Annotated in this window: 51 protein-coding genes (2 of these 51 cut by a window edge); 5 read left to right on the top strand and 46 right to left on the bottom strand. The window is 38.0% G+C overall.

All coding sequences use genetic code 11. From position 1 onward, the window contains the following. On the bottom strand, window positions 1-988 hold the 5' portion of the coding sequence (locus tag JJN12_RS04095) for a type I restriction-modification system subunit M (RefSeq protein WP_208428488.1). 608 nt of this gene lie to the left of the window's left edge; 988 of the gene's 1,596 nt are visible here — the first part of the coding sequence; it begins with the start codon at window positions 986-988; its stop codon lies off the left edge, out of view. Between the two features lie 195 nt (window positions 989-1,183). After that, a complete protein-coding gene (gene gdhA, locus JJN12_RS04090; RefSeq protein WP_208428487.1) occupies window positions 1,184-2,518 on the bottom strand; it encodes an NADP-specific glutamate dehydrogenase in 1,335 nt (444 codons plus the stop codon). 289 nt (window positions 2,519-2,807) lie between these two features. On the opposite strand from gdhA, the gene JJN12_RS04085 reads away from it, so the two are divergent. Next, window positions 2,808-3,002, top strand: coding sequence for a hypothetical protein (locus JJN12_RS04085; protein ID WP_208428486.1), 195 nt, complete (start codon window positions 2,808-2,810; stop codon window positions 3,000-3,002). A gap of 44 nt (window positions 3,003-3,046) precedes the next feature. Here JJN12_RS04085 and JJN12_RS04080 read toward each other — a convergent pair whose 3' ends face one another. From JJN12_RS04080 to JJN12_RS04045, 8 genes are all read right to left on the bottom strand, one after another. Then, window positions 3,047-3,292: a type II toxin-antitoxin system HicB family antitoxin gene (locus JJN12_RS04080; protein ID WP_208428485.1), complete on the bottom strand. Its 246-nt coding sequence runs from the start codon at window positions 3,290-3,292 to the stop codon at window positions 3,047-3,049. Between the two features lie 158 nt (window positions 3,293-3,450). After that, window positions 3,451-3,663 (bottom strand): hypothetical protein, encoded by a 213-nt coding sequence (locus tag JJN12_RS04075; protein ID WP_208428484.1) that lies wholly within the window; start codon window positions 3,661-3,663, stop codon window positions 3,451-3,453. Continuing rightward, on the bottom strand, window positions 3,663-5,219 hold the full coding sequence (locus JJN12_RS14450) for an oligopeptide/dipeptide ABC transporter ATP-binding protein (protein WP_208428483.1): 1,557 nt from the start codon (window positions 5,217-5,219) through the stop codon (window positions 3,663-3,665). Before JJN12_RS14450 ends, JJN12_RS04075 begins: the two co-directional genes overlap by 1 nt. Beyond that, the gene (locus JJN12_RS04065; protein ID WP_208428482.1) at window positions 5,209-6,213 is read right to left on the bottom strand and encodes an ABC transporter ATP-binding protein; all 1,005 of its coding nucleotides are present in this window, start codon (window positions 6,211-6,213) and stop codon (window positions 5,209-5,211) included. The genes JJN12_RS14450 and JJN12_RS04065 overlap by 11 nt, the downstream gene beginning before the upstream one ends. Window positions 6,214-6,222: 9 nt before the next feature. Then, a complete protein-coding gene (locus JJN12_RS04060) occupies window positions 6,223-8,049 on the bottom strand; it encodes an ABC transporter permease subunit (protein ID WP_236013690.1) in 1,827 nt (608 codons plus the stop codon). 13 nt (window positions 8,050-8,062) lie between these two features. After that, complete coding sequence (locus JJN12_RS04055; RefSeq protein WP_208428481.1) at window positions 8,063-9,049, bottom strand: ABC transporter permease; 987 nt, start codon at window positions 9,047-9,049, stop codon at window positions 8,063-8,065. A 224-nt stretch (window positions 9,050-9,273) separates the two neighbouring features. Then, a complete protein-coding gene (locus JJN12_RS04050; RefSeq protein WP_208428480.1) occupies window positions 9,274-11,187 on the bottom strand; it encodes an ABC transporter substrate-binding protein in 1,914 nt (637 codons plus the stop codon). 354 nt (window positions 11,188-11,541) lie between these two features. Further along, window positions 11,542-13,458, bottom strand: coding sequence for an ABC transporter substrate-binding protein (locus JJN12_RS04045; protein WP_208428479.1), 1,917 nt, complete (start codon window positions 13,456-13,458; stop codon window positions 11,542-11,544). A 331-nt stretch (window positions 13,459-13,789) separates the two neighbouring features. Between JJN12_RS04045 and JJN12_RS04040 the strand changes: the two genes are divergently transcribed. Then, window positions 13,790-14,407: a DUF1653 domain-containing protein gene (locus JJN12_RS04040; protein WP_236013688.1), complete on the top strand. Its 618-nt coding sequence runs from the start codon at window positions 13,790-13,792 to the stop codon at window positions 14,405-14,407. Between the two features lie 97 nt (window positions 14,408-14,504). Here the strand turns inward: JJN12_RS04040 and clpB are convergent, their stop codons facing one another. The 3 genes from clpB to JJN12_RS04025 form a co-directional block, all read right to left on the bottom strand. Continuing rightward, window positions 14,505-17,102, bottom strand: a complete 2,598-nt coding sequence (clpB, locus tag JJN12_RS04035; RefSeq protein ID WP_208428477.1) for an ATP-dependent chaperone ClpB — start codon at window positions 17,100-17,102, stop codon at window positions 14,505-14,507. Window positions 17,103-17,112: 10 nt separating this feature from the next. Continuing rightward, window positions 17,113-17,775, bottom strand: a complete 663-nt coding sequence (locus tag JJN12_RS04030; protein ID WP_208428476.1) for a hypothetical protein — start codon at window positions 17,773-17,775, stop codon at window positions 17,113-17,115. 356 nt (window positions 17,776-18,131) lie between these two features. After that, window positions 18,132-20,324 (bottom strand): 5'-nucleotidase C-terminal domain-containing protein, encoded by a 2,193-nt coding sequence (locus JJN12_RS04025; RefSeq protein WP_236013687.1) that lies wholly within the window; start codon window positions 20,322-20,324, stop codon window positions 18,132-18,134. Between the two features lie 433 nt (window positions 20,325-20,757). On the opposite strand from JJN12_RS04025, the gene JJN12_RS04020 reads away from it, so the two are divergent. Next, window positions 20,758-21,930: a YibE/F family protein gene (locus JJN12_RS04020; protein WP_208428475.1), complete on the top strand. Its 1,173-nt coding sequence runs from the start codon at window positions 20,758-20,760 to the stop codon at window positions 21,928-21,930. 122 nt (window positions 21,931-22,052) lie between these two features. Here the strand turns inward: JJN12_RS04020 and JJN12_RS04015 are convergent, their stop codons facing one another. The 16 genes from JJN12_RS04015 to JJN12_RS03940 all read right to left on the bottom strand — a co-directional run bounded on the left by JJN12_RS04015 (window position 22,053) and on the right by JJN12_RS03940 (window position 38,820). Then, window positions 22,053-24,059 (bottom strand): beta-galactosidase, encoded by a 2,007-nt coding sequence (locus JJN12_RS04015; protein ID WP_208428474.1) that lies wholly within the window; start codon window positions 24,057-24,059, stop codon window positions 22,053-22,055. A gap of 42 nt (window positions 24,060-24,101) precedes the next feature. Next, a complete protein-coding gene (locus JJN12_RS04010; RefSeq protein WP_208428473.1) occupies window positions 24,102-25,760 on the bottom strand; it encodes a glycoside hydrolase family 53 protein in 1,659 nt (552 codons plus the stop codon). Between the two features lie 36 nt (window positions 25,761-25,796). After that, on the bottom strand, window positions 25,797-26,642 hold the full coding sequence (locus JJN12_RS04005; protein ID WP_208428472.1) for a sugar ABC transporter permease: 846 nt from the start codon (window positions 26,640-26,642) through the stop codon (window positions 25,797-25,799). Then, window positions 26,643-27,320 carry an ABC transporter permease subunit gene (locus JJN12_RS04000; protein WP_236013686.1) on the bottom strand — a complete coding sequence of 226 codons (678 nt, stop codon included), beginning with the start codon at window positions 27,318-27,320 and terminating at the stop codon, window positions 26,643-26,645. 241 nt (window positions 27,321-27,561) lie between these two features. After that, entirely contained in the window at window positions 27,562-28,764 is a 1,203-nt protein-coding gene (locus JJN12_RS03995) for a sugar ABC transporter substrate-binding protein (protein ID WP_208428470.1), read from the bottom strand. 13 nt (window positions 28,765-28,777) lie between these two features. Next, entirely contained in the window at window positions 28,778-29,851 is a 1,074-nt protein-coding gene (locus JJN12_RS03990; RefSeq protein ID WP_208428469.1) for a glycoside hydrolase family 53 protein, read from the bottom strand. Window positions 29,852-30,113: 262 nt separating this feature from the next. Beyond that, window positions 30,114-31,097 (bottom strand): LacI family DNA-binding transcriptional regulator, encoded by a 984-nt coding sequence (locus JJN12_RS03985; protein ID WP_208428468.1) that lies wholly within the window; start codon window positions 31,095-31,097, stop codon window positions 30,114-30,116. 170 nt (window positions 31,098-31,267) lie between these two features. Next, window positions 31,268-31,945: a GntR family transcriptional regulator gene (locus JJN12_RS03980; protein ID WP_208428467.1), complete on the bottom strand. Its 678-nt coding sequence runs from the start codon at window positions 31,943-31,945 to the stop codon at window positions 31,268-31,270. A gap of 134 nt (window positions 31,946-32,079) precedes the next feature. Then, window positions 32,080-32,559 (bottom strand): Cys-tRNA(Pro) deacylase, encoded by a 480-nt coding sequence (gene ybaK / locus JJN12_RS03975; protein ID WP_208428466.1) that lies wholly within the window; start codon window positions 32,557-32,559, stop codon window positions 32,080-32,082. 97 nt (window positions 32,560-32,656) lie between these two features. Continuing rightward, window positions 32,657-33,010 carry an arsenate reductase family protein gene (locus JJN12_RS03970; RefSeq protein WP_208430316.1) on the bottom strand — a complete coding sequence of 118 codons (354 nt, stop codon included), beginning with the start codon at window positions 33,008-33,010 and terminating at the stop codon, window positions 32,657-32,659. 174 nt (window positions 33,011-33,184) lie between these two features. Beyond that, on the bottom strand, window positions 33,185-34,024 hold the full coding sequence (locus JJN12_RS03965) for a carbohydrate ABC transporter permease (protein ID WP_208428465.1): 840 nt from the start codon (window positions 34,022-34,024) through the stop codon (window positions 33,185-33,187). Continuing rightward, entirely contained in the window at window positions 34,024-34,890 is an 867-nt protein-coding gene (locus tag JJN12_RS03960; RefSeq protein ID WP_208428464.1) for a carbohydrate ABC transporter permease, read from the bottom strand. Before JJN12_RS03960 ends, JJN12_RS03965 begins: the two co-directional genes overlap by 1 nt. Window positions 34,891-34,941: 51 nt before the next feature. Then, window positions 34,942-36,297 carry a sugar ABC transporter substrate-binding protein gene (locus JJN12_RS03955; protein ID WP_236013685.1) on the bottom strand — a complete coding sequence of 452 codons (1,356 nt, stop codon included), beginning with the start codon at window positions 36,295-36,297 and terminating at the stop codon, window positions 34,942-34,944. Between the two features lie 159 nt (window positions 36,298-36,456). Further along, the gene (locus JJN12_RS03950; protein WP_208428463.1) at window positions 36,457-37,047 is read right to left on the bottom strand and encodes a uracil-DNA glycosylase family protein; all 591 of its coding nucleotides are present in this window, start codon (window positions 37,045-37,047) and stop codon (window positions 36,457-36,459) included. 38 nt (window positions 37,048-37,085) lie between these two features. Beyond that, a complete protein-coding gene (locus JJN12_RS03945) occupies window positions 37,086-37,538 on the bottom strand; it encodes a DUF2262 domain-containing protein (protein ID WP_208428462.1) in 453 nt (150 codons plus the stop codon). A gap of 169 nt (window positions 37,539-37,707) precedes the next feature. Continuing rightward, window positions 37,708-38,820, bottom strand: a complete 1,113-nt coding sequence (locus JJN12_RS03940; RefSeq protein ID WP_208428461.1) for a hypothetical protein — start codon at window positions 38,818-38,820, stop codon at window positions 37,708-37,710. Window positions 38,821-39,097: 277 nt separating this feature from the next. Here JJN12_RS03940 and JJN12_RS03935 point away from each other — a divergent pair, with 277 nt between their 5' ends. Together JJN12_RS03935 and JJN12_RS03930 are read left to right on the top strand one after the other, a co-directional pair. Beyond that, entirely contained in the window at window positions 39,098-40,558 is a 1,461-nt protein-coding gene (locus JJN12_RS03935) for an amino acid permease (protein WP_208428460.1), read from the top strand. Window positions 40,559-40,626: 68 nt separating this feature from the next. Further along, window positions 40,627-42,093 carry a glutamate decarboxylase gene (locus JJN12_RS03930; RefSeq protein WP_208428459.1) on the top strand — a complete coding sequence of 489 codons (1,467 nt, stop codon included), beginning with the start codon at window positions 40,627-40,629 and terminating at the stop codon, window positions 42,091-42,093. Window positions 42,094-42,212: 119 nt separating this feature from the next. Here the strand turns inward: JJN12_RS03930 and JJN12_RS03925 are convergent, their stop codons facing one another. The 17 genes from JJN12_RS03925 to JJN12_RS03845 all read right to left on the bottom strand — a co-directional run. Next, a complete protein-coding gene (locus tag JJN12_RS03925; protein ID WP_236013684.1) occupies window positions 42,213-43,550 on the bottom strand; it encodes an ATP-binding protein in 1,338 nt (445 codons plus the stop codon). 173 nt (window positions 43,551-43,723) lie between these two features. Then, a complete protein-coding gene (locus JJN12_RS03920; RefSeq protein ID WP_208428458.1) occupies window positions 43,724-44,752 on the bottom strand; it encodes a YdcF family protein in 1,029 nt (342 codons plus the stop codon). Between the two features lie 27 nt (window positions 44,753-44,779). Next, the gene (locus JJN12_RS03915; protein WP_208428457.1) at window positions 44,780-45,046 is read right to left on the bottom strand and encodes a SemiSWEET family transporter; all 267 of its coding nucleotides are present in this window, start codon (window positions 45,044-45,046) and stop codon (window positions 44,780-44,782) included. A 150-nt stretch (window positions 45,047-45,196) separates the two neighbouring features. After that, complete coding sequence (locus tag JJN12_RS03910; RefSeq protein WP_208428456.1) at window positions 45,197-45,508, bottom strand: hypothetical protein; 312 nt, start codon at window positions 45,506-45,508, stop codon at window positions 45,197-45,199. A gap of 20 nt (window positions 45,509-45,528) precedes the next feature. Continuing rightward, window positions 45,529-45,861 carry a hypothetical protein gene (locus tag JJN12_RS03905; protein WP_236013683.1) on the bottom strand — a complete coding sequence of 111 codons (333 nt, stop codon included), beginning with the start codon at window positions 45,859-45,861 and terminating at the stop codon, window positions 45,529-45,531. After that, a complete protein-coding gene (locus JJN12_RS03900; RefSeq protein WP_208428455.1) occupies window positions 45,839-47,182 on the bottom strand; it encodes an ATP-binding protein in 1,344 nt (447 codons plus the stop codon). The genes JJN12_RS03905 and JJN12_RS03900 overlap by 23 nt, the downstream gene beginning before the upstream one ends. A 125-nt stretch (window positions 47,183-47,307) precedes the next feature. Continuing rightward, a complete protein-coding gene (locus JJN12_RS03895) occupies window positions 47,308-48,297 on the bottom strand; it encodes a DUF4300 family protein (RefSeq protein ID WP_236013682.1) in 990 nt (329 codons plus the stop codon). A gap of 254 nt (window positions 48,298-48,551) precedes the next feature. Next, window positions 48,552-49,181: an ABC-2 transporter permease gene (locus JJN12_RS03890; RefSeq protein ID WP_208428454.1), complete on the bottom strand. Its 630-nt coding sequence runs from the start codon at window positions 49,179-49,181 to the stop codon at window positions 48,552-48,554. Beyond that, window positions 49,181-50,029 (bottom strand): ABC transporter ATP-binding protein, encoded by an 849-nt coding sequence (locus JJN12_RS03885; RefSeq protein ID WP_208428453.1) that lies wholly within the window; start codon window positions 50,027-50,029, stop codon window positions 49,181-49,183. Before JJN12_RS03885 ends, JJN12_RS03890 begins: the two co-directional genes overlap by 1 nt. Continuing rightward, the gene (locus JJN12_RS03880; protein WP_208428452.1) at window positions 50,022-50,402 is read right to left on the bottom strand and encodes a GntR family transcriptional regulator; all 381 of its coding nucleotides are present in this window, start codon (window positions 50,400-50,402) and stop codon (window positions 50,022-50,024) included. The genes JJN12_RS03885 and JJN12_RS03880 overlap by 8 nt, the downstream gene beginning before the upstream one ends. 301 nt (window positions 50,403-50,703) lie before the next feature. Next, entirely contained in the window at window positions 50,704-51,333 is a 630-nt protein-coding gene (locus JJN12_RS03875; protein WP_208428451.1) for an RloB family protein, read from the bottom strand. After that, window positions 51,333-52,499 carry an AAA family ATPase gene (locus JJN12_RS03870; protein ID WP_208428450.1) on the bottom strand — a complete coding sequence of 389 codons (1,167 nt, stop codon included), beginning with the start codon at window positions 52,497-52,499 and terminating at the stop codon, window positions 51,333-51,335. Before JJN12_RS03870 ends, JJN12_RS03875 begins: the two co-directional genes overlap by 1 nt. A gap of 358 nt (window positions 52,500-52,857) precedes the next feature. Next, window positions 52,858-54,243: an ABC transporter ATP-binding protein gene (locus JJN12_RS03865; RefSeq protein ID WP_208428449.1), complete on the bottom strand. Its 1,386-nt coding sequence runs from the start codon at window positions 54,241-54,243 to the stop codon at window positions 52,858-52,860. Then, a complete protein-coding gene (locus JJN12_RS03860) occupies window positions 54,237-54,923 on the bottom strand; it encodes an energy-coupling factor transporter transmembrane component T (protein ID WP_208428448.1) in 687 nt (228 codons plus the stop codon). The genes JJN12_RS03865 and JJN12_RS03860 overlap by 7 nt, the downstream gene beginning before the upstream one ends. Further along, window positions 54,923-55,504: an MptD family putative ECF transporter S component gene (locus tag JJN12_RS03855; protein WP_208428447.1), complete on the bottom strand. Its 582-nt coding sequence runs from the start codon at window positions 55,502-55,504 to the stop codon at window positions 54,923-54,925. The genes JJN12_RS03860 and JJN12_RS03855 overlap by 1 nt, the downstream gene beginning before the upstream one ends. Before the next feature lie 11 nt (window positions 55,505-55,515). Continuing rightward, complete coding sequence (locus JJN12_RS03850; protein ID WP_208428446.1) at window positions 55,516-57,237, bottom strand: ABC transporter ATP-binding protein; 1,722 nt, start codon at window positions 57,235-57,237, stop codon at window positions 55,516-55,518. Beyond that, window positions 57,221-57,671, bottom strand: the final stretch of a protein-coding gene (locus JJN12_RS03845) for an ABC transporter ATP-binding protein (protein ID WP_208428445.1). It continues 1,304 nt past the right edge of the window; the window shows 451 of its 1,755 coding nt (coding positions 1,305-1,755); the start codon falls outside the window, past its right edge; its stop codon occupies window positions 57,221-57,223. Before JJN12_RS03845 ends, JJN12_RS03850 begins: the two co-directional genes overlap by 17 nt.

The following is a 57,671-nucleotide window of genomic DNA, read 5'->3' as shown; positions in this document are numbered from 1 at the left end:
ATTTGGGTGCTAACTTCCCACCATAGTCCATAAATCTCTCATCCTGCTTGAAGCCTTCATCAGCTGACCATTTGGCAGAATACGGCGGATTCATAGTAACTACATCGAATTCTGTTTCTTCATCTGTAGGCCAGTCGGCATCCAATGTATCTCCATTTCTTAGGTGCTGGTTCTCAGGAAGAACCCTGTGGAGAAACATGTTCATCCTGGCAAGATTGTAGGTAGACGGCATCAGTTCCTGCCCGTAGTACTTGATATAATCAGGTTCTTTAGAATAATTCTTGCAGCTAAGCATGAGTGAGGCAGAACCCATACAGGGATCATATACCTGTAGTCCCTTTTTATCCTCCTGTCCTGACATAGCGATTCTACACAGTATCTGTGCAGGACCGTGAGGAGTGTAGAATTCACCCGCCTTTTTGCCTGTCTCAGAAGCAAACTGTCCAATCAGATACTCATAGGCATTGCCAAGCACATCTCCCTCAGCGTGTATTAGATCAGCCCCATCCAAGACCTTTATCACTTCTGCTATTGTAGCACTCTGTTTCTGATCTCCTGTTCCAAGCCTGTTGGAATAAAGGTCTACATCGGCAAATAAGCCGTTGAACAATTCATCTGATTCCTGTATTCTGTTAAAGGCAGCCTGAAGTTTTTCTCTATTAAATCTATTGTTTTGAGCATCTCTTAAGATGCTTATATATGTCATATCAGGTTCTAGGGTATAATGCATTGAGCTTCTTAATTCTGCCAAAAAGTCTTCTGCATCTTCTGATTTTACTGCCTCTTCATACTGAGCCTGAGCATCATCAAGGCTATCAGGTGACTCATCATTCAATAAGTCATAGGCTTTCGCCAAATATGTATCTGATAAATATTTATAAAAGACCAGCCCCAATAAATAAGTTTTATATTCATTGGCATCCATCTTGCCTCTTAGTACATCCGCCCCACTCCAAAGTACATTCAGCAAGTCTTTGTTATCTGCCATTACCCATCCTCCTGTTTTACATTTTCCTCTATTATACCAATTTTTTAACTGTTTTAACATGGTTTTTTAATAAATTATGATACAAGTGTCAAAAGTATAAAAAGAGATTTCATTCATACCCTATGATAGACGAAAAAAGCTGCCAAAGTCTATGATTTCTCATAAACTTGGCAGCTTCTAATAATTAAATTCTATTTACACAATCCCATGTGCAAGCATAGCATCGCAAACCTTTATAAAGCCAGCGATATTGGCTCCTGCTACATAGTCGCCTTCCTTGCCGTATGCCTTTGCTGCGGCATCAAGGTTACGGAAGATATTTACCATGATGTTCTTTAACTTAGCATCTACCTCCTCAAATGTCCAGCTAAGACGCTCTGAGTTCTGGCTCATCTCAAGGGCTGAGGTTGCTACACCACCCGCATTGGCAGCCTTGCCAGGGAGGAAGTAAACTCCGTTTTTCTGGAGATACTCTGTAGCCTCTAAGGTAGTAGGCATGTTTGCGCCCTCGCAGACTGCAAAACAGCCATTTGCCACAAGAGCCTTAGCATCTTCAAGGTCAAGTTCATTCTGGGTTGCACAAGGAAGAGCAATATCGCACTTCACGCTCCATACACCTTTTCCCTCGTGGTACTCTGCATTAGGCCTAGCCTTAACATACTCGGTAAGTCTTGCTCTCTTAACTTCCTTTACATCCTGAAGCACTGCTACATCTATTCCATCAGGATCATATACCCAGCCTGTGGAGTCACAAGCGGTTACAGGCTTAGCACCAAGGGCTATGGCCTTCTCTATAGCATAGATAGCTACATTTCCAGAGCCTGATACTACAACTGTCTTGCCCTCAAGGCTCTTTCCATTTGCCCTAAGCATCTCATCAGTTATGTATACAAGGCCGTAGCCTGTAGCCTCTTTTCTTGCAAGAGAACCACCATAGCTAAGTCCCTTACCTGTGAGTACACCTTCATAAAGCCCTGTAATCCTCTTGTACTGGCCATACATATAGCCTATTTCCCTTGCACCTACACCGATATCTCCTGCAGGTACGTCCTCATCAGCACCAATGTACTTATAAAGCTCGGTAATAAAGCTCTTGCAGAAAGCCATTATCTCTCTGTCACTCTTTCCCTTAGGATCGAAGTCAGAACCACCCTTACCACCTCCGATTGGAAGGCCTGTAAGTGAATTCTTAAAGCACTGCTCAAAGCCTAAGAATTTGATTATACTCTGATTAACTGAAGGGTGAAGTCTTAAGCCTCCCTTGTATGGTCCTATAGCGTTATTAAACTGTACTCTAAAGCCTCTGTTTACCTGAGCCTGTCCCTTATCATCTACCCAAGGAACTCTAAAGCTGATTATTCTGTCAGGCTCTGTCATTCTCTCAAGTATAGCATCTCTCCTATACTTTTCTTCCTCTTTTTCAATCACAGGCCTAAGAGATTCAAGTACCTCTGTAACTGCCTGTATGAATTCGGGCTCGTGAGAGTTTTTTTCCTTAACCTTTACAAGTACCTCATCAACGTATGACATAATAATTCTCCCTTCTGATGTAAAATTTTGTTCTTTATTAATTGGGAATAAAATCTGCTATCAGTATAATTGTCTTAGGTTACACTGTCAACAGTTATTTGTATATTTGTATACAATTATACAGCATACCAGCTATAACTGTAGATTATTACCACAGAGGTATTATACAACTTAGAATTTTTTTATTTTAACCTTTTACATATTACATAATATATGGTATTATATAGTTGTAGCCCATAATAGAAGCCCTAAAAGAAAAATAAAAAAATCAATAGAGGAGGATTAGAAGATGGCAGAGAATACAAAAGAATTTAATCAGATAGAATATCAAAATAAATACATCAAAGAAAAATATGACAGAGTGGGGCTGACAATGCCCAAAGGAAAGAAAGAAGTAATAAAAGCAAGAGCTCTTGAGGAAGGCATTAGTATAAATGAATATATAAATGCTCTTATTGACAGAGATATACAATCAAAACAGTAGGACAATAACATCCTTAATTTTTTAATATTTCTCTTACTTTCTTTTTATATTCTACCACTATATTTTTCTGTTTTCTCTGGTACAGGTATCTTTAGACCATTCTCAAGCTTAACTTCTATATAGCCTTCCATGGCTTCATTGAGCCCTTCGTATAATTCCTCTAGTGAATCTCCTGTACTTTGGCAGCCATCAAGTTCCAGTATCCTGCCATAAAAATAATGCCCGCTTTCATCATTGACTTCCTGTACCAATCTGGTATATGGCAACTTCATATAATCCGTTACGTTCATTACACTATTCTCCTATTCTATTTAAAATATCTACAATATATGCCTTCTTTAATGGACTTTCCTGTTTTATTGATCCTTGTAATTAATAGTACTATAAATGGTACTGTTAATCAACTCTAAAAAACCCACCTCAAAATATGAGGCGGGCCTTCTATACTTTATAAAGTTATTATGAACATAAGAAGTCCTATGATGAGAAACAGAGGTCCAAATACTATAAGAGCGGAAATTATCATCGCCAGTATATCCTTGAACTCCAGCTTTTCCCTCTCCTTAAACTCCTTAATGTCTTCCTCAGTTTCTTCACCCTTCCTGTCGCCAAGAAACCTAAGCGTGTCATAACTTCTATCAAGCTTTTTATGAAAAAACATTACTTCTTCTCTCCGTAAATACCGAGCTTATGATGGCAGGCAACTCTGTGACCTGGGGCAACCTCCTCAAATACAGGGGTTACATGCTTACATATCTCTGTACAGTAGCGGCATCTTGTATGGAACTTACATCCCTTTGGTGGATTTATAGGACTTGGAATATCTCCCTCTATGAGAATAGTCTCCTTCTTGTCCTTATCTATATCAGTTGTAGGTATTGCAGAAAGCAATGCCTCTGTATATGGGTGGCTTGGATGAGCGTAAAGCTCCTCTGTATCAGCCTCCTCAACCATACTTCCAAGGTACATAACACCAACTCTGTCACTGATATACTTAATTACACTGAGGTCGTGTGAAATGAAGAGATAGGTAAGGTTACTCTTCTCCTTAAGGTCAATGAGAAGATTGATAACCTGTGACTGAATAGACACGTCAAGAGCCGAAACAGCCTCATCACATACGACAAACTTAGGACGGAGAGCAAGCGAACGGGCAATACCGATACGCTGACGCTGTCCACCTGAGAACTGGTGAGGATATCTATGGATGAAATATGGAGCAAGTCCACACTCTTCCATAACCTTAAGTATGTATTCCTGCATGCTCTCATCATTTTCAGTGAAAATGTTGTGAGCAAGAAGTCCCTCTCCAATAATCTGACCAACTGTCATTCTAGGATTAAGTGATGAGTAAGGATCCTGGAATATGAGCTGAAGGTCTCTTCGAAGACCTCTTATCTCATGGTCTTTAAGCTTCGCAAGGTTAATACCGCCGTCTCTGTAGGCTTCATGCTTAGCAAAGTCAGGGTTAGAACTGATTGCCTGACGCTTCTCATCAAGGGTTTTACGAAGTTTTGCAAGCTCCTGCTCCTCAGCAGTTCTTACCTCACGTAACTTATCAATCTTATTTCTAAGAGCTTCCTTAGGCTTTTTGTCATACAGCTTCTGGAAGAGTTCCTCCTTTTCCTTTGAATCAAAGATAGCAGCTGCATGACTGTGTTCTTTAAGAAGGAGGCCGGCTATCTCTGTAAGGTCATCAAGAACAAAGAAACCACCTATAAGTTCAACTATAGTAAGATAAGCTTCCTTAGTCTTTCTTACAGCTTCATTATATTTTTCTATTGCAGCAAAGTTCTCTTTATCAACATTAGATTCTTCGCTGTTATTTGACTTTTCTAACTGCGCAGTTGCCTCTTCATAAGCCTTCTTTGCTGCGTTCTCATCAGCTACAAGCTTTTCCCACTCCTTTTTAAGTGCAGGGATTTTCTTCAATGTCTCAGCTACATAGCTAGGTGCAAGGTCATCAATGTTCCTTCCATAGTACATAGTACGGCCTGCAGTCTGCTTATAAAGCTGTAAAAGAACACGCCCGAGAGTAGACTTACCACAGCCTGACTCTCCAACGAGGCCATAGGTTTCACCTTCCCTTATATCTATGGAGATACCATCATTAGCCTTTACATAGCGCTGCTTCTCTCCAAAGTTCTTCTTGATTGGGAAATACTGCTTAAGGTCTTCTATATGAAGTAATACGTTCTTTTCGTTATTATTTTCCATTTTTTCTTGCCCCCTTTTCAGGATAGAAACACCTTACCTGATGTCCAGGCTCAACTTCATTAAGCGCAGGCTCTTCATTCAAGCATTTCTCCGTACAATACTTACAACGTGGGGCAAACTTACATCCCTTAGGAAGGTCAAGCGGATGCGGAACTGCACCCGGTATAGCCTCAAGCCTCACACCCGAAGGGGTATCAAGCCTTGGTATAGAATTCATAAGTCCTTCTGTATATGGATGATTATAATCATCCATACCAAATATGGTTCTTGAAGGAGCCATCTCAACTACCTGTCCACAGTACATAACTGCAACATCATCAGCCATCTCATTGATTACTCCAAGGTCGTGGGTAATGAAGAGGATTGAAGTACCACGCTCATTCTTAAGTTCATTCATAAGCTTAAGTATCTGTGCCTGAATGGTAACATCAAGCGCAGTCGTAGGCTCATCCGCAATAAGAAGCTTTGGCTGACAGGCAAGAGCCATAGCTATCATAACTCTCTGTCTCATACCACCTGAGAGCTGATGAGGATATTGCTTTGCCACGGCCTCAGGATTAGGAATCTTTACCGCACTAAGCATCTCGACAACCTTTGCATTGGCTGCCTTTTTGCTCATTCCCTGATGGATGATAAAAGGCTCAGCGACCTGTCTTTCTATAGTAAATATAGGGTTAAGACTTGTCATTGGCTCCTGGAAGATAACGGATATATCATTTCCTCTTATCTTAGACATATCCTTAATGGATACCTCTGACAAATCCTTACCATCAAATATAATCTTACCTCCGGCAATCTTGCCGTTGCCGTCAAGGAGCTTAAGGATACTCATGGCAGACACACTCTTGCCACTTCCACTCTCTCCTACTACTCCCAAGGTCTTACCTGCCTGAACATGGTAGGTAACACCGTTTACAGCCTTAACTATACCCTTCTTGGTAGTAAAGAAGGTTTTTAAGTCCTGTAGTTCAAGTAAATACTTGTTTTCTTCCACCTTTTTTACCTACCTTTCATTAGACTTAGGATCAATAGCATCTCTTAAACCATCACCTACAAGGTTAATACAGATACAACATACACCGAGTAAGATAGAAGGGAATACCCATCTCCACCAATAACTCTTAATAACCACTGAATTGATAGCACCGTTAAGCATATTACCCCAAGTAGGTCTTGGAAGTGCAACACCAAAGCCAAGGAATGAAAGTGAAGACTCCGTAAGCATACAGGTTGCAAAGTCAAGTGTTGCAGTAACTATAATAACTGAAATTACATTAGGAATTATATGCTTAAATACAATCGTAAGCTCTTTGATACCCATGGCCCTTGCTGCGGTAACAAATTCCTGCTCACGCTCTGCAAGCACCTGTGCTCTTACAAGTCTTGCAAGACTTGTCCAGGAAAGCACACCAAGGATAACCATTATCATAAATATTCTAGCACTCTCAGGAAGCTTACCTCCTACTATAGATGAGAGAATCATCGCAAAAGGAAGGAAAGGAATGGATGAAACCATTTCAGTAAGCCTCTGAAGCAGTAGGTCAACGGTTCCACCAAAGAAGCCTGATATACCACCCACAATTACACCAATGATTACGGAAATGATAACTGCAACCGCACCCATGGTCATCGTCATTCTACCACCGTTTACTATACGATTAAGCAAGTCTCTTCCAAGTTCATCAGTACCTAAGAGGTATCCCTTAAGACCGAAGGTAGTTACCTTGCCGTCCTTTGTAAGAACGTAGTTCTGATAATATCCTGAAAATACCTGTGTAACGTTTTTGATGGAAGGCGCATTTGCCTGACCGAAGTTATTCTTACCCCAAGCAATAACCGAGCCATCTTCCAATACAGCTGTATAATGATAACGTCCGCCCTGTAATGAAACAATCTTTGATTTAGTCTCAGGAACTTTGTCTTCACCATTCTTTAAGTTGCCCCAAACCACAACTTTACCATCTTCTTTAAGCGCAGCTGCAGTAAAGCCTGAAGCAGCTATATCCTTGACTCCACCACTTTTTAACTCCTCAGGTATTTTAGAAACCGAAGAGTCGTTTGAGCCAAGATAAACTACCTCACCAGCCTTAGTAAGTCCGATAAGTGCATCTGAAGTGAAGGCAAGCTTAGCAAGGCTTCCCTGATACTTACGTCTGATTTTTGCATCATTTACAGAAGTATTACCAAAAAGAAAGGCATTTCCGTTGTCCTTTAATACACCTGTAATCTGATAACCTGCAGCAATCTGAACAATCTTACCGCTGTCATTTTTAATATCAGGATTAATCTTTGTCTGATTAAGTCTTGGGTTACCCCAAGCAACGAGCTGGTCATCATCTGTAAGTGCAACTATGTGGTCTACACCCGCTGCTACCTTAACAAACTTCTTGCCCCTTACTTCCTTAGGAAAGGTACTTAGGTTAATAGTAGGGAGAACCTGTGTCTTACCCCACACATAAAGACCGCCTGTCTTGCTTACGCCTGCTGAGAAACTTGAGCCGATTGCTATGTCAGAAACCTTTCCCTGAAGGCCCTTAGGCACGCTCATCATATCAAGACCCGGCGCAAGATTTATCTGTGTACTCTCCTCATATGAAAGGTCCTGTATGAAGAAAAGCGGGCCTATAAGCACGAAAGCAAATATACATAAGAACACAATGAGTCCGCCCATAGAGAGCTTATTTGAAACGAAATTCTTGATAATCGTCCTTCCAGGCGACTGCATCTGTTCTTCCTTAAAAATATCTACATCTTTTTCTTCAATGCCATTTCTTGGCATGAACAGCCTCGCAAGCAAGGAGGCGCGTTTTTTCTTATTGTTATCTGACATGTTCTCCTCCTTACTATTTTGTTATTCTTACACGTGGATCAACTATACCATAACTAAGGTCAATAATAAGGTTACCAACCAGAGATACCACAATATAGAACATCTGAACACCCATCGCAAGATTGTAATCAAGACCGTTAAGTGCCTTAAGGTAGATACGTCCCATACCGTTAAGTGCGAATATAGACTCAGTAATAATTGAGCCTGAGAATATACCTATAAACCAGCTTATGATAAGTGTTATGATAGGAAGGAGTGCATTTCTCCAAGCGTGTGAGTAGATAACAACTCTTTCACGAAGTCCCTTCGCCCTTGCAGTTCTTATATAATCCATACGAAGCGCATCTATCATAGCGGCTCTTACATATCTTGTCATACCACCAAGGGAAGCAAGCGTAAGTACCATAGTAGGAAGTACCATATATTTAACTCTATCAAGGAAGAGCACCATAGCACCACCCTTGATATTCGGCGTGTTCATACCCGAAACCGGGAACCACCGAAGCTGCACCGCAAACACATAGATAATGATAAGCGCGAATATAAACACCGGCAAGCTATACCCTATGATAGTAAGGACTTGCACCACCGTATCGAATTTCGAGAATTTCTTCACCGCACAGTATATACCTAACGGTATCGTTATGCCAAGCGCAAAAAACGTTACCAAGAGATTCAGAAAGATGGTATTCTTCATCGGCTCAGTTATTACATCAGTAACCGGCTTTTTATATATGATTGAATCACCGAACTGAAGAGTAACAACCGACTTAATCCACTTTCCGTATCTTACCGGTGCCGGATCATCAAGCCCCATCTGCTTTCGCATGTTTTGGTACACCTTCTCAAACTGTTCCGGTTTGAGCTTATCTCTCTGACTTGATACCTGCATCATTGCCGGATCTCCCGGGATTGCATTATACAGAGCAAAAATTAATACCGACATGGTAAAAAATACAAACACCATGTACAGCAGACGCTTTGTAATATACTTTAGCATACTTCTTACCTGCTTTCATTTAATGTTTTTCTGTGCACCGCATATAGGACGGTTCCCATCCTCAGTGCGGTAAACAGAAAGCGTACTCTAGTATACAATAATACACGCTATTTTGCAAGTATTATAATAGGAAATAAGTCCGGGAAATTTTCTTCCCGGACTTGAATTTCCAGCTGTTTATCAGCATTTTGCATAAATATACAGATTAGGAATTTTGATTTTTTTTATTCCTGTACCCAGCAATAATTAATCTGTGAGGTGATATCCCAGATAGCATCCTTAATTCCATCATAACCCTTTAACTTTTTGTTAAAGAAGTCATGGTACTGATTTGAGTATAGTGGAAGGTCAGGAAGGAGTTCATTCCATTTCTGCTGGAATTTTACGTATCTGTCCAGGTACTCTTTTTCATTAGATGGGTCAACAACATTCAAGTTCTTGGCAAGCTTTGCAAGCTCTTTATCAGATATCCTGTTTGTATTCTGTGGATTACCTATAGCATAAGAGAATTCAGGATTGTAAATAGCATTGAAGCCAACACCCATGTTGTACATGTTATAGTCATTTTTCTTTGTCTGACCATAGTTCTCTATAAGCTCGTTAAATGTAACTACGTTCTGCTTTATCTCCATACCTGCTTTCTTTACATCTTCACTGTTAGCTAGCTTGGTTGCAAGAAGGTCAGATACAGGGTTATTCTCTGATGAACACCAGTTAATGATAAGAGGCATAAGCTTACCGTCATCAAGCTTCTTATAACGAAGTCCGCTCTTGTATGGCTTTCCGTCCTTATCAAGTGTAAATCCAGCCTTTTCAAGCTCTGCTATAGCATTGTCAAGTGAGAAGCTGTACTGGTTAAGAGCACCTATCTCATCTTCTCTCTCTTCAACCATCCACTGAGCAAGTCCGTAATTACCGTTAACTACAGAACCATGTCCGCCTGTAAATGTCTTGGCAAATTCATTTCTGTCAAGGAGATAACCTATAGCGTGACGAACCTCTACAAACTGAGTAGGTCCTCTGTCACATACAAATACGAGCTTACCATATCCGTTACGAGGATATTCTACAAAGTTATGGGTTCCCTTATCTACAAGATCCATACCTGAGTTAATCTCAGTTCCCTCACCAAGGTGAAGAAGGATATCAACACCGCCTGTATTAAGCTCATCCATCTGAGTCTCAGGCTGTACGAACTTATAGATGATTGTGTCTATATAAGGCTTCTGTCCTTCATAGTTACCAACATAATTAGGATTCTTTACAAGTGTATAAGTATTGGATGTCTCATCATACTTTTCCTTCATGTAAGGTCCTGAATACGCTGTAAGATTCAGACGATACTTGTTTACATATTTATCAAGGTCTTTTGCCTTGAGGTCCTTTGTAAAATAAGCACCTTTGCCATCATCCTTTATGTCATAGCCTTCAGGAAGCCAACCCTTCGTATATGAAGGCCTTACCGCTGCCAAAGCATCCTGATAGTAGTTAGGCAGGTAATCCTTTGATATGATTACTGAAAACTCATAGTCTCCCAAAAGTCTGAAGCCCTTAAATACCTTTGTCTTGCCTGCATTGTAGTCAGCAAAGCCATCGAAGTAAGAACCTGATGTATTATCTGTAGCTCCCATTTCTACTATAACAGGTGATGAGAAGAAAAGAGTTGAAAATGCATAGTCTTTAGCTGTGATAGGGTCTCCGTTACTCCACTTCATGCCTTCCTGAAGCTTAAAAGTAGTGGTAATGGTTCCATCATCATTCTTAGTATCATTCTTCTCTTTGACTACATTTGGATTGACTACATATTTTCCATCTTTATCAATCTCGATTGTATCGGCGCCAAATGTCATATTGTATACAGCTAAGTCAGATGAGTTGTTTGACCAGTATGGATAAATATCACCATTTGACTGTGTACCATCACCGATTATAAGCTGTCCGCCACTAACAGGTGTAGCCGCTGCTGAAGAGCTGCCTGACGCTGTGCTTGATGCAGATGAAGTAGTGGTAGAGCTGGCTTTACTTGCACTTCCTGAAGTAGTTGTACTCTCAGTAGAAGTAGTATTACCGCCACAGGCTGTAAGTGAAACTGCCATAACACCTGCAAGAAGAGCACTTAATAGTTTTCTTTTTTTCATACTTAGAACCTCCCCTTTTTTTATTCATTATACAATAACCGTATTCAAACACTATTGTTTGATTATCACTCTTGTATAATGGTTTCGTTTATTATATTACCTAGGAAAGACAGTTGTCAAGTGTATACGAACAGTTATCCCATTTTGTCATATCTGCTATGCATATTTTTATATAGTAGATTACCACGTTAAAGTGATGATACAATGCAGTATTTAAGGGACATCAGGATATATTTATAGTAATTTTTTCCTTTATAGAATATACATCAGATTAAAGAACAAATTAAAAAAAATCCTTTTATATTAAAAAAATGACCGAACTCCAATAGGAGTCCGGCCACCTTATATTTTAGATTATTCCTGAACCCAGCAGTAATTAAGCTGAGAAGTGATATCCCAGATAGCATCCTTGATTCCCTCATAACCCTTTAACTTCTTAGTAAAGAAGTCGTAATACTGGTTAGAGTAAAGAGGAATATCAGGGAGCTGATCGTTCCATCTCTTCTGGAAGGCTACAAACTTGTCAAGATACTCATCTTCCTTAGAAGGATCTACAAGGTTGAGATCTTTTGCAAGCTTAGCAAGCTCCTTATCAGAAATCTTATTCTTATTTGCAGGACCACCAACCTTATATGCCTGCTCTGGCTCATAAAGGACGTTGAAGCCTATACCAAGGTTGTACATATTGTAGTCGTTTGGCTTTGACTGCTCATAGTTCTGGATAAGCTCATTAAACGTAACAACTGTCTGCTTAATCTCCATACCTGCTTTCTTTACATCCTCGCTGTTGGCAAGCTTGGTTGCAAGAAGGTCTGATACAGGGTTGTTCTCTGATGAGCACCACTTGATGGTAAGAGGCATAAGCTTGCCATCATCAAGCTTCTTATAACGAAGTCCGCTCTTGTATGGCTTTCCATCCTTACCAAGAGTAAATCCGGCCTTTTCAAGCTCTGCGACAGCCTTCTCTACTGAGAAGCTATACTGGTTAAGCTTACCTATCTCATCTTCTCTTTCTTCTACCATCCACTGAGCTGTACCATAGTAGCCGTTAACTACGCTGCCGTGTCCGCCTGTAAATGTCTTAGCAAATTCATTTCTGTCAAGGAGATAAGCAACGGCACGACGAACCTCTGCATACTGTGTAGGACCTCTATCACATACGAATAAGATTCTTCCATATCCATTACGTGGATAATCTACATAGCTGTGAGTTCCCTTGTCTACAAGATCCATACCTGAGTTAATCTCGTTTGCCTCACCCATTTTTACAAGAATGTCAACGCTTCCTGTATTAAGCTCATCCATCTGAGTCTCAGGCTGAACGAACTTATAGATAATTGTATCGATGTGTGGCTTCTGTCCTTCATAGTTACCCTTGTAGTTAGGATTCTTTACAAGAGTATAAGTATTAGAAGTCTCATCATATTTTTCCTTCATATAAGGACCTGAATAAACTTTCAAATCCATACGGTATGCATTAACCTGCTTGTTAAGCTTCTTAGCATCTAAGTCCTTAGTAAAGTAAGCACCCTTACCGTCATCCTTTATATCATATCCAGGAAGCCACCCCTTCATATAACCGGCACTTGACGCTGTAAGAGCATCCTGATAATAGTTTGGAAGGTAGTCCTTATTGATGGTTACTGAGAATTCATAATCTCCTAAGAGTCTAACACCCTTAAACACCTTGGTCTTGCCTGCATTAAAATCAGCAAAGCCAACTAACTTAGAGCCTTCGGTATTGTCTGAAGCTCCCATTTCTACAAGCTGTGGTGAAGAGAAGAAAAGATATCTGAAGACATAATCCTTTGCAGTGATACCTTCACCATTACTCCACTTAAGGTCTTCCTGAAGCTTATATGTAGTAGTAATAGTACCATCATCATTCTTCTTATCGGTCTTTTCTTTAACTACCTGTGGATCTACTACGAACTTACCATTCTTATCTACAACTATAGTGTCATATCCTGATGTAAGTTTGTAAACACTGTTATCTGATACATTATTTGACCAGTATGGATAAATATCACCGTTTGACTGTGTCTGGTCACCGATAATAAGCTGTCCACCGTCTACAGGTGTTTCTGTAGCAGATGAGGTGCTTCCTGATGCTGTGCTTGTGCTTCCTGATGCTGCACTTGCTGTGCTTGCTGTGCTTCCCGATGCTGCGCTTGTGCTTCCCTCAGTCGAAGCAGAGTTACCGCCACAAGCTGTAAGTGTTACTGCCATAACACCTGCAAGAAGAGCGCTTAAAAGCTTTTTCTTTTTCATTGTCTTAATTCCTCCTTTATATTTGCAAAACAAAGGTAATTAATGACTACCCTTGTAAAACAATGCTGCATTATTATATGCTAACACAAAGACAACTGTCAAGCCCGTGTAAACATTTAGTATGTATATAATTTCATAATTATTTGTTATATTAATTATAAATAACGATTAAGCACCAGTTTGTGGGCATTTCACTTAAAGTGCTGGACTTTACCTTGACAGGCATGATACAATTTTAAGGTATTAGCATAAAACCTACAGTATACGGGTATTATAGATAGTAGGATGCTTATAATACCTGCATCAATCTATGATTATAAGGAGCATTATAATGGATAATACTACAAGATTTATACCTAAGCCTTTTGAAGTATATAGGCATTTTAAGGGACATTTTTATCAGATATTAAATATAGCAACACATAGTGAAACGGGGGAGGAGCTGGTTATCTATCAGGCACTGTACGGTGACTTTGGTATATACGCAAGACCGCTTTCTATGTTTCTAAGCAGGGTAGACCATGAAAAATACCCCCAGGTAAAGGAAAGGTATAGGTTTACCAAGGTAGCTTTAGTAAATACTCAGGCGCAAGGCACTGTCCTTCGTACAGCCACTGCCGAAGCAAGTCCTCAAGCTTCTACCGTTTTAGGCGGGGCTTTGGCATCATCTAAGGCAGAGTCAGCTAATACTTCAAATACCTATGCAGATGACGATTCAAAAAAGAGGGCTGAGACTCTTTTTATGGAGTTTCTTGATGAGGATGACTTCAATAGAAAAAGAAATATATTAAAGGCCATATCAGGGATAGCTACTAATTCTATGATTAACAATATGGCAGCTTCTCTAGACCTTGTTGTCACAGGGGAATCCAGAGATAGAGACATCAAGATGATAGATGATTATATAAGGGCAAGAATACATTTTGATGGCGTAAGACATAGAGATTAAGCAGTTTTTAGCCATATTAGTCCTTTATTTTTTAAATAATCCGGCTCCCAGGCTGAATGATTTAGCATGGGAGCCGGTTTGAATTATATAATTTTTATTATTCACTAACTGTAAGCTTTCCGTCTACTGCATCCACCTTTAGTACACTTCCTGCAGGAATGTCCTTCTTAATTATCTCTTTTGCAATCAAAGTCTCAACCTCTGACTGGATAAGTCTCTTAAGAGGCCTTGCACCGTAGTTAGGATCATAACCTTTTTCTATGATATAATCCTTGGCTGCTTCGCTTACTTCAAGACTAAGATTCTTTCCGCTAAGTCTGTACTTCAAGTCCTTAAGCATAAGGTCAACTATCTTGCCGATATTTTCCTTCTGTAAAGGCTTGTAGAATACAATCTCGTCAAGCCTGTTAAGGAACTCAGGTCTAAAGCTTGCTTTAAGAAGGTCATTTACACTGTCGATGGCTTCTTTTGAAATCTCACCATTATCCTGAATTCCATCAAGTATCTGCATAGAGCCAAGGTTTGACGTAAGGATAATGATTGTGTTCTTAAAGTCAACAGTCCTACCCTGTGAGTCGGTCACACGGCCGTCATCAAGTACCTGTAAAAGTACATTGAATACGTCAGGATGAGCCTTTTCTATCTCATCAAAAAGCACTACTGAATAAGGCTTTCTTCTGACTGCTTCAGTAAGCTGTCCACCCTCTTCATAGCCAACGTATCCCGGAGGCGCTCCAATCAGCCTGCTCACAGAGTATTTCTCCATGTATTCACTCATATCTATTCTTACAAGGTTCTTCTCATCGTCAAAAAGTGACTGTGCAAGCGCCTTTGCAAGCTCTGTCTTACCAACACCTGTAGGTCCTAAGAAGAGGAAGGAGCCAACCGGCTTGTCAGGATCCTTGATACCTGCCCTGGAACGAAGGATTGCCTCTGATACCTTGGTTACAGCCTCGTCCTGTCCGATAACTCTCTCGTGAAGGATGCCCTCCATATTGAGAAGCTTCTCTCTCTCACCCTGCATAAGCCTCGTGATAGGGATACCCGTCCAACGTCCTACTATCCTTGATATCTCTTCCTCGCCAACATGGTCACGCAGAAGGCTGCTTGAAGAATTACTGCTCTCCTCAGCAAGTTTCTCCTGCTTTTCAAGTTCTGCCTTAAGGTTAGGAAGCCTTCCGTATTTAAGTTCTGCTGCTTTATTAAGGTCGTACTCTCTCTCGGCCTTTTCAATGAGGGCATTTACTTCTCCGATTTCCTCACGAAGCTTCTGAACCTTCTCTATGGCATTCTTTTCATTTTCCCACTTTGCCTTCATTTCGTTAAACTTCTCACGAAGGTCTGCAAGTTCCTTTCTGATATCCTCAAGATGAGCCTGACTAAGCTTGTCATCCTCCTTCTTAAGTGCAGCCTCTTCTATCTCAAGCTGCATTATTTTTCTTGATATGTCATCCATCTCAGCAGGCATGGAATCCATCTCAGTCCTGATAAGTGCACAGGCCTCATCTACAAGGTCTATAGCCTTGTCAGGAAGGAACCTGTCTGAGATATATCTATGTGAAAGGGTAGCTGCGGCTATTAGGGCAGCATCCTGAATCTTAACACCGTGGAAAACCTCGTATCTCTCCTTAAGTCCTCTTAGTATAGAGATAGTGTCTGCAACTGTAGGCTCATCTACTATTACAGGCTGAAATCTTCTCTCAAGGGCTGCATCCTTTTCGATGTATTCCCTGTATTCATCAAGGGTTGTAGCACCTATACAATGCAGCTCACCTCTTGCAAGCATTGGCTTTAAGAGGTTGCCCGCATCCATAGCTCCGTCTGTCTTGCCGGCACCAACTATGGTGTGAAGCTCATCTATAAATAAGATAATCTCGCCTTCTGACTTCTTTATCTCGTTAAGTACAGCCTTGAGCCTCTCTTCGAACTCGCCCCTGTACTTTGCACCAGCCACAAGAGCACCCAGGTCAAGGGAGAATATCTTCCTGTCCTTAAGTCCCTGTGGAACGTCGCCCTTTACAATTCTAAGCGCAAGTCCTTCTGCTATAGCTGTCTTACCAACACCCGGCTCACCTATAAGCACCGGGTTATTCTTTCTCTTTCTTGAGAGAATCTGAATCACATTTCTTATCTCATCATCCCTGCCTATAACAGGGTCAAGTTTATTATTTCTAGCGAGTTCTACCAGATCCTGCCCGTATTTTTCAAGAACATTGTATGTATCCTCAGGATTCTGGTTTGTAACTCTCTGATTGCCGCGTACATCCATAAGTACTTTATAAAACTCCTTCTCTGTAATATTAAACGTCTTAAATAACTCCCTAAGCTTGCTGTCAGGCTTTCTAAGGAGACCAATCATAATGTGCTCAACGGATGTGTATTCATCCTTCATCTTGATTGCCTGTGCCTCAGCTTCATTAAGGGCAGCATTTGTCTCATTGGAAATATATATTTCACCACTTACATCACCTGTTACCTTAGGTAATGCATCAACTATATGCCTGGTCTCTGCTTCAAGATTAGGTAGAGACTTGCCCATCTTGGTTATAAGCTCACCTATGAGCCCTGACTCTCCTGTGAGCAGGGCAAGTAAAACGTGTGACTCTTCTATGTAGGAATTGTAGTTTTCCTTCGCCAAAGTTCTGGCAGCTTCAAGAGCCTCCACGGATTTAGCCGTAAGTTTTGATGTGTTCATATTGCCTCCTTTATACTATATTCACGCCGCTTTTAAGGTAATCCTCATAAGAAGCATGAATCATTTTTTCTACTAATTCTTCATCGCTTAGATGCTCGAAATAAAATTTGATGCATTTATCAAGTACTTTGATGTACTCTCCTATCGCTATTGCTATCTCATTTTCACTAAGCTCGTTATCGTCTGATATCTTAAGAAAGCCTCTTACATACTTTGCATTATCAAAATCAGACGTTACTCCATCAGGATGAAGCTCGCTCAGGTATCTATTCTCCATATCTATCCATCTAGTGAAGAAGTTCTCCACAGCATCTGTAAAATTCCTGCTGCTTGTTCTAAACGAAACTTTTAGCCTTCCAACTATCTCCTTTGGTTCCCTGAAAAGCTCTATAGTATAATTTATCATAGGACGGTACTTATATCTTATAGGGCTTCTTAAGGCAAACATAGAATCAGATGACCTGTCAAGTATCTGATAACAACTCTCCGAAAGTATGCCTTCAAGCTGAGTAAATATATCCTTCATCCTCATTTCGGGAGTAATGTAATTAACATTCTCTGCAAGTATCTGGTTAATAAGATTGGAGCGGTTGGTATTTCTCTCATAAGCCAGTCTGTCTATAGCCTCAACCACATCATCCATAAGCACCAGACTATATACACTCTTTTTCAAATCATCATCTCCTGTCTAAGCAACTCTTCGATATAAGCTCATCTTTTTTCAACTTGTTTCTTATATCTGATAAAGATCATAGCACACTTTAAATAACTTGTCAAGTGTTTTATATAAATTTTTTTACGAATTATTTTAATGTAGAGCGAATTATATTTTAACCCTGTATAATTGCAGCGGAAGCCACTACAGACTTAAGCTGTAGTGGCTCGTATAAAAAAGGAGCAGCTTTAGCCACTCCTCTGAAATATGATATTTAGATATAAGTTTCAAAGTATAAATCACCCGTTGACACCGGTTTGCAAGTGACTACATTACCTTTTAACACCTATATCTTAGTAAAACTTTTTACAGTTTTATTTGGATATATCCTTGATATAATCCACCTTCTTAGGCGTAATTGTTTTAGCCTTCTCGATTGCAGACACAAGTACATCTCTGATTGGAATAGTCATGCTTACATTGGTTGCACCACTGAAGTCATAACCGTCTCCTCCGCCAAATACAAAGTCATTGGTTACAACTCTATATGTCTTTTCGTCTTCAAGCGGAGTACCATCTGACAGGGTAATCTTGGTAATCTTACTTCCATAAGGCTTAGTTCCATCATATTCAACTATAAGGCCACTGAAAGCACCATCTGTTGTGCTAGGCATGTCTATTCCGTGGTCAATAGCCTTCTTTATGTCCTTTCCCTTTAAGTCCATAGATGTAAGATAGTTGTCAAATGGCATAATCTCGTATAAATCACCCATGGTAATCTTGCCCTTTTCAAGGGTACGTCTTAAGCCACCGCCATTCTGTATAGCAATCTCAGCCTTAGCCTCCTCTGCCATAACCTCACAAGCCCATCTTCCAAGCAAGGTTACGCTTCCTTTGTCGCTTCTGTTATGTGTAAATGCCTCAGAAGCCTCTCCTAATACCTTATTCTTCTTATCCGCTATCTCAGCCTGAAGCTTGGTGTAGAACTCATCAGCCTTAGCAGACTTGATTATCTTATCCTTTATAATACTTGCATCATAAAGCTCTGTAGCAATATCTTTTACCTTGTAAGTTGTCTTTTTCACGACCTTGTATTTAGACTTCTTGGCCTTTTTCTTATCATTCTTAGCCTTAACGCTCACTTTTACCTTCTTTGATATAACCTTCTTGTCTACATCTAAGGTTACATGCCCTACTGCACGTCCATAGCAGTACGCCTGAAGTATAGGTACATTATTCACCTTGCCGTTTACACTTCTGTGAGAATGTGCAGAAAGCACAAGATTAAGCCCCTTTACCTCATTAGCAAGCTTAGTAGCATTACCTGTAATTTCCTTTGTCTCAAAATCCTGATCCGAGTCAATGTGGGTAAGTGCAACAATAACATCAGGTTTTCCCTCTTTTGCCTTTCCCGACTTGAGGTATTTCACCCACTCATTGGCTGACTTAACAGGGTCTCTAAATTCAAAGTTCTCCACATACTCAGCCTTGGCAAGAGAAGGTGTATCAGGATGCGCAAGGCCTATAATACCAATCTTTATCCCTGATTTTTTAATTATCATATATGGGCTTGCCCAAGATACCGGCTTGTTTGTCTTTCTGTCATATATATTGGATGCTAGATACTTAAAGCTTCCATCCTTTGCCCAACCTTTAATCTTCTCATATCCCCAGTCAAACTCGTGGTTTCCTACTGCAGAGGCTAAGGTATTCATACCCTTCATCATAGCGGTTACAGGCTTGCCAAAGGTTAGGTTAGAATCCGCAGTTCCCTGATAGTTATCACCACCAGAAAGCACTATTGTATTAGGATGTGTAGCCTTAAACTCATTTACATAGCCTACCATCTTAGCCATACCCATATTACGCTTCTTACCTGTAATTTCCTCAGTAATATTGCCATGGAAGTCGTTGAAGTAAATTATGTGAACGTCTTCCTTATCCTTTAATGCAGCCTTTACTCCAAGCGCAGCAAGCTTATCTTCTGAAAGGATGCCTGCTCTTACAAGGTATTCACCGAATTTGGTCTTAGTTCCATCACCTAGTTCAGCATTTAGACTGTTTAAGATAATCTCTGCAGCCTCTTCCCTTGTTACATCATCCTCAATGTAATCACTTTCATCAACGAGGCCCTGTTTAACAGCCAGGTTTTCAGTATCAGTAAAGGCATCCTGATAGTTTAATGCCCTAAGTACAAGGCCTAGAAGATAATCTTCCTTAGCAGCCTCATTTTCATTAAAGCTGTCTGCCTTTTGCACAAGCCCCAAGTCACTCGCAAGGCCTAAATACCCCTTGTAAGCGGCAGATGCATCGCTAAAAGGATTGAGCTTAACATACTCTTCCTTTGTATTAACCTCCTCTTTGTAGCCAAGTGCATTTAACACAAGCACAACAGCTTCACCCTTTGAGATAAATCCCTCTTCGCTTCCCTTTACTGCATCAGTAAAAAGGTTAGCCTCTCTAAGCTTCATCTCTTGCTTAGATGCATTTGCAGCAATTGCAACAGCAGTGCCTGTACAGACTAGGGCTCCTACAAGTGCCAGTGACAGCAGTTTCTTCATTCTCATTGTACACCCTCCTTAAAATAAATTGTTCTAATACCATCCACACCCCGATTGTCATACCGTCATAGCGTCAGCCCTTTATAGACAGCCATCGTCAATCTCATATAGATAGTATCCATTACGAATCATCTACTATTTAACCGCAGATAATTACACTTTAGTTAAATTCTACATATATTTCCTGATATATTCAATACACTCATGTCCTTTTTTATGATATTTTTATTTTAAAACTAATTCTTATATATAAAGTAAACAAAAGTTTTTACATAACACTTGAGTTTTCTGCTTTATTTTGATATCTTATGATACAGGACTCCTACAGATATGTTTATAGTAGCTCTTGCATAAGATAATATATCCTCTTGCAAACAGTCCAGAATCTAATTTTATATTTTTGACACTTGCATCATTAAATAAATTTACGGAGTTTTGTATGAAAAAGTTTTACAGCATAGCAATAACTATATTTTTAATGAATTTAGCTTTTATATTAGCGGCATTTACCAAGGCTTACTCTGACGAGCTTTCATCTGACAAGGACATGAGAAGGCATTATTCAGAGGCAATGGAGGATACTGACTACATCATATTCAAGGCGAAAGTACTTGAGATTGAGTATGATGACACGAACGAAAAACGAAATGTATCACTGGAGGCGGACATCAGATATCAGCATCTTAAGGTAGAAATACTTGATGGAAGCCATAAGGGTGAAACCCTTACCATACGCCATACCATAGAGAGAATAATGCCAGGCTACTACATATTCAAGGTAGGGGACAAGCTGCTTGTAAGGGCTACAGAAGAAAATGGACAGATAGAGACAGTAAAAATACAGGAAAAGGTGAGGGATACACAGGTTTACCTTATAGTGGGCCTTTTTATAGCTCTGCTTTTAATCATAGGCGGCTTTAACGGACTTAAGACCCTCATTTCTCTGGTTATAGCCGTAGCTATGATATTCTTTGGCTATATACCGCTTATAATAAAGGGCGTAAATCCCATAATTGCCTCGCTTGGAATTTCCATACCCGTAGTTATAATAACCCTTGTTATCATAAGCGGGCGGAATATCAAGACTCTGGTCGCCATAATCGGCACTTCACTTGGAGTAATAATTTCAGGTATTTTAGCCTTCATCTTTGGAAACTTTGCCCATCTTACAGGGCTTGCAGACGACAGCTCCATAAGCCTCGCCTACATACCGCAGTTTAGGAATCTTGATTATAAGGGAATACTCTTTGGTACAATTCTCATAGGAGCTATAGGAGCCATCATGGATGTCGCCATTTCTATAGCCTCAGCCCTTTATGAGATAAGTACGCTAGATAAAAATATTACCGGGAAAAATATGATAATATCAGGTATGAACATAGGAAAAGACATGATGGGCTCCATGTCAAATACTCTGATTCTTGCTTATGTGGGCACTACCCTGCATTTAATTATCTTATTCATTGTATACAAGATAAGGTTTATAGAAATAATCAATCTAGATTCTATCGCCACCGAGATAATAAGGGCGATGGCGGGGAGCATAGGGCTAATTATTACAATCCCGGTTACTGTGGTAATTGGCACAGCGATATACAAAAGTAAAAAATGATATACTTTTTCAAGGTAGATATGTGGTTATACTTACTAACAGGTCTACCTTGAATTCGTATATCATTATTAATTAGCTTCTTGCTATGTGTAATTGCATAAAGAAACTAACATTGTATTTTGCTAAAATCTATAGACTTTTACATCTTTATCAACCAGCAATACTGTAGCACCTTCTTTTACATCAACTTCATTTAACAAGTCAAAGGCATCAAAAGGCATTACCACATCTCTATTCTCAGATGAATGATTTATTAAAAACAAAAATTTTCCTTTATCATTCACCCTTAATGTAGCCTCTACTCCATTTTGGGTGTGAATAACCGGTTCTACGCCTATTTCACTGCACACATAGCTCAGGAAGTCACTGTAAAACTCCTCATCTGAGCGGCTCCCAACATAATAAGCCCTTCCCCTGCCAAAAATATTCTCAGTTATAACAGGTGTATCTTTATAAAAATCACTTTCATAACAGCTTAAAGCCTTTGCTCCCTCCGTATGCATGATATCGCAAATAATACCGGCAGGATATCGTTTACCGTTGAAGATAAAACTATTTTTCTCATTTTCAACAAGCGCATCCTGTTCTTCAACCCAAATCCCAAGAATATCCTTTAATTTTCCCGGATATGCTCCGGTTACCAAATCACAATCATTAACCAGTCCGCTAAAGTACGTCGTTATAAATGTCCCGCCACCACTCACATAACGTCTAAGTCTTTCATCTAAATCATCCTTAATCATATAAAGCAGTGGAGCTATTACCAACTTGTACCTGCTTAAGTCATCATTAACTCCTATTATATCTATTGGAATATTCTTCTTGTATAATGCTGAATAATAGTCCTTAACGGAATCCAGATATTTTAAGTATATACTCGGTCCTGATGAATATTCAACTGACCACCAGTTATCCCAATCAAAAACTATGGCGGCCTCTGAAGGTGTCGTTGCATCCAGTATGTCACTTAACTTTGTTAGTTCATTCCCTAATGACTTTACTTCTCTATACACTCTGGTATCATCTCGACCTGCGTGATCTATCACTGCACCATGAAATTTTTCACAAGCGCCTATACTTCTTCTAAGTTGAAAAAACTGTATAGCATCTGCTCCATGAGCCATAGCCAAATAACTTAACAGCCTCATTTCTCCAGGCTTTTTAATTTTATTTACAGGCTGCCAATTTGTCACACTTGGAGTTTGCTCCATAAGAACGAAAGAATTTTGGTTTTTAAGTCCTCTCATTAGGTCATGGCAAAGTGCAACTGTAGAGATTTTATCTTCTGGAAAAGGATAACAATCCCAGGAAACAAAGTCCATGTCTTTTGCCCATTTTTTATAATCCAGACCTTTGTAGAACCACATAAAATTTGTTGTAATTCTTGCATCAGGTATCTCCATCTTGATACTATCATATTCAAGTTTGAAACATTCAAGCATGCTGTCTGACATAAACCGCCTATAATCAAGAGAAATACCTTGAAACATTGTCTGTTCATTTCCAAAATGTTCACTAAGATAATTAGGTAACACAATTTCATCAAAATCATAAAATGTATGCCCCCAAAAGGCAGTATTATAGCACTTATTTACTGTCTCAATATTCTTATATTTTTCTTTAAGCCATTTTCTAAAAGCCCTCTCACAATTTTCACAGTAACACTCACCACCAAATTCATTAGAAATATGCCACCCAACAATGTTATCATAATTCTTATAACGCTTGGACAATTCTCTTGCCAGCATAGGAGCATATTTTCTGTATGTTGGGCTATTGGGACAGGAATTATGTCTTCCACCAAATTTCCGTTTTATACCATATGCATCAGTCCTTAAAATATCCGGATGTCTTTTTGCCATCCAGGCAGGGTGCGCACCTGTTGAAGTTGCCATACATACTTTAAGTCCATTTTCTTTAACCAGCTGCATTATCCTGTCTAATTTTGAAAAATCATATTCATTTTCCGATGGTTGCAATGATGCCCAGCTAAATACATTTAAGGTAACTATGTTGATATTAGCATTCTTAAATAAACGCATATCTTCTTCCCATATATGCTCAGGCCATTGCTCGGGATTATAATCCCCACCATAAAGTACTTCTGTTACATCGCCACCGTATCCCATTGTTGCCTCCATTATACATCATATTTCATAAACATAACGTCTCTATTTTATTTTTCTTAAAACAGCCATGTCCAAGTTACACCAATCATTAGCTTTAGCTACAGAATAAATACCTACCTCAAGTGTGTTATTTGTTACTTTGATTTCATCGATACTAAACTTGTTCCAATTAACGTCACTTGTTTTAATACTTGTATTTAATTCAGTTCCACCATAATTCTTTGCATATAACCTTATAACATCCTGCTTTCCATTTGTCATTGCCCATATAGAAAACTTATATGTTCCATTTGGTATATTGGTATATTTTTTATATACTGAACAGGAGTAGTTCTTATCATTCCAAAAAGTTAGTTTATAATTTCCATCATATGCTTTACCATATTCTGTCTTAACAGTATTAAACTCTTTATTATTTTCAATCCATACTTTCCAATTTTTAGGAGAGTTTGTTACTCCATCCTGCTCAAAACTCATGTTCGAAATTAAATTTTCATTAGGTCTGTTCATTACTTTAATGGAATCAAGGGCGTTGCCCATAAAATCAAATAATGTCATATTATCCCAAGTATTACTTGGCTTTACTTTATCATTTTTATATTTTACACCAGCTGAAGTTGCATACGTTCCATTCTTAACCGGAACCCATTCAGGTTCCCAGTAAAAAAAACCTATACCTTTATGATTAGGTACATTTAATATTATTTCTTTCAAATCACTAATAAATTTGCTTTGTCCTTCAACTGTGGCAGGATATCCCCCTACTTTCTCATCTCCTTTAATAAACACATTGCCTGAGCCATCACCATCATCAGTTGTCCAAGCATACGCAGTTTCAACAACACACACCTCCTTACCATATGTTGATGCAAGATATTTTAAGTTGTATTGTAAACCTTCCATAGTCCCATGCCACATAGGATAATATGATAATCCAATAACATCAAAATCTAGATTTGGAGAGGCTTTGAGCAACCCTTCAAAAAACCATCTGTATAATTGATTCCTTCCTCCCTGATCAAGATGAAGCATTATCTTAGTATTAGATGCATTTGAAACACGAACTCCTCCTATTGCTGACTCTAGTAGTCCTGCTAATCCCGAAAAGTCATCATTTGTGCCGATTTTGCCATAATCATGAAGAATACCAGATGAAATCTCGTTTCCTATCTGAACCATATCAGGATTTATGCCGTCTTCTACAAACTTATTCAACGTATTTTTAAAATATAAGTATAGAACATTTTTAGTTTCAATATACGATAGTTTTTCCCATTCTTTTGGTTTAATCTGGTTAGCAGGATCTGCCCAAAAATCACTTAAATGAAAATCAATTAGAATTTTCATTCCAAGTGCTTTAGCTCTTTTAGCAAGGCTCAATGTAGTCTTATAGTCATTGGTACCTCCGCCATATGCATTGCCTTTTTCATCATAAGGATTCAGCCACAACTTAAGTCTTACATAATTTGCGCCATTATTTTTTAATATTCTTAATGCATCTGCTTTTTCATGATTCTGATAATAATGAGCACCTAAATCTTCAAGCATTTTTAGTGCAGAAACATCAACTCCTCTAATAAAATCTTTTGTATACTGTCTATCGTCAAAAGCTAATACAGAAACTAAACTAAGCTTTCCTAAACTGATAGTTAATAATAAAACTGCAATCATGAGTACTGACAAGTTCTTTTTCTTTTCCATAATTTTTCTCCTTAATATCAATGCATTTAAGATAACTTAACCCTTTACACCACCTGCAACCAATCCACTCTGAATGAATCTTTGAAGAAACATAAATAGTATAAGTATCGGAATGGACGAAATAACTGCTGCAGCTGAAAATAGTGTCCAGTGCGCTGCAAACTGATCACTTATAAACGTCTGCAATCCCAAGGCTAAGGTCATATTTCTAGGCGTTTGTAAAAAAATCGAAGTTATAACATATTCACTATAGGTAGCAATAAAAGAGAACAAAAATATTACCGCCATCTGAGGTCTTGCTAGTGGAATAATTATTTTGTAAAACACTTCAAATTGCGTTGCTCCATCCACCATAGCAGCTTCATCAAGTTCCTTTGGAAGTCCATCTATGTAGGATTTTAGCAACCAAATATTATATGCACTTCCTCCTGACAATACAAAGATAAGAGCTACTCCACTATCAACTAACCCAAATTTATAAATAAGAATATAATACCCAGCAACAGCCATGCTATTAGGAAATACCTGCAATACCAACAACGCCATTAATCCATATTTTCTTCCCGTAAATCTTATCCTCGAGAATGCATAAGCAGCAAGTGCTGTCAAAATAAGTTGAATGATTGCAACTATAAAACAAAATTTCAAAGAGTTAAGCATCCATCTGGTAAACTCCGTATCTCTAAATAAGATAACATAATGCTCTATGCTTATTTTTTGAGGAAACAGCGATGATAGAAAAAAACTATCTCCTGCCGAAAGAGATGACATGACTATCCACACTTCCGGAAATAAGCTCGCTGCAATTGCAATCCAAATCGCTATTCTACTTCCCCATAATCTCTTCATTTCAGAAGTTTTTATTTTACCTTTATACATCATTTAATCATTCTCCTTAAAAGATCCTGACAAACGCATATTTATCAGCGTAAAGCTCCCTATTATTATAAATATCAGCACACTAAACGTAGCTGAGAGCTCATATCTGTTAGACCAGGTCGTCATTTTGTAAGTCGTACTCGCTAATATGTCTGTATATCCTGCAAACTGATTATCAAGCCTTGCGGGTCCTCCACGTGTAATCATATAGATATTACCAAAATTATTAAAGTTTGCAGCAAACGAGGAAATAACCAGCGGAATCGATAATTTTGTTACCAACGGCAGGGTAATACTCTTAAAGCATTGTATTTTCGAAGCACCATCAACTCTTGCCGCCTCATAATATTCCTTAGAAATAGCCTGCAATCCGCCAAGGCATACATTCATCATATATGGAAATCCCAGCCATATATTAACAATAATAATTCCTACTCTTGCCCAAAACGGACTTGTAAACCAAGGAATATTATATGATACCCCCAGCAGATGCAATAAGTTGTTAATTCCACCGTATTGTTCGTTTAGCAATCCTTGCCAAGCTAATATAGCAATCGTAGATGGTAATGCCCAAGGAATGATAAGTATTACCCTATATAATTTAACTTCCTTCATATTGGGATTGTTAAGTAAAACTGCAAGAAATAAGCCAACAGCATATGCGCCTGCCGTACTTATCAAGGCAAAACACACCGTCCACCCTAAAACAGGAAAGAACACAGCTCGAATACTTCCTGTAAGTACCGTAATATAATTTTGTACCCCTATAATACTAAAATTATCTAAGTGATACATATTGTAATTTGTAAATGATAAAATTACCGTATATACAATTGGCAGAAAAGTCACCAAAAATATAGAAACTAAAGCCGGTGTAAGGTACGCATATGCAGTGCCATTCCTTTTTTTGCCCATAATCCCACTACTTTCCTGAATTCATTAATTCAATAGCTTCTTTAAGCTGTTTAACAATATTATTTGCTGCTTGAGAAGCAGTCTGTTCTCCTGACCACATTGACCTTATATTATTTGTATGGATTTCCCAAAGCTGACCCATTTCTGATACTGTAGGCATAGGTTCTCCATTGTTAATCTGCGTCGCAAATACCTTGGCGTATTTATCTTCTTTAATCTTGTCTATTCCCTGTTCAGATATTTTTGCAGGTATTCTATTCCCCACTGTATACATTTCTGAAGCCCCATTATCAACTAAATATTTGATAAATTCCCAAGCCTTCTCTTTATTTTTGCTGACTTTGCTAACAAAACTTACTTGAGTTCCTACAGGTGTTACAAAAGGTTTTCCATTAAATGTAGGCATTTCAGAAATAGCAAAATGTGTTCCAGCTGATTTGAATCCATCTATATCCCAAGGTCCACCTATATAATAAGCACATTTACCATTCTGGAAATTACTTCTTGCAATATCTGCAGTTATATCTCCACTTACAAGATTATATTTATTCTTAAGGTCATTTATAAACTCATATGCCTTTATTGCTCCATCATTTGCTAAGCCGATATCAGAAACATCATACGCTCCACCTTTATAATTAAAAATATATCCCCCACAAGCCCTCACAAATCCTAAATCGTAGTAAATACTGGTAGCGTCAAACTGTACACCACCTTTTTTACTAGCCTGTTCTACAAGCTCTTCCCAAGTAGATGGAACCTTAGATACTAAATCAGTATTATAAAATAAGGCTGTTGTTTCTACTGAAAGTGGAAGTGCATATTTTTTCCCGGCAACATAGCTGGCTTTTACTGCTGCTTCTGAAAAATCACTCTCTTTAAATAAATCGTTTGATACTTCATCCGCTAAATCCGCATTAACATAATCAGCAAGCTGATCATTTGGTATGCCAACCACTGCATCAGGACCATCTTTACTTTTCACTGCTTGAGCAAACTGTTGTACTGAAGGGGACTGATGAGTAACTTCTACCTTATATCCATTTTTACTTCCCCATTCATTTGCATATTTTTGAATTGTTTTTGCTTCTACCTCCATATTTGTCCAAATCGTAAGCTTAGCATCTTCTTTTTTAGCATAGTTACATCCTACAAGACTTCCAATCGCAATCATTAATGACATTGCTGAAATTATTATTCTCTTTTTCATATTCTTTTCCCCTTTACATTGTTTGTATATTTAATAAAGCACTATTAGCATTCCCTTTATCATCAAATAATGCCATATTAGCCATTGCGTTACCAGGTTCTACCTTTTCGTTCATATATTTGCATCCACTATTACTTGCCCACGTGCAATCATTAATTGGTATCCAAGCAGGTTCCCAATAAAAAACACCGATTCCTCTTCCATCTTTCACATTTCTAACAGTCTTGAAAAGTTCTCTTAGAAAGTCTTCCTGGCCTTTTTGAGTTGCTGGATATCCGGTAAGTTTCTCATGTTCTTCATTATATACCGCACCTTTACATCCAAAAGTCTCAGTCGTATATCCAATTGATGTCTCAGCTATAAGTACATCTTTGTCATATCTTTCACTAATATCATTCATATTCTCAGTTAAAAGTCTTAGTCCGCCATTCCAATGTGGATAATATGACAAGCCTATAACATCAAAATCAACCGTATATTTCCCTATGTTGTCGAACCACTTTCTATACATTTTATTATCTGTACCAAAATCTAGATGAAGAACAATTTTAGCATTTGGACATTCTTCCCTAACTCCTCTAATTCCTGACTTTATGAGAAGTACCATGGTGTCTATTTGATTTACATGTCCATCAGGCCACAACAAACCATTTGTAATCTCATTTCCTACCTGCACCATCTTAGGAATAAGTTGTTCGTTTCTTAATGCCTTTAATGTATTTACAGTATGTAAGTATACCGCTGTTTCAAGTGCTACGCCGGTTAAATTTTCCCATGCTTTTGGTTTTACCTGCTTGCCTGGATCTGCCCAAAAATCGCTATAATGGAAATCCAGCAAAAATTCCATACCATTTTTTACGGCTCTTTTTGCGATTTCAATAGTTGTTTGAAGATCATTTCCACCACCTCCGTAAGAATTGCCACTCTCGTCATATGGGTCTGCCCATATTCGTATTCGCACCATATTAATCCCACACTGTTTTAGAAGTTTAAATAAGTCTTCTTCTTTCCCGTTTAATCTGTATGATGCTCCATGACTTTCCAAATCTTTAATCATCGACACATCTACACCTTTAATAATATTCATACTCACTCCTTTATTAAATATATGATTAATAAATTACTTTTATTAGGTAAATTATTTATTAGTAATATATCACTATTATTTGTATATGTCAATGATTATTTTAGCGTTTTCTAACAACATAGATTGCTTATTATATGATGTAGATGCCAAAAGATAATAAATTCTCTTGCAAGCAAGCTTACCTCGAATTTCTATACTTTTGACACCCACATCACTATATTAATATAAAAAGGATGCCATCTTATATGACATCCATTAAACTTTAACAGCTTTTACGAAATACAGGGGTTCCGTTTACAAATACGGACTTTGTGACTTTACTCCCACCCAGAACCCTATTTCTTAATAAATCCAGCGCTGTCTCACAAATACAATTAATATCAACATGTATTGTCGTTAGCGGAGGAGATAAATATTTTGCAATGTCTACATCATTGATACTAAACAAAGCAATTTGTTCAGGCACCTTTACTCCCTTCTCATTAAGTGCCTGCAAAACCCCTACAGCCAGTGTATCACTGGCTATGCAGATAGCTGAAGGTAATACTTTTAATTTTAATAATTTTTTTCCTAGTCTATAACCCGAATCCACAGTAAACTTATCTGAAATCAGTATATATTCTTCATTCAAACATTTGTAATACGATGCACTTTGTCTGAAAGACCATTCTCTGATATCCATTGAAGGTTTTCCTGTATCAATATTCCTATCGCTCCCACCTATAAAGCCTATAGTCTTATGGCCTTTACCCACAAAGTAATCGACAATCTGCGTTACAAACGAATCCATATTAGGTCTTACCGCATCAAACAACTTCTCATCAGGGGAAGTGCCTATAAAGACGCCATTTTTACAATATCCATATAATTCATTTATTTTATTCCGGTCAATCCATCCTACTGCTACAAATGCATTTAATTTTTGGGTAAATTTTATCTCTCCATCTTTGCAATCAAACACACTCATATGTATATTCATTTTTTTAGCTTGCCTTAGAACTTCTTCTTTTACTTTATGATAAAAAACATCTTCTAACTCATCTTCATTATCTGTAAAATATAACAGAGCAACATCTTCTATCTTAGGATATATTACTCTTTTTTTATATCCAATTTTCTCTGCTGCCGCAAAAATTGCTTCTCTAGTCTCGTCACTTACCGAAATTTTTTCATCATAGTTTAGCACTCTAGATACTGCTGCACTTGAAACTCCTACAATGTCAGCAATCTGCTTAATTGTTGCCATACTACTCCTCCAAAACATACATGATATATTCTTTAGTAATTATTTTACATGATTTTTATGCCTTGTCAAATAGTTTATGATAAAGTATCAAAAGCATAAAAATTCGATGCAAGCTAAAATTCAATCAAATAGAGGCTATAAAGAAATCCACTTTCTTTACAGCCTCTACTTTATTCTACATCTGCCTCTGCATCATGCATCCTTTTAATCGACTCCATTATGTGGTCGTGTGCATATTCTTCAGCAGCCTTTACATTTTTATTCCTTATGGCTTCAACTATTCTCTTATGCTCCAGGATAGAATGTTTGGCCCTCTTTTCCTCGGAAAGATTGACCTTTCTTACCTTTTGAGCATAGTGATGGTAGTCCACCAAAAGCTTTGACAAAACTCTACTGCCACAGGCATGGTAGAGTATTTTATGGAATTTATTGTCTAATTCAACCACCTGTTCAAAATGTTCTTTTTCTGCATGAAATTCAGCTAAAAACACAGATTCTTCCATTTCCTCAAGCTGTTCCTCGGTTATATTCTCACAAGCCCAGGCGGCACAAAGTCCTTCAAGATAAGACCTTATCATAAATATATCATTGATATCCTTATCCGAAATCCCTGTCACATAAGCCCCTTTATTGGGTATAATTGTAACCAGCCCCTCAAGTTCAAGCTGTCTTAGAGCCTCTCTGACAGGAGTCCTGCTCACACCTAACTCCTTGCCTATAACCACTTCCTTAAGTTCTTCCTTGTCTTTGTACTTCCCAAGAAGAATGTCCTCTCTGAGCCTTCCAAAAACCCTGCCCCTTAAAGAATGACTATCAGCCAGTTCATAAGAATTGTCCATATTGTCCATTTCAATCCGCAGCCTCCATGCATACAAAATATAATACACCTTCGATTGCAAGCAGGCTTGCACAGGAAAGCATACTTTTACCAGTGTATTAAAAATTAATACACGTATCATTGTATACAATCCCGCATTTTATGTCAAGCAGTTAAATCTTCAAGCGAATAGTCTATAACCTTGGCGAGTTCAGGAAGCGTAAGCTCTACCTGATAACCTATCTTCCCTGCACTAAAGATAATTACCTCTCTCTCAGCTGCGCTTTTATCTATAAAGGTTTTGAAAGGCTTCTTCATGCCTATAGGAGAACAGCCTCCGTGCACATAGCCTGTTAAAGGCAGAAGTTCCTTTGATTTAAGCATTTCAATGTTTTTCTCCCCTGCTGCCTTTGCCGCCTTTTTAAGGTCAAGCTCCTTAGCTACAGGGATGACAAAGACGTAGTTTGTCCCTGATTTGGATATGGTTACAAGAGTTTTAAATACATCAGCAGGATTTTGTCCCAGTATCTTAGCTACCTCTTCACCATTGGTAGTAGGTGTATCTATATAGCAGTGGCTTGTATACTTTACCTTCTTGCTATCCAATACTCTCATTACATTGGTTTTTTCTTCGTGTTTTGGCATAATTTCATCCTTTTAATAAAGTATAATAGTTAGCAGAGTTTAACTATACGAAAGCGAACTTTTGATATAGGTAAACCTTGCTAACTATCTTAGACACTTACTTAACTAATTTCTCGCTCCATTCAGCTTCCTTAAAACCTACGAGCACAGTCTTTCCACAAACAACTATAGGTCGCTTAACAAGCATTCCGTTTGTAGAAAGGAGCCTAAGCTGTTCCTCTTCACTCATCCCTGGAAGTTTGTCCTTTAACTGCATTTCCTTATAAAGCATTCCACTGGTGTTGAAGAACTTCTTAAGAGGAAGGCCGCTTTTCTCCCACCACTCCTTAAGCTCATCAAATGATGGATTCTCCTCCACAATGTGGCGCTCAGTGTATTTTACTCCCTCCTCATCAAGCCATTTCTTGGCTTTTATACAGGTAGAACACTTTGGATAGTATATGAATAACATAGTTTCCCCCTTTCTATTTTTAGATTCAAGTGTATTTGCCTCTCCATGATATGGAATTACTACCGCTTCATATCTTACCATCAAGTCTCAGGCAAAATATATACTTCTTAAACCGTTTCATCAAATTATATAACCATTGTACTACTTAGTCAAATGTACAACTCTATCTACCTTTTACCCCTTTACCGCCCCCTTCATCATACCTGATACAAGAAATTTCTTAAATATCAGTGCAAATAGCGCAGGGGGTATGAGGGCCAGTATACCTGCAGCAGCTGTCATACCATAGTCTACAGTGTCTTTAGTTATAAACTCGGAGGTTACTATTGCTATAGGCTTAGTATTACTGTTTGATGCTAGAATAAGAGGTATTTGAAACTGACTCCAGGTGCTTAAAAATATAATAAGCACTGCAGATGCTATGATTGGATAAGATGTCGGGATTATCACCCTTATAAATGTACCCATTTTGCTGCATCCGTCAACCTTTGCTGCTTCATCCAAATCCTTTGGTATGCTGGCAAAATAATTTGAAATCAGCCATACTATCACAGGAAGATAAGAGGTCACATAAACCAAACTAAGCGTATATACATTGTTTAAGAGCTTAAGCTGCATAAACATTTTATAGATTGGTATTATCGTCGCCATTACAGGTATTGCCATTGTTACAAGCAAACTGTTTTTGACAATATCCTTACCGATAAACTTGAAACGGCCTAGTGCAAAGGCAGACAGCAAGGCCATTGGAATACAAATGATTATAGTTACCAGACTTGCATAGGCAGAGTTTTTTATTCCTGACAATAAAAGAGCTCCCTGACTTGAGGCTACATCAAATAAAGTCTTGTAGTTCTTAAGGGTAGTTTCTTCAGGCAAAAAAGAGAGGCTCTTTCCCAGCACCAATGAATCGGGCGTAACCGAGATAATAAATGTCCATATAAACGGACCGGCATAAAATACTAAAAACAAAATCAGAGCCAGACTGTACAGAATTTTGTTAATTATTTTCACTAGAATTCCACCTCCCTATTAAGGCTTTTTATGTATACAAAGCCCAGAATTCCTGCAAATACCATAATTATGTAAGTATATGCACTTCCCTTTCCAAATTCCAAGAAGTTAAATGTAATCAAATAGCTTTCTATCAGCATACTCTTACCCAGGTCTGAATACCCGCTGAGAGCCACTATTTCATCAAATACGTTAATTGCACTTATCGAAGTCTGAGTTATACCAACGGCCAGGAAAGGCAGCATCAGAGGTGTTATTATCTTCTTAAACACCATGAAGCGACCCGCACCATCTATTTTGGCAGCTTCTATTAATGTTCCTGATATAGACTGTCTGCCCGCAAGGCAGATAAGGCTCATAAATGGAATAAGCCTGTATGAAACAACTATTGAAACAATGAATAACAAGCTGTAGCGATTGTCAAGCCAACTGATAGGTGTGCTTATCAAATGTAAATTAAGCAAAAGTTTATTTAAAAAGCCATAACCTGAATAAAATACAAACTTCCACAATAGAGCATTTACAAAAGGCGGAATAGCCCAAGGTACTATAGCTATCGCAAGTAAAACTCCTGAAAATCTCACCTTAATGTTTAGGAATAATGCTACCAGAATGGATATTATCGTAGTAATTATCACAACTGCGACAAGTATGAATAAGGTATTTTTTACACTCTGCAAAAATGATTCTGAACTAAGAATATTGATATAGTTCTTAAGCCCTATGAATCTGATGTCATTTGGCTTACTTAGCTTCCATTTTTTCAGACTGTAAGAAAATGTCGCTGCAATAGGATAGATTACAAGCACAAGCATAATTATAATCATTGGTGCTAAGAGAGTGTAAGCAAATTTTTCTCTTTTCATTTAATCCTCTTTCAAAAAGGCGGGTGATATGACACCCGCCCTTTAACTAAACTATTTATTTTCTTCAATAAGTTCCTTAATCTTTTTATCCATCTGTGTAAATGCCTCGTCTACACTAAGATTACCAAGTGCCATGCCATTTACTGCATTGTATATAGCATTGCTCATCTCATTATAGTACACAGGAACACCATTAGGGAACGGTGATGCAATAAGCTTAGCCTGTTCAATCATTGCACCTGCATTGGTTATTTTACCTTCATTTACAAGCTTTTCAAGAACTGAATTCCTGGTAGGAAGATTGCCAAGTTCTTCATTTAACTTTTCCTGAATTTCTGCTGATGTGTACCAGTCAATAAACTTTCTTGCAGCTTCTTTATTCTTTGAAAACTTAGTTATTCCAAGTGCCTCAGGAAGTGCCATAGTATGCTTTGCATTTCCTGTTTTACCAGGCATTAAAATTGATATAACCTCTCCTACAACCTTACTCTTTTCAGGATTCTGAACGTTAGAGATATAAGATGTAGGACCGGTTAAGAAGCTTGCAGTTCCATCTGTAAGCCTTGCATAGGTCTTCTTGCCGTCAGTGGTCTTGTCTGCAGGATCAATAAGGTCTTCTTTTATAAGCTTGTTATAAAAATTAAGCGCATCCTTTACGGAGGCCTCATTCAAGGTACCATCCTCATTAAATACTATGTCATTCATAGTGTAAGCAGTCCAGATAAGCCCTGTACTTGCCTTTTCTTCCGCTGTAAGAACAAGCGGATAAGGGTGTTCTACTACTCCCGCTTTCTTTATGGCTTTAACATCCTTATATACCTCATCATAGGTCTTTGGAGCGGATTTTATTCCTGCTTTTTCAAATTGCTTTGTATTGTAATAAGCGATTCTATAGTCATTAGAGTAAGGCATAGCAAGTACCTTATCACCTAAAGAAAATGTTGATATTGTCGGCATATCTGCCTTCAATGCATCATCCACCTCAAGTGGCTCGAGCCAGTCAGCAGCACCAAATTCTCCTACCCAAGACCAGTCTACTTCAACAACATCAGCACTTGCTTCTCCACCGCTTGCTGCAATTGAAATCTTGTCTCTTATTGCATCCCAGTCAACCTTGTTGATGTTTACTGTTATACCGGTGCTATCAGTGAACTCCTTTAACAAGCTATCTGATGGAACAGCCCATTCGGGAACCATAACATTAAGAGGCTCACTATTGCTGTTTGAGGTATTAGAGGTACTCTGGCTCTTGGCACTTGAAGCCTTCGCACTTGACGCCTGAGCGCTAGTCTCCTTAGCTGTAGAAGTGCTTTTTACACTTGAAGTGGTCTTACCACTACCACAGGCACAGAGTACCATAGCTGACAAAACTGCGATTCCTGTTGTTCTTAGAAATTTCTTTTTCATTTTCCTTCTCCTTGATATGATTTTTAATATCCACCAATTAATCATTTTCTTATTAATTGAGTGAAACCTTAAAAATTATATCAAAGTAATTTTTCTATTTCCAGTATTTTATAGTGACTTGATATTGTGTTTTGGTATAAATCTAATTATTTATAGTTTTTATCTATCAGCAAGTATTTTATGAACCTTATCCCTAAGAACCGGCACGACCTCTCCCTCAAACCAAGGGTTTGCTTTCTGCCAGCGGAAGTTTAGCGGACTTGGATGGACTATTGGGAAATACTTAGGAAGGTATTCCTTATAGCTTCTCACTGTCTCTGTAAGGTTCTCCTTCATACCTTTGCCAAGATAATACTTCATTGAGTATGAACCGATTAGAATGGTAAGCTTTAAATCCGGCATTAGGTCAAGTATGTCCTTATGATATTCCTTAGCTATAAAGCTTCTTGGTGGCAAATCTCCCGTCTTTCCTTTTCCCGGATAGTAAAAGTCCATAGGCAGGATTGCGATTTTCTCTGAATAAAAGGTATCTCTGTCAATGCCCATCCACTGCACTAGTTTTTCACCTGACTTGTCGTTAAAAGGGATAAGGCTCTCCTCTACCTTCTTACCGGGTGCCTGTCCTATAATAAGGATTTGTGCTTTGGGGCTTACCTGAAAAATAGGCGGTATCCCCCTATCTGTATAGCTTTTATTCCTTGAATCTTCTTTTAGCTTTTTTATAATTTTATCGAATTTTTTGTCATTCATTACTTTTCCTCCAAATAATAGTTAAAATCATACCATTGTTATCCGTTCATTCCCCCACATTCAACTCCATATGCACTATCTATCTCCATACAGGCCAAATGTCCCATTAAATAATCCGGGTCAGCATCTAAATCCAGCATAAAATCTGTTTCTCTTCCTTTTACATAAATTGTGACATTATTTACAAAAAGCGATTCGATAAAGTCTTTCTCTGTAATCTCTCTGTCTGCGGTAAAATCACCACTTTTAATCATATCATTAATATTTTCTATAAAATAGTCATTTTCTTCCATAAATGTATCTATTATCTTACTTTTGTTTTTATTTAGCCAGTTAATTTTTTCAAAAACGATATCGTCTACATCTTTCTCATTAGCTTTTATCTCCAGAAAAACATCTGTTTCTTTTTCCCATACATTCATCTTGCCAATATAATACCCAATCTCATCTAAAACAAACTCTTTGTTACCGATAATTATTTTATCCCCCATATTTTTCCTCCCTAGCCAGTTGTGACTCCATAGATACATCAATATTTTCAGGCATTCTGCCACAAAACTTAAATACATTGTATAATGCGTAAATTGCTTTGTTATTATTTTTTATTTTGCTTGAAGACATTCTTCATATACACTTTATAGGCATCAACTACGAAATTTCTTAGGTCTGTTGATGCAGCATAACCATTGTCTTGCAGTCCTTACATATTTCGATGTAAGCGTTACCCTCCATACTATCAATCACTGTATCCCATTGTATCTGGGCAAGGTACTTCATAGGCTTGCCACAGTCAGGGCACATCTTTATCTCACAGTCCTGTATCCAAGCCGCAAAGCCACCGATAGAGGAACCACCGTCCCAGTCAGCAGCAAATCTAAGCGGAACAGGTTTATCACCTAAAACAAAGGTATTGGAGGTCAGTTCCTCTATACCGCTTTCACCTAGATAATCTTCTTCCTCACCGGTATCTTCTCCGACTATAGCCTCACTCTCACCATTTACGGTATATCTGCAATAGTCTCCCTCTGAAAATGTAAAGCAGTTAGGACAGCATTTTGCCTTGATAACGCCATCAATCCCAATAAAATCAAGCCTTTCATCCCTGCCGTCAATCTCCATCAGATTTACAATAGCACAGCCACATTTAGGGCATTTTTCATCAGTCTTAACACCGATTTTTACAGGGCTTTTCTTTTTCTCCTCAAGACTTCCCTTTATTAACGTATAACATTTATTAAAATTAGTTTCAATATAATTTCCTTCTTTATCATAGGTCCAACCACCATAGGTTGCATAAAAGGATGGATTTACATATAACTTCTGTCTCCACTTCCTTGGCTGTCTTTCAAGCTCTAAAAATGCCTGAAAAACCTCTTCACCACCTGCCACTGCAAGGCATAAAAGTAAGTCTCCTGCCAGCCCAGCATCAATATCATCCTGTTTTACAAGCTCTAGCATAGCCTTTACTATATCACTAGAGGCATCCCTATATAGTTCACAAGGGAAAAATACCTTGCTGTTATACGCTGTTTTGGCTATATTTTCAGTATTTATATCTCTGTAATCAAGAAGTTTGATAAAGATATCGTAGTTGTCATCTAACTTCCCTTTAGCAGCCATTTCCTCGCAGATTTCGCCGATTTTAGCATTTATTTCATCTTCCGTAAATGCCAATATCTTATTCTTCTCATTCTCTGCCCTGCAATTAGCACAGATTCCATCAAAGTATATTTCTCTGCCACATTGCTTACAGTGCTGTGGTTTATTCTCCATTTTGTTTACCCCGTTTTCCTCTCATATCCAATGAGCTGTTAATTACATTTTCTCATATTACACGGAAAAATCAATACTCAAGTTGGATATTTTATGCATTTTACTATATAGTTCAAAAGCGTGTCTTTTTTGTGAACTTTTTAAAAATTTACTTTACAAATCCCGAATATTGATTACAATGGTTAGCCGTAAAAGATAATAACAGTTTTTAGAAGGAAGGTGACATAAGTTTTAAATAAATTGTATCAAAAAATAATAATTGAAAGGAGTTTTTATTATGGATAGCAAATCGACCTCGGAATTAAAATCCACTAACAAATCCACGCACAAATTAGGATTTTTTGGATTCTTTGCCATAACAGCTTCCATGGTTATGACGGTATACGAATATCCATCTTTTGCTACCTCTGGATTTCAGCTGGTATTTTTCTTAATTATAGGCGGTATCCTTTGGTTCTTACCTGTTGCACTCTGCTCTGCTGAAATGGCTACAGTTGAAGGCTGGGAGTCAGGCGGTATTTATTCTTGGGTTGGAAATACACTCGGTCCCCGTTGGGGCTTTTCGGCATTGTTTTTCCAATGGTTTCAGATAACAGTAGGATTTGTAACCATGGCATTTTTTATACTAGCTGCTCTTGCGTATGTATTTAAGATTGATGCACTCTATGAGAATCCTTTGGTGATGTTCTTTGGTGTAGCAATCATTGTGTGGGTGCTTACATTCACACAGTTAGGAGGAACAAAGTACACTGAGCGTATTTCAAAAATCGGTTTTTTGGGAGGTATTGTTCTTCCTGTTATCATACTTCTGATAGGATTAGTTGTATATTTTGCCACAGGAGGCGTTTCACAAATTAAGATGAATGCCGGAACACTTATTCCTGATTTTACTGATGTAGATACTTTGGTGATTTTTGCTTCATTTATTCTTGGCTATATGGGTGTAGAGGCATCTGCTTCTCACGTTAACGAGTTAAAGAACCCAACTAAAACATATCCTTCCGTTATGATTGTATTAACTATACTCACAATCATTCTCGATGCACTTGGTGGACTGGCTATAGCTACAACTCTTCCTTCCAAAACATTAAACGGTAATCTTTCGTATGGCGTTATAGAGGCATTTGAATCAATCTTTATAAACCACTTAGGTCCACAGTTTCGCTGGCTGGTTTTGATTGTTGCTATACTGTTAGCACTTGGTGTATTGGCTGAAATATCCTCTTGGATAGTCGGACCATCGAGAGCTCTTTTGGAGGCAGCCAATGACAAAATTATCCCACCATCATTTGCAAAAACAAATAGCCGTGGCGTGTCTGTAAAGACCATCATTGTTCAGTCTGTTATTGTCACAATCTGGGATGCTATTTTGTGCGGTTCCATAGCACTTGCAGGTGGCTCAGATTCCTCTGTAGGTTACATGACTGCCATAGGACTTACTGTTGTCATTTATCTTGTAGGGTACGTCCTCTTTTTCCTCGGGTATTTCGTTTTAATTCTGAAAAAGGACAACTTAAAGCGTGAGTTCCATGTACCCGGAGGACGGACATTTAAGCTGATTGTTGCAGGTGTCGGACTGTTTATGACAATTGCAACTCTCATTATTTCATTTTTCCCATCGTCAAAACTCACTTCTGCGGATAACAGAGTATATCAAATTGTGCTCATCATATGCTTTATCATATCCGTGATGATACCTACTTTTATTTATTCACATAAGAGCAAATGGGCATCATAACCAAAATATTTCTGTAACGCTTAAGTGATTATAATCATATAAATCAGTATTAGAAAAAGGAGGCTGTTATGAGTAAGAAAGTATCAAAATTAAATAGGAAAAGTAGTGAACACATAGGGGATTTGCTTGCATCTATGAACACAGATACAAGATACCTTACACCAATCTTTGGAACGCTGGCAAGTGATGTAGAAATGCCAAATAAAAAGCTAAACAAGGAGCCTGTCGAGCCACAGGTAGCAGCTGAGATTATCAGGGAATACTTAAAGGCTGAAGGAAATGCCACACAGAACCTTGCCACATTCTGCCAGACTTATATGGAGCCTACAGCTACTCAGTTGATGGCAGAAAACTTTGAAAAAAATGCTATAGATAAGGATGAATATCCTATGACTGCTGACCTTGAGAACCGCTGTGTAGATATAATTGGAGATTTGTGGCATATGGATCCAAAGGAAGAGCCTTTGGGTACATCAACGGTTGGTTCCTCTGAAGCCTGCATGCTCGGTGGACTTGCAATGCTATTTAGATGGAAGCATCTGGCCGATAAAGCAGGTCTTGACAGGTATAAGAAGCGTCCAAACCTCGTAATCTCTTCAGGATATCAGGTATGCTGGGAGAAGTTCTGTAGGTATTGGGATATAGAGATGAGAACCGTACCTCTTGATATGGAGCATTTATCACTGAATATGGATACCGTTATGGACTATGTTGATGACTACACCATAGGTATAATCGCTATATTGGGTATAACTTACACGGGAAGATATGATGATGTCAAGGCTCTTGATAAGCTAGTTGAAGGATATAACAAGAAGAATACAAAACTTCCTATCCGTATACACGTTGACGCCGCATCAGGCGGAATGGTTGCACCATTTATCGAGCCTGAACTGGAATGGGATTTTAGGCTTAAAAACGTATGGTCAATAAGTACTTCAGGTCATAAATACGGTTTGGTGTATCCGGGTGTAGGCTGGGTAATATGGCGTTCTAAGGAGGCTCTTCCTGAAGAACTTATCTTCTGGGTTAGTTACCTTGGTGGTGAAGAGGCTACTATGGCAATAAACTTCTCTCGTAGTGCTTCTCAGATTGTGGGTCAGTACTACATGCTCCTTAGAAACGGCTTTAATGGATATAAGGAGATTCACCAGCGTACTATAGATGTAGCAAGGTATATGGCTTCTGAAATCAAGAAAATGGGAATCTTTGAAATACTGGAAGATGCTAAACAGATTCCTATCGTGTGCTGGAGGCTTAAAAAAGATGCAAATGTTAACTGGACACTATATGACCTTGAAGACAGGCTGCGTATGCATGGCTGGATGATACCTGCATATCCTATGCCTGAAAATATAGCTGATGTAGATGTACAGCGGCTCGTTATTCGTCAGGATTTTGGTATGCCTCTTGCAATCCTTTGCATAAATGAAATGAAGAAGCAGATTGAAATATTAAACGGCTCACGCGTTGTCGTATTAGACAAGGAAAAGGAAGTAAAGCCAGGAAAAAGCTTTGATCATAGCGGACGATAATTTCTTTGTTAGATTTAAGAACTACCACAGCTTATGTTGTGGTAGTTCTCTTTAGTTGATAATAATTTCATATGCATTAATCGCAATATTGTTTGTTCTCTGTTTTATTTACATTGTAGTTAATCCCATTTATGAAGATATGCCTTTAGCATAAATGCACAGAAATACGGAAATGTATATATATTGTTGGTATAACCTATATTGAAATCTCCTAGTTTTATGCCATGTTTTATGTCTGCGTACCTATCATTTTTTATTAAGGCATTTAGGGATTTTGAACTGTCATTATTGGATTTAACCTCAACTGGAATTAGTTCATTTTTTGACCTTACAAAAAAATCCTCTTCCAATGTTGAATTATCTTTCTTGTAGTAGAACAATCCTAGTCCCTGCTTTACAAAGGCTTCTGCAACAAAGTTCTCATAAAGCGCCCCTTTATATACACCAAGATTCTTATTTACCCTCAAATCCTCCTGTGCCTCTTCATCAAGAGTGGATATCAGCAATCCGGTATCAGGATAATATAACTTGTACTTACTATTGTCTACATTTCCCTTTAGAGGCAGTTCAGGATAATTTAAGCATTTACACTCTGTAACAACGCCTGCATCAATAAGCCATTCTATACATCCTGTGTATTCCCTCGACCTTGCTTTCTTATCAATTATACTAAATTGAAATTTCTTATTCTCCTTTGCAAGCTGTGCCGGAATACTTCTGTAAACACTTATAATTTTTGCCTGATCTAGTCCTTCAGCATATTTTCTCACATCCTCCTCATAGTCTAGTCTAATCTGCCCTTGAATCTCAAGCGACTGCGAAAACGTGCCTGTCTTAATATAGCCCTTTATTACATCAGGCATTCCACCAAGGACACAGTAATCAAGAAATAGTGATTTATACACTGAAAGTTCCGTCTCACTAAATGGAGTAAGGCTAATCATATGTTCTAATATACTATTTATAGCCTTATCTTCATAGCCCTTTGCCCACAAGAACTCTTCAAAGTCCATTGAAAACATTTCATAATCTGTTTTACTGCCAACGCTATTACTATGTATCTTCCTGTAATTGATTCCAAGCATTGAGCCACTGCATATCACATCATATCTCTTATCTAAGTTAAAGGCCTTAAGAGATGTTGCGATATCAGGATATTCCTGAATTTCATCAAAGACAATCAAAGTTTTATCTGGGATAAATCTTGTGCTTGGATTTATTAGGGTAATGTTTTTTACTACAGTCTCTACATCATATCCATCGTTAACTATGGTAGTATATTTCTTATCTAACGCAAAGTTAATATACACTACATTCTCGTAGTTTTCATTTGCAAAATGTAATATCGATTCTGTTTTGCCTATCTGCCTTGCCCCTTTTACTATTAGAGGCTTGCGTGAGTGATTGTTCTTCCAATCCGCTAAGAATCCATCTATTTTTCGCTTAAAATACACCATTCTCACCTCCCCTCTAAGAGTCTATCACATTTTATAAGGGTTATCAAGAAGTTTTATCACGTTTTATGAGGGTTATTTTAACTATTTCTCACGTTTTAATAGGGATTTTTTAGTATTCTCTCACGTTTTATGAAAACCCGCTCCCAGACTGATACTTCAGGTAAAAAGAATCATCACCACAGTATACCACGGTAAGAAAAATAAATGGAAATAAGCAAGAGCAGGTAGAAGCCTGCAAACATCCATTTCATCTTTACACAAAGAGCCACATACTCTCTTATGAAGGCTGATGGCAGGTAGTAAGAGGCTGTGGAGCACCCCAATCCATCTCCCTTTAGCCCTATCTTTTTAGCATAGGTACTTGTTCTAAATACATGGTAATCATTTGTAACAAAGAGAAAAGTAGGATTAGAGACTAAGCTCTCGCCTATTTTCTTAGAAAAGAGAAGATTTTCATAAGTCGTCTTAGACTCTTCTTCAAGCAAAATAGCTCCTCTTGGCACATCTGTCTCTTCCATCAGATAATTCAGTATAGCATGCGCTTCGGATATCTTCTCATCTATACCTTTCCCGCCGCTTGCTATTAACTTCACATCAGGATTTTTTGACTTCTTAAATGCTTGTACTGCCTTATCTATCCGCCTCTTTAAGAGTGGAGTTACTCTTTCACCGTTTAATAGGCCTGCACCATGAATAATGATAAAGTCATAGTGTTTCCTCTTAGGAATAAAGTTGTAAAGTAAGGAATAAAGCAAAAAACCTGCAAAGGCAAAGTCAAAAATCAAATAAGAATATATAAAAAACCGGAAAAAAATGTTATACCAATTTTTGTTATACAGGTTGTAATTACTAACTCCATATTCGTGAATAAACATTACCACAAAAAACAAAATGATGAGAATACCCATTGCAAGCGACAGGAAGTTCACCTTAGACTTCCCTTCACGCTTTAGCAGTATAAACCCGTTGTATACAAGGAAAATTCCGCTAAGTAATATAAGAAATGGAATACCTAAAAATCCGGCAAGCATCGTAAATGAGTAAACATTCATCATATCATTATCAAATAGTATCTGAAGTAACGATATATATGAAAATACCAGCCCTACAATAAGAAGGGCCGGATTCCAAAGGCTTCTATTATCCCTGAGCATTGAAAAGACAAATACTAAAAGGATAACTCCCGTTATAATGTATAACATAAGTACCTCGATAATTCTTAAATGTAATTATAAAGCAGTCAAAAATGTCAAAAATCCAAGTATAACACCTGTTGCATTAGGTATAATAAGAATAATATCCTTTTTAGGCTCCTTAGTCCATCCATATATTACCCAAAGCAGACAGGAAGCCGCCGCCATCAGTGGCTGTAAAGGCTGTGCTTTGTTGCCGTTTAAGTTCGCTATAATCTGTGGTATATAAGCTATAAAAACAAAAACTCCCATAAATGCACCAATTGATCCAACCAAAGTATTAATCTTCTGTTTCAATGTCATAGTAATTTCCTCCTTTGTGTTTGCAATTTTAATATTATGGTATCACACAATTTAATTGCTTGTCAAGGAACCATTAATTTGGCATAAATTACTAAAGTACATTTTTTCATAATATTTTTACAAAAACATAGGTGGTATTGGTAAAAAACATCATTTAATCTTATGCTTATTCATCTTCTCTTCAAATATACCTGTTATAATCTTACGAAGTTCCTCCCTTTCCTTTTCCGGAAGTTCTCCACTTTGTTTTGCTACTGCGTAAAGCTCAGGGAATTGATTAGCTATCCTCTCAATTGTCTTTGTAGTTGCATGCCCCCTTACAAAGAAAGGTATTCTTTTAATCCATTCTTTAGGTACAAGCGCAAGAATCTTATTAGCTGCCTCCTTGTCACTTATTTCAGCAGTGCTTAGCCCTTCTCTAATCTGTTTTTGTTCAATCTCAGTAAAATCTTTAATCTCCATTATTCTCTCCTTAGTTTGGTTTAATTTAGCAGTTTCTCCAATTCCTCAAAGGTATAATCCTTGTATATCCTGCCTGTACTTAGTGCTGAGTCGGTAGTATTGCGGAGATTATTAAGAAGCTTTCTAATCTCTATCTCTTTTGGTAACTCTATAAAACTACCGTCAACACCCTCCTGTTTATGTGCGGTAAATATGAACTCGCCTTTTTCCCAATCAATTGCAAAATCATTTGTCACTTCAGATGACCTAACCCCTAGGAGTTCTTCCTGATTAGCAATAAAATTCTCATAAATAAACTCAAGGATAGCTTCCTTATCGATTTTTACAACTCTAAGAGTATTTTCTTTCATCATTATATCCTTTCACCAGCCACTCTACAATACCTTTTACCTGTATACCTTCGTATTCTGTATCAAGTGATTGTTCTAAAGTAAGGACCAGTTTCCTGTAATTATTAGGAATTTTTTGTAATGGTTTTAATTCCCTTTCCCTAACCTCCTCATTTAGCATGCTCTCCGTTACTTGAATATAGATTTTTTCATCTGCACTTGCAGCTACAAAATCTACCTCAAGGCTATCAATTTTCCCTATTGCTACATCGTAACCCTGCCTCAAGAGTTCAAAGTAAACTACATTTTCTAAGGTATGCCCTCTATCCCTGTCTCTAAATCCCAGCAGATAATTTCTCAAACCAATATCTACAATATAGTATTTACCTAGCGTCCTCAAGTATTCTTTTCCTTTTATGTCAAACCGCTTAACATCATAAAACATATAAGATTCCTTGAGTGCCCCAACATACGAAGATATTGTCTGAGTCGCAGGCTTACCCTGTTTTCCACCGTTTTGAAGCAGTTTCTCGGATACTAATGTATTACTTACTGAATTTAGCGATGTATTGTTGCCAATATTATCCGCCAAAAACAGTATTATCTTTCTTAGGAGTTCTGCATCAGTTATCTGTCTCTGTCCCCTTCTTTTTTCCCTCTCTAGAATATCCCTTACAACTACAGTCGAATATATACCGTCAAGAATCGTAAGAGCCCTATCTTGATCCAGTCCAACATCTGCAATCCCCGGCATTCCGCCATATCCCATATATGCTTCAAACAAATCCCTAAGCTCTGTGATTTCTTCATTATCATCTACCGCTCTGTATTTTACCGTACCAATCGGAGTATTATATGTTTTTAGTCTATAGCCATGAAAATCGATAAATTCTCCAAATGATAATGGGTAAATTTTAATCTCTATATATCTACCCGATAAATATGTAGAGTACTCCGACGACAACAGGTAGGAGTTAGAGCCTGTTATGTATATATCACAGTCAAAATCAACTCTAAAAGAATTTACTGCATTTTCCCATTGATCTATTCTTTGAAGCTCATCAAAGAATAAATAGCTTTTCTTATTCTTAGCAATTCTCTCACTAACATATTTATAAAAATCCTTATAGCTCATTTCTTGAAATTCCAGAGATTCAAAATTAATAGCTATAATCTGTTCTTTATCTATACCGGTATTCAAAAGATGTTCCTGCATTAGCTTCAGAAGACTAGACTTACCACATCTTCTAATTCCCGTTATGACCTTTACAGGCTCTGTATCCTTAAATGCAATCAGCTTATTAAGATATATATTACGCTCTTTTAATCTTTTATTATCTTTCATAGTACCCTCACCACCTTTTGATAAAATTATACCCTAAACTTTTATTTTTTTCAAGTTTAGGGTATTGATTACTTAAACTTTTATTTTTCCAAAGTTTAGGGTATTGATTACTTAAACTTTAATGGTTATTCTACCTCAACCATCTTTCCATTATCCATTACAAAAGGCTTTGCAAGCCCTTCACCTGTATAATCAGCGTATTTCCCCTGAAGATACTTGTAGCATTCTTCTTTTGTCGCAAACTTTATTGCCTGATAAGGCTCTTCAAAGGTTAACTTTTCCACAAATAAATATCCACCTTTGTAAGGTACCATAACTCCGACATGTCCTACAAAGAGATAATCTCCGTCAAGGTTATCGTGCAGTACTACAGAGAGCATTCTCGCATTTTCATCAAACTTGATTTTTGAAAAGTATTTTTCCATATTTTTAGCGTGAACCTTAACATCTTCAGTAGCCTCAGTCTTTACTCTTGAGAACAGTACATTGAAAGCCTCCTTGTCCTTCTTATCAAAGAGCTTTCCCTTATCTATCGAGTCATTGTCTAAAAACAATAGCTCTCCATCACTTTTTATACTTGGAACTTTTATGTTGTTCTTTAGCAAAAAGAAGGTGTTAAGCCTGCAGTTTGTTCCAACAAAATCCCCCTTCTTTTCTTTCCAAAGGTTGCTTATTTTCTCTACATCATACTCTGTTTTACCAAACTTCGTAAAATCTCCCTGAAGTCCAACGCTTCCAACTATTTCGTTGTACTCGTTTACCTGCTTCATATAATAGTCAACACTATCCTTATTTAGGTAGGCCAAAAGTGCCTCCTTGACTTCCTCGGCACTAGCTTTGTTTGCCATATTTGAGTAGACCGTCTCAGCGTTTGTTTCCTCAGCGGATGTTACTTTGGATACCTCATTGGAAGCATCTTTGCTGACTTCTTGTGAAACTTCTTTAGAAACCTCCTTGGAAGCTTCTTTAGATGCATTTTGCGATACTTCCTTTGCTATTTCTTTCGATGCCCCTTTAGATGCCTCTTTATTCTCTTGTTTGCTGCCACAGGCTGTTACTCCAAATGCAAGCAAGGCACAGAGGCAGAGTGCAGTAATTTTCTTATATTTTCTCATAATTTCTCCTTTCAACCGGTAAATCTGTGTTTCGTTAAGTGTTCACATTTCATCATAAGTACTAAGTTCAGCCTTCGCCAAAGACGGCTCGGCTTCACTAAGTGCTTAGATACCGCTCACACTAAACTCAGCCTGCGCCTTACGGCTCGACTTCGTTAAGTGTTCACATTATATCACAGCAGTCTTTCCAATTGAATAGAAGCCACAAAATTTAAGAAAATCATTTTAGTTTTGTAATATTTTGTATATGAATCTTAATATTCCTTCTTCTCCATAATTCTTATGGATATCTTTAGGCAAATTGCAATGATTATTAGTCCCGCCAGTATTAAGCCACAATATACATCAGTCAGGGAAAAGTTCTTTAGAACTCCCTGCACTTTCGAAAGTAAACCTGATGCTTCTTTAAGCATTGAAAATATGACAAAGACTACAAAATATGTTATTAGCATTATAAGCCTACTCTTTTCAGCACCAAATTTAAACACAAAAGGCAGCTGAATCGCTGACATAAAAATGCTTGATATCAAAGTAACAATTGAACTCAATACTATAATTTCAAATCTTACTTTCCCATTTATACTTAGCAAGGTAAATACTGTAATCCCCCCAACCAATCCAAAACAAAAGGCAAAAAATAATTTACTAAGCACAAAACTGCTTCTCTTAATTGGCATCGAAAATGCGAATTGCTCAAACTTTGAATTTGTATCATATCCGAATGCTATTGCTGTTAAAATGAGAGGCATTACTGTACAAATAAGAGGAATCATAACAATAGATTTTTCATATGATCCAAAAAATACAATAGCAAAACAGATTACAAGCGTGGACATTAATGTCTTTTTCATAGTAGCTATATCTTTTAATATCAGTGCAGTCATTATTTTCTCTCTCCTTTCACAAAATATATCATAATATCTTCAATAGATGGCTTTTGTAACTTGATTCCATCTGGCACGAGATTCCTCTTTACAAGCAGCTCCTGTCCAAAGGAATGTACTCTCCTTCCCACTATTGCTGCTTCATCTATATCATTTACTTCTTCATTTGACAGTGTACATATACCGTAATTCTCCTTCAAATCATCCTTCGTTTCAAAAAAAAGTATCTTACCAAAATTAATAAAGCTAATATAGTCTGCAACCTTTTCCAAATCAGAGAGTATGTGTGAAGAGATAAGGATTGTGTGATTTTCATCCTGCATAAAATCAAGAAGTAAATCCAAAATCTCTTCTCTAACAATCGGATCTAAGCCACTTGTAGCTTCATCCAATATCAAAAGCTCTGCATTGTGTGATAGGGCAATCGCCATCGATAATTTCATTTTCATACCACGAGAATAATTATTTATAACTTGTTTCTCAGGTAAATCAAATTTAATCTTTAATTTATTAAAGCACTCTTTATCCCACTTTGTATATATTCTTGAACAGAACTTCTCTATATCAGTAATATTCATTTCCCGAGGAAATAGTAAGTCATCAAAGACCACTCCCAGCCTGTCTTTAAGCGCGATACTATCAGTATTTTCTTCTCCCAATACTCTTATTTCGCCTGAATCCTTATGAAGCAGTCCTAACAAGAGCTTGATGGTTGTACTTTTACCTGCACCATTTTGACCTATGTATCCCACTATAGTTCCCTTAGGTATACAAAAATCTATAGGTCCTAGAGTAAACCCATCAAACTTTTTTACCAGATTTTTAATTTCAATAGCATAATCACTCATATCGTCCCTCCACATAGTCCTTTAACATCTGAGTCAGTTCATCGCCTGATATTCCTGCAATTTCGGAGAGTTTTACTATCTCTTGCAACTGTTCTTCAATACGCTTTAAGTATTCCTCACGAATCAGCTCTTTATTTTGTGCCGCAACAAAATTACCCTTTCCCTGAACTGAATTGATAAAGCCCTCAAGTTCCAGTTCATCAAAGGCTCGCTTGGCTGTAATCATGCTTACTCTGAGTTCTTTTGCCAAAAAACGAATTGACGGCAATTGTTCTCCTACTTTCAAATCTCCCGAAATTATCTGCACCTTAATCTGATTCTTTATTTGCAAATAAATCGGATCATCACTTGAGTTATTAATTTGAATATTCATTTTATACCTCTTAACTGTCATTTCTGTTATAACTGTTATTATTATACTATAACAGTTATAATTTTTCAAGTTTAAAATGCCACTTTTGTTCCTTCCCAATGCAAAGCCAAGGAATTTAAAATTTCGGATTGCAAATACGCTGACAGTACGGCTTTTCTCTGTTTCGATAACCACTCTATTTTCTATTATACCACTTTTTAAGTACCTCTTGATAAGTTGTACCACAAAAGCTGCCACCCAACGAATTTTTATCGTCGAAGTGACAGCTTTCTGTCATTATGCACACCTTTATAATGGTGCTTTATGTTCTTTTACTATTCAAAAATTCAACCAGCTCATAGACTGTCGTTACCGGATTACTGTCTCGGCAGATCACAGCAACCTGATCTCTGGTTAATCTCTCCACTCGTTCTTTTGCGTACTGAATAGCTTCTGGCTGGTGTTCCAGCAATTCTTCAAAAACATCCACACTTTTTCCGTAATTTTCCAAATATCCTTTGTTTTTCAAGATGTCAATTACCATAGCAGAATCTTTCAAATATCCATTCCGTTTTTCAAAATGGAGCAGATACCAATATTCAAATGCCGGATTGGAATATGCGATTTTGTACCCATGCTCTTCCGAATAGGAAATTGCAGCTTGAAGCTCAGAGTCTTTATTATCATCACAGTCAAATACACACCAAAGCTGATCTCCGTCTTTCGGATAATAATCCGCTTGGGAGATCAGAGATTTTGCGTGTTTCACCAAATGTTCCGCCGCTTTATGTTTTGATGGAATTGGGATAATATCCACCAGGCAGTTTCGTGAACGAAAATGTTTGAAATAAAGCGTCTCTGTTTCTTTTCCTTCGCAGATGATATAAACAATCGGTTTACGCTTCCGCCACTTAACTTTGTTCGGATCATACTCTTTTCGCATCTTGCTCATCAGGCGTCACCTCCGATAAAAGGGATTGCACCAAATCGTCCCTGAAGATAACCCTTACGCACATTTTCTCCTTTTCTTGGAGAGAAAGATGCCAACGAGTAAAGCTCTGTTGCACAAGTCTCATCGTTTTTTTCAGCAAACCAAATCTGATCTCTTCGGAAGAAATTCAAGTCAAGCAGCATTGCATCGTGTGTTGTAAAAATCAGCTGCGCTCCCTTTGTATTGACAGCCTTATCCTGCACCATTTCAATCAGCCTTTTGGTTAAAAGAGGATGCAGACTATCTTCAATTTCATCAACAACTAAAAGTGCGCCGTTTTCAAGTGCCTGCAACCATCCTCCGATGCGGGCAAAAAAGTGTTGTGTACCGACAGATTCCTGCTCCATTAAAAGCTGAAAGTATTCTGTTGTACCGTCCTCGTTAATGATTCGATGTGTTGTCGTAATAGCCGGTATTTTACCAGAGGTGTTCTTGATTGTAACATCGGTGATTCCAAGATCGGCAAGCAGCAATTCTTTTAAGATTCGAGCTTTCTTATCATCACCGCTGACAATCTGGGCAACAGTTTCTGAGGTAGCTGGCTCTTCATCCATCAGGAATGTCAACTTTTCCAGAAACCACCGATAAGCATTTTCCGTCTGAGGCAGATTCCAGTCATTAGAGGACACCAGATAGAGCTTATTGTCCGGTGTTCGGTTACTCAGAGTAACCTGCTCATTTACATTTTCCCGGAACTCATACACTCCATTTTCTCTTGAAAAAATTAAGGCTTCACGTCCATTCGGCCAATGGTAAAGATACTCTTTGTAAATCTTCTTTACATCAAAAGAAAAACCGTATGTGTAACGAACTCCCTGAAAAATAAATACCATTTCAAAAGAAGTCGGAACCTTTGTTCCTCCAAACGGCTCCCACGGCAACTTTTGTCCCTTAGAAACTTTTGCAGCATTTCCCACAACCATTTCTTTCATTGTCATCATTGCATGTAATACGTTACTTTTTCCTGCTGCATTTGCACCGTAAATTGCAAGTACGGGCAGCAATGCCTTCTTTTCATCCGGATGAAGCAGATACTCATCAAATGACTTATCCTTAGAGGCCGCAAGGCTGATCACGACACTGTTCTTTATTGACCTGTGATTTTCAACTGTAAACTGAATCAGCATAATTGAATACCTCCATTCTCAGTATTCGTATTTTCTGTCACCATTATAACAGTTAAAAATGCCTTGGTCAATATTTATGACTTGTTTTTGCAGTTTTTCTGCTAAACTTATAAATAAATTCTTTCTCAGTCATACTTGAGACTCCTATTGATTAGGTCCTTTGTCTCTCGACTACTATGACCTCTGTCCACTTCTGTGTGTTAAGTATTGCTTTAGGCAATGGTTACCTCTTTCAAGGCTTATCACACAGACCTCCCTAGGTACCACACGTTTCTTCCTCTCCATCTATCTGCCTCATTTATCATGTCAGATTGCGTGTAGTTATTGGACTTTGGCTTGTTATGCAGTCTCTTTTCATCTAATTGTATATCCTATAATCCTCCAGACAGAGGATACTGTCGGCGACCTCATTTAAGAACTCTGTATCGTGAGATACGATAAAGATGATGTTATCTTCTGTCTTCATGCTCTTTATCAGCTTTGATATTTTGAGCATATTTTTATAATCCATTCCACTTGTTGGCTCGTCAAAGAATATGAATCTCGAGTTTTTGCATAGAACAGAAGCTATAGCGACCCTTTGCTTTTGACCACCCGAAAGACTCATAGGATGTCTGTCTCTTAGTTCAGTAAGGCCTAGCCCTGATAGAATTCTATCAACAGTATCCTGTTTCAATTCTTTAACTCCCAGCTTCATTTCCTCTTCGACTGAATCAGTGAATAGCTGGTGATTGACATCCTGCATGACCAACGAGGAAGCCTTAATTCTCTCCTTCTTACTACAAACTCTCTCTCCGAATAATATCTCACTTTTATCATTCTCTTCCAAACCAGTTAAAATTCGCAAAATGGTGGACTTACCACAACCATTCTTTCCTACGATTCCATATATTTTCCCAAAATCAAAGGATACATCATACATTTCAAGTTCTCCCTTGTTGGCAAAATTAAAGGAAAGTTTCTTGATTATCAGGTCTTTTCCACCATTGTTTTTAGGCTTATTTAAGACTGTTTTATGTCTTGAGCGAAGTCCAAAGCCAGCTATCTCAGTATCCGTAACCTCCAAAAAGCCCTGTGCAGTGTACTCTCTCGCTATTCTTCCATTTTGAATGATAATTATTCTATCTGCCACACCCATTAGATAATAAATCCTATGCTCCGCAAGGATGAGTGTTATCCCTTTATTTTTAAGAATGATTAGCATTTCTTTTAGGATATCAATATACTTCTCATCCAAGTTAGATGAAGGTTCATCGAGAACAATGATTTTACAGCCGGATATATAACAGGCTGCCACAGAAAGTATCTGTTTTTCTCCTCCTGAGAGCTCAAATATACTTCGTCCCAGTAGATACTCTATCCCAAATACATTAAGCATATCTTTCATTCGGCTTTCCATTTCTTTTTTATCAAGCCCTATGTTCTCAAGATAAAACAGAAGTTCAAGAGTGGTATCCACATTGAAAAAATGTGTCTTAGGGTTTTGAAAAACACTGGCTATCAAAAGAGATATTTCATAGAGTTCAAGGTTTTTAATCTCCTTTTCACCAACCTTAATACTTCCTGATATTTGAGCATTTTCATATTCAAAGGCTAAGCCGTTGATAGAGTTGATAATAGAAGATTTCCCACTTCCACTCTCTCCTGTAAGTAACACACATTCTCCATCAGCTATGTTAAGGCTTATATCATTTAATACCTTATTCTCCCCATAAGAAAGGGATAAATTCTCTATTCTCAGCATACAAAACCTCCGACTGCAATTGCAGCTATCAAAGATATATAAATAAAATCAATCAAATGCACTCCCACAGTTATATATCTTGTTTTCTTAATAGGATTAGCTATACATTTGGTCTCTGCTGCCTTTGCTATATCATCAGCTATGTTTGATGATATGATGAGGAGGGGAACAAGTACGTATTCCAGGTATTTAACAGGATTCTTGGTATCTATTCCCCTTATCTTCATCGCCATCTTGATATTATTTCTCTCCTCTGCAAATGACGGAAAGAAGCGAAACATAACTGCTATTGGTATGGATACTGCACTCGGTATTTTAAGAGCATCCATGGACGAAATGATACTTCCCACATCTGAGGTTTTTATCATATATTTCCCTGCGGAATACGGAAGATAAAACATCCTGCATACAAAAACTAGGGAAAGAAGCATCTTCAAAACAAGTGGAAATGTAGCAAGCACACTGAAGCTTGGCGCAAAAAACAAAACTCCAAATACAATGATGTTCCTTATCCCGTCCTTTATAAGTCCATTTATAAAGTACATTGTAGAAATGGTGAGTACTGCCGCCCATTCCAAGTAGTGATTCATAGAATGAGCCACTCCCATACCAAGTAGAATTACCGCTATAAATTTGGTTATGGGGGTTGGATTGAGCCTGTTATTCTGATTGTAAAACATCAGGCAATACCTGCTTTCGTAAAATGTTTTTTAAGTAGGATTTTACCAATGTACGCTCCTATAAGGCCTCCAATGAGAGCGCCTGCATAAACAAGCGCCATATGCGGATAGGTGATAAGTTCTATCAGAGCATCCACATATTCCTTGCCCATCATCATAGATAATTCAATATACTTTTCTCTTGCCAAAAGCATCTGCATAAGAGAGCCGCAAATCCAGGTATTAAATACCATAAATGCAAGCATATTGAACTTAAGAGACTTATATCCACCAGCTCTTCTAATCATCTCAGCTATAAACATCACCACCAGTGAGTGAAGTACAATCACATAAGTGTGTCCGCCTAAAAGCATTATAATAGGCGAAATCATCCCAAGTATAAACAGTGCCCAAGGCTTTTGTACCTTTGCCATAAAAAGCATAATAATTGTTCCGGTTACAATCCCCAGTACAGTAGGATATATCAGGAAGAGAATCGGTATCACTCCCATCATCCCAACACCAAACATAAACACAAAATATATTACTGTGAATACTCCTATTGTCACCAAATCCTTTATTTTTAACTTATTATCTTTCATCTCTATCCCCTTTAATAACTAAATTCTTCTGCCAAGTTAGTTTTTTCAATAAGATTTTTATATACCTTTGATTGTTCTAAAAGTTGTTTATGAGTTCCTGCTGTTTCAACCCTGCCATCGTCAATAACAACTATTTTATCCACATTTTCTATGGACTTTAACCTATGAGAAATGATAATGACTGTCTTATTCTTTATCAGCTTATTTAGGCTATCCTGAATCTTTTTCTCGTTGTCTACATCAAGGCTTGCAGATATTTCATCAAGGATAAGAATAGGTGCATCCTTAAGAAACGCCCTTGCTATCGACAGTCTCTGTCTTTCTCCACCTGAAAGCTCAGCTCCATTCTCACCTACTCTGGTATTAAAGCCCTCCGGAAGCTTTTCAATAAAGTCCATACAATTAGCGAGGGCTGCAGCCTCTTTTACCTCTTCATCAGTTGCACTTTCCCTGCCAAGCCTTATATTTTCAAGTATGCTGGTATTAAAGAGAGTCACATCCTGGAATACTATGGATATCTTCTTAAACAAAGAATCCGTTGATATATTTTTAATGTCTTTTCCGTCTATCAGTATGCTGCCTCCATCATAGTCATAAAGCCTTGATACTACTCTTAAGACAGAGGTTTTACCTGAGCCCGACAAGCCTACAAGGGCAGTAACTTCACCCTGCTTTGCAGTAAAGCTCACATCTTTTAGCACCTTACTCACTTTGTCATAGGCAAATGATACATGGTTAAACTCTATGTCATATCTCGTAAGCTCCGTATCCTCACCCTCCTGAAGTACCGCACTCTTAATCCCCTTAATCCGCCTTACCGCAGGCTCGATATAGGACATTTCCGTCAAACCCTCGACAGAGATATCAAAGAGCTCTTTTACTTTGATTGCTCCTATAATGTAACCTATAAGGTATAAAAGGCTAATCTCTCCCTGTATTAGAAGCTGTACACCTACTGCTATTACTACAGCCACACTGATATACGATAGGGACGATGATAGTCCTACTGCAATCATAGACAGAAGCTCAACCTTAAAATGTGCCCTCTCGCTCTCTTCCATTTTCTTATATAAGGACTTTTTTACCTTGTCCGACTGGTTGAAGCTGCTTATTTCCTGCTGGAGCTCTATGGTCTCCTGAAAAAGCTCAGAGTTCTCCCTAAGTACTCCAAAATATTTGCTGTACTCAGATACCTCCTTTTGCTTAGCCAATGGGTTGATTAAGAAGCAGATAAATGTTGGTATAATGGCAGCAAGTCCGAGTTTCCAGTTTCCTATAAGCATCATAATTCCCATAATAGGGAAGAATAACCACATTCCAACTACCTTGGGTATGGAGTGGCTCATAGCGTGTTCAATCCTCTCCACATCAGACATTATCGTCTGTGAAAGGTCTGACAAATCATGTTTTGAAAAATAAGACAGTGGTAGTTCAGCCAAATTTTCCGCTATCCCACTCCTTAGATTAGCAGATTCCTTATAAGTCGCATTGTATAGGCTTACATACTCCTTAGAGAGTAAGATGTACATAAAAACTAATGTGAAAATGCCCATAACAATGTATTGTATGGTACTATATGCCTTTCCGATGACAAGTTGATTAAACAATGCCATTAAAATAAACATTGGAGCGATATTTATACAATATGTCAAAAAGCAGTATAAAGTCGACTTTGAAAGATTGGCTGCCCCCTGTTCAGATAGGGCATATCTTTTCTTATAATAGTTTTTCATTTGACACCCTCCAATCATTTGCAGTTTCATATAAGTTTAAAAGCCTACTGTATTGTCCCTGTGCAGATAGTAACGAATCATTATCTCCTCTTTCCACAATCCTGCCATTCTCCAAAACGATGATTTCATCTACATTCCTAATGCTTGTCATCCTATGTGCTATCATTATTACAGTCTTATCCTTCATCAGGTTCTTGAAGGCTTTTTGTAATTCGTACTCATTATCCGCATCTATAGCGGCGCTGGCTTCATCCATTATGACAATAGGAGAATTTTTAAGAATTGCTCTGGCTATAGCTATCCTTTGCTTTTCTCCCCCTGAAAGGTATACTCCCTTTGAGCCGATAATAGTATTCTCGCCATCCTTAAACTTAGCAATGATTTCATCACAGCCCGCAAGGCTTAGAGCCTTTAATACCTCTTCTCTTCCGGCC

This window comes from Catonella massiliensis, assembly GCF_016651435.1.
Lineage (GTDB): Bacteria > Bacillota > Clostridia > Lachnospirales > Lachnospiraceae > Catonella > Catonella massiliensis.
The sequence above is the reverse complement of the archived record's forward strand: the minus strand, read 5'-3'. Positions and strand labels throughout refer to the sequence as shown.

Coding starts and splice junctions, on each gene's coding strand:
- gdhA (WP_208428487.1), bottom strand. CDS start 2,518: ATGTCATACGTTGATGAGGTACTTGTAAAGGTTAAGGAAAAAAACTCT.
- JJN12_RS04085 (WP_208428486.1), top strand. CDS start 2,808: ATGGCAGAGAATACAAAAGAATTTAATCAGATAGAATATCAAAATAAA.
- JJN12_RS04080 (WP_208428485.1), bottom strand. CDS start 3,292: ATGAACGTAACGGATTATATGAAGTTGCCATATACCAGATTGGTACAG.
- JJN12_RS04075 (WP_208428484.1), bottom strand. CDS start 3,663: ATGTTTTTTCATAAAAAGCTTGATAGAAGTTATGACACGCTTAGGTTT.
- JJN12_RS14450 (WP_208428483.1), bottom strand. CDS start 5,219: ATGGAAAATAATAACGAAAAGAACGTATTACTTCATATAGAAGACCTT.
- JJN12_RS04060 (WP_236013690.1), bottom strand. CDS start 8,049: ATGTCAGATAACAATAAGAAAAAACGCGCCTCCTTGCTTGCGAGGCTG.
- JJN12_RS04055 (WP_208428481.1), bottom strand. CDS start 9,049: ATGCTAAAGTATATTACAAAGCGTCTGCTGTACATGGTGTTTGTATTT.
- JJN12_RS04050 (WP_208428480.1), bottom strand. CDS start 11,187: ATGAAAAAAAGAAAACTATTAAGTGCTCTTCTTGCAGGTGTTATGGCA.
- JJN12_RS04045 (WP_208428479.1), bottom strand. CDS start 13,458: ATGAAAAAGAAAAAGCTTTTAAGCGCTCTTCTTGCAGGTGTTATGGCA.
- JJN12_RS04040 (WP_236013688.1), top strand. CDS start 13,790: ATGGATAATACTACAAGATTTATACCTAAGCCTTTTGAAGTATATAGG.
- clpB (WP_208428477.1), bottom strand. CDS start 17,102: ATGAACACATCAAAACTTACGGCTAAATCCGTGGAGGCTCTTGAAGCT.
- JJN12_RS04025 (WP_236013687.1), bottom strand. CDS start 20,324: ATGAGAATGAAGAAACTGCTGTCACTGGCACTTGTAGGAGCCCTAGTC.
- JJN12_RS04020 (WP_208428475.1), top strand. CDS start 20,758: ATGAAAAAGTTTTACAGCATAGCAATAACTATATTTTTAATGAATTTA.
- JJN12_RS04015 (WP_208428474.1), bottom strand. CDS start 24,059: ATGGGATACGGTGGCGATGTAACAGAAGTACTTTATGGTGGGGATTAT.
- JJN12_RS04010 (WP_208428473.1), bottom strand. CDS start 25,760: ATGGAAAAGAAAAAGAACTTGTCAGTACTCATGATTGCAGTTTTATTA.
- JJN12_RS04005 (WP_208428472.1), bottom strand. CDS start 26,642: ATGATGTATAAAGGTAAAATAAAAACTTCTGAAATGAAGAGATTATGG.
- JJN12_RS03995 (WP_208428470.1), bottom strand. CDS start 28,764: ATGAAAAAGAGAATAATAATTTCAGCAATGTCATTAATGATTGCGATT.
- JJN12_RS03990 (WP_208428469.1), bottom strand. CDS start 29,851: ATGAATATTATTAAAGGTGTAGATGTGTCGATGATTAAAGATTTGGAA.
- JJN12_RS03985 (WP_208428468.1), bottom strand. CDS start 31,097: ATGGCAACAATTAAGCAGATTGCTGACATTGTAGGAGTTTCAAGTGCA.
- JJN12_RS03980 (WP_208428467.1), bottom strand. CDS start 31,945: ATGGACAATATGGACAATTCTTATGAACTGGCTGATAGTCATTCTTTA.
- ybaK (WP_208428466.1), bottom strand. CDS start 32,559: ATGCCAAAACACGAAGAAAAAACCAATGTAATGAGAGTATTGGATAGC.
- JJN12_RS03970 (WP_208430316.1), bottom strand. CDS start 33,010: ATGTTATTCATATACTATCCAAAGTGTTCTACCTGTATAAAAGCCAAG.
- JJN12_RS03960 (WP_208428464.1), bottom strand. CDS start 34,890: ATGAAAAGAGAAAAATTTGCTTACACTCTCTTAGCACCAATGATTATA.
- JJN12_RS03955 (WP_236013685.1), bottom strand. CDS start 36,297: ATGAAAAAGAAATTTCTAAGAACAACAGGAATCGCAGTTTTGTCAGCT.
- JJN12_RS03950 (WP_208428463.1), bottom strand. CDS start 37,047: ATGAATGACAAAAAATTCGATAAAATTATAAAAAAGCTAAAAGAAGAT.
- JJN12_RS03945 (WP_208428462.1), bottom strand. CDS start 37,538: ATGGGGGATAAAATAATTATCGGTAACAAAGAGTTTGTTTTAGATGAG.
- JJN12_RS03940 (WP_208428461.1), bottom strand. CDS start 38,820: ATGGAGAATAAACCACAGCACTGTAAGCAATGTGGCAGAGAAATATAC.
- JJN12_RS03935 (WP_208428460.1), top strand. CDS start 39,098: ATGGATAGCAAATCGACCTCGGAATTAAAATCCACTAACAAATCCACG.
- JJN12_RS03930 (WP_208428459.1), top strand. CDS start 40,627: ATGAGTAAGAAAGTATCAAAATTAAATAGGAAAAGTAGTGAACACATA.
- JJN12_RS03925 (WP_236013684.1), bottom strand. CDS start 43,550: ATGGTGTATTTTAAGCGAAAAATAGATGGATTCTTAGCGGATTGGAAG.
- JJN12_RS03920 (WP_208428458.1), bottom strand. CDS start 44,752: ATGTTATACATTATAACGGGAGTTATCCTTTTAGTATTTGTCTTTTCA.
- JJN12_RS03915 (WP_208428457.1), bottom strand. CDS start 45,046: ATGACATTGAAACAGAAGATTAATACTTTGGTTGGATCAATTGGTGCA.
- JJN12_RS03910 (WP_208428456.1), bottom strand. CDS start 45,508: ATGGAGATTAAAGATTTTACTGAGATTGAACAAAAACAGATTAGAGAA.
- JJN12_RS03905 (WP_236013683.1), bottom strand. CDS start 45,861: ATGATGAAAGAAAATACTCTTAGAGTTGTAAAAATCGATAAGGAAGCT.
- JJN12_RS03900 (WP_208428455.1), bottom strand. CDS start 47,182: ATGAAAGATAATAAAAGATTAAAAGAGCGTAATATATATCTTAATAAG.
- JJN12_RS03895 (WP_236013682.1), bottom strand. CDS start 48,297: ATGAGAAAATATAAGAAAATTACTGCACTCTGCCTCTGTGCCTTGCTT.
- JJN12_RS03890 (WP_208428454.1), bottom strand. CDS start 49,181: ATGACTGCACTGATATTAAAAGATATAGCTACTATGAAAAAGACATTA.
- JJN12_RS03885 (WP_208428453.1), bottom strand. CDS start 50,029: ATGAGTGATTATGCTATTGAAATTAAAAATCTGGTAAAAAAGTTTGAT.
- JJN12_RS03880 (WP_208428452.1), bottom strand. CDS start 50,402: ATGAATATTCAAATTAATAACTCAAGTGATGATCCGATTTATTTGCAA.
- JJN12_RS03875 (WP_208428451.1), bottom strand. CDS start 51,333: ATGAGCAAGATGCGAAAAGAGTATGATCCGAACAAAGTTAAGTGGCGG.
- JJN12_RS03870 (WP_208428450.1), bottom strand. CDS start 52,499: ATGCTGATTCAGTTTACAGTTGAAAATCACAGGTCAATAAAGAACAGT.
- JJN12_RS03865 (WP_208428449.1), bottom strand. CDS start 54,243: ATGCTGAGAATAGAGAATTTATCCCTTTCTTATGGGGAGAATAAGGTA.
- JJN12_RS03860 (WP_208428448.1), bottom strand. CDS start 54,923: ATGTTTTACAATCAGAATAACAGGCTCAATCCAACCCCCATAACCAAA.
- JJN12_RS03855 (WP_208428447.1), bottom strand. CDS start 55,504: ATGAAAGATAATAAGTTAAAAATAAAGGATTTGGTGACAATAGGAGTA.
- JJN12_RS03850 (WP_208428446.1), bottom strand. CDS start 57,237: ATGAAAAACTATTATAAGAAAAGATATGCCCTATCTGAACAGGGGGCA.